General features: G+C 39.5%; 52 protein-coding genes (1 of these 52 running past the window's edge). 15 read left to right on the top strand and 37 right to left on the bottom strand.

Going from position 1 to position 57,671, the window contains the following annotated elements; translation table 11 throughout:
* The 3 genes from AX662_RS01105 to AX662_RS01095 form a co-directional block, all read right to left on the bottom strand.
* Window positions 1-861, bottom strand: partial view of a pyridoxal phosphate-dependent aminotransferase gene (locus AX662_RS01105; RefSeq protein ID WP_037600734.1) — the 5' portion only. 321 nt of this gene lie to the left of the window's left edge; only the first 861 of its 1,182 coding nucleotides appear in the window; its start codon is at window positions 859-861; its stop codon lies beyond the left edge, outside the window.
* 4 nt (window positions 862-865) lie between these two features.
* Window positions 866-1,348 (bottom strand): cell wall elongation regulator TseB-like domain-containing protein, encoded by a 483-nt coding sequence (locus AX662_RS01100; RefSeq protein ID WP_037600738.1) that lies wholly within the window; start codon window positions 1,346-1,348, stop codon window positions 866-868.
* Between the two features lie 157 nt (window positions 1,349-1,505).
* Window positions 1,506-3,992, bottom strand: coding sequence for a bifunctional DnaQ family exonuclease/ATP-dependent helicase (locus AX662_RS01095; RefSeq protein ID WP_060971363.1), 2,487 nt, complete (start codon window positions 3,990-3,992; stop codon window positions 1,506-1,508).
* Window positions 3,993-4,087: 95 nt separating this feature from the next.
* On the opposite strand from AX662_RS01095, the gene AX662_RS01090 reads away from it, so the two are divergent.
* Entirely contained in the window at window positions 4,088-4,720 is a 633-nt protein-coding gene (locus AX662_RS01090; protein ID WP_060971362.1) for an MBL fold metallo-hydrolase, read from the top strand.
* A 104-nt stretch (window positions 4,721-4,824) separates the two neighbouring features.
* On the opposite strand, the gene AX662_RS01085 is transcribed toward AX662_RS01090, so the two are convergent.
* The 8 genes from AX662_RS01085 to AX662_RS01050 form a co-directional block, all read right to left on the bottom strand.
* Window positions 4,825-5,781: an ABC transporter permease gene (locus AX662_RS01085; RefSeq protein ID WP_060971361.1), complete on the bottom strand. Its 957-nt coding sequence runs from the start codon at window positions 5,779-5,781 to the stop codon at window positions 4,825-4,827.
* A 1-nt stretch (window position 5,782) separates the two neighbouring features.
* Window positions 5,783-6,850, bottom strand: coding sequence for an ABC transporter permease (locus tag AX662_RS01080; protein WP_004184109.1), 1,068 nt, complete (start codon window positions 6,848-6,850; stop codon window positions 5,783-5,785).
* Window positions 6,843-8,381: an ABC transporter ATP-binding protein gene (locus tag AX662_RS01075; protein WP_060971360.1), complete on the bottom strand. Its 1,539-nt coding sequence runs from the start codon at window positions 8,379-8,381 to the stop codon at window positions 6,843-6,845. Before AX662_RS01075 ends, AX662_RS01080 begins: the two co-directional genes overlap by 8 nt.
* A gap of 115 nt (window positions 8,382-8,496) precedes the next feature.
* Window positions 8,497-9,561, bottom strand: a complete 1,065-nt coding sequence (locus tag AX662_RS01070) for a BMP family lipoprotein (protein ID WP_277753133.1) — start codon at window positions 9,559-9,561, stop codon at window positions 8,497-8,499.
* A gap of 67 nt (window positions 9,562-9,628) precedes the next feature.
* Complete coding sequence (locus AX662_RS01065; RefSeq protein WP_060971358.1) at window positions 9,629-10,027, bottom strand: cytidine deaminase; 399 nt, start codon at window positions 10,025-10,027, stop codon at window positions 9,629-9,631.
* Entirely contained in the window at window positions 10,014-10,676 is a 663-nt protein-coding gene (gene deoC / locus AX662_RS01060; RefSeq protein ID WP_060971357.1) for a deoxyribose-phosphate aldolase, read from the bottom strand. Before deoC ends, AX662_RS01065 begins: the two co-directional genes overlap by 14 nt.
* A gap of 34 nt (window positions 10,677-10,710) precedes the next feature.
* Window positions 10,711-11,988 carry a pyrimidine-nucleoside phosphorylase gene (locus tag AX662_RS01055; protein WP_060971356.1) on the bottom strand — a complete coding sequence of 426 codons (1,278 nt, stop codon included), beginning with the start codon at window positions 11,986-11,988 and terminating at the stop codon, window positions 10,711-10,713.
* Entirely contained in the window at window positions 11,985-12,575 is a 591-nt protein-coding gene (locus AX662_RS01050) for a class I SAM-dependent methyltransferase (protein WP_014633038.1), read from the bottom strand. The genes AX662_RS01055 and AX662_RS01050 overlap by 4 nt, the downstream gene beginning before the upstream one ends.
* 112 nt (window positions 12,576-12,687) lie before the next feature.
* Between AX662_RS01050 and coaA the strand changes: the two genes are divergently transcribed.
* Together coaA and rpsT are read left to right on the top strand one after the other, a co-directional pair.
* Complete coding sequence (gene coaA, locus AX662_RS01045) at window positions 12,688-13,608, top strand: type I pantothenate kinase (RefSeq protein ID WP_038676170.1); 921 nt, start codon at window positions 12,688-12,690, stop codon at window positions 13,606-13,608.
* 69 nt (window positions 13,609-13,677) lie between these two features.
* Window positions 13,678-13,914, top strand: coding sequence for a 30S ribosomal protein S20 (gene rpsT, locus AX662_RS01040; protein WP_004182129.1), 237 nt, complete (start codon window positions 13,678-13,680; stop codon window positions 13,912-13,914).
* Window positions 13,915-13,991: 77 nt separating this feature from the next.
* On the opposite strand, the gene AX662_RS01035 is transcribed toward rpsT, so the two are convergent.
* The 3 genes from AX662_RS01035 to AX662_RS01025 all read right to left on the bottom strand — a co-directional run bounded on the left by AX662_RS01035 (window position 13,992) and on the right by AX662_RS01025 (window position 17,939).
* Complete coding sequence (locus AX662_RS01035; protein ID WP_004182392.1) at window positions 13,992-15,407, bottom strand: sensor histidine kinase; 1,416 nt, start codon at window positions 15,405-15,407, stop codon at window positions 13,992-13,994.
* A complete protein-coding gene (locus AX662_RS01030) occupies window positions 15,397-16,071 on the bottom strand; it encodes a response regulator transcription factor (RefSeq protein ID WP_002891134.1) in 675 nt (224 codons plus the stop codon). Before AX662_RS01030 ends, AX662_RS01035 begins: the two co-directional genes overlap by 11 nt.
* A gap of 197 nt (window positions 16,072-16,268) precedes the next feature.
* The gene (locus tag AX662_RS01025; protein ID WP_004182072.1) at window positions 16,269-17,939 is read right to left on the bottom strand and encodes a formate--tetrahydrofolate ligase; all 1,671 of its coding nucleotides are present in this window, start codon (window positions 17,937-17,939) and stop codon (window positions 16,269-16,271) included.
* Window positions 17,940-18,133: 194 nt separating this feature from the next.
* Here AX662_RS01025 and AX662_RS01020 point away from each other — a divergent pair, with 194 nt between their 5' ends.
* The 5 genes from AX662_RS01020 to AX662_RS01000 all read left to right on the top strand — a co-directional run bounded on the left by AX662_RS01020 (window position 18,134) and on the right by AX662_RS01000 (window position 22,454).
* Entirely contained in the window at window positions 18,134-18,817 is a 684-nt protein-coding gene (locus AX662_RS01020) for a phosphopantothenate--cysteine ligase (RefSeq protein WP_022496696.1), read from the top strand.
* Window positions 18,810-19,355, top strand: a complete 546-nt coding sequence (coaC, locus tag AX662_RS01015; protein ID WP_004182014.1) for a phosphopantothenoylcysteine decarboxylase — start codon at window positions 18,810-18,812, stop codon at window positions 19,353-19,355. The genes AX662_RS01020 and coaC overlap by 8 nt, the downstream gene beginning before the upstream one ends.
* 28 nt (window positions 19,356-19,383) lie before the next feature.
* Window positions 19,384-19,956 (top strand): ECF transporter S component, encoded by a 573-nt coding sequence (locus AX662_RS01010; protein ID WP_004182105.1) that lies wholly within the window; start codon window positions 19,384-19,386, stop codon window positions 19,954-19,956.
* 66 nt (window positions 19,957-20,022) lie between these two features.
* Window positions 20,023-20,583 (top strand): ECF transporter S component, encoded by a 561-nt coding sequence (locus AX662_RS01005; RefSeq protein ID WP_004182060.1) that lies wholly within the window; start codon window positions 20,023-20,025, stop codon window positions 20,581-20,583.
* 152 nt (window positions 20,584-20,735) lie between these two features.
* Window positions 20,736-22,454, top strand: a complete 1,719-nt coding sequence (locus AX662_RS01000) for a phospho-sugar mutase (RefSeq protein ID WP_060971355.1) — start codon at window positions 20,736-20,738, stop codon at window positions 22,452-22,454.
* A gap of 138 nt (window positions 22,455-22,592) precedes the next feature.
* Here the strand turns inward: AX662_RS01000 and metF are convergent, their stop codons facing one another.
* The 3 genes from metF to AX662_RS00985 form a co-directional block, all read right to left on the bottom strand.
* Window positions 22,593-23,468: a methylenetetrahydrofolate reductase [NAD(P)H] gene (gene metF, locus AX662_RS00995; RefSeq protein ID WP_021144026.1), complete on the bottom strand. Its 876-nt coding sequence runs from the start codon at window positions 23,466-23,468 to the stop codon at window positions 22,593-22,595.
* 186 nt (window positions 23,469-23,654) lie between these two features.
* Window positions 23,655-25,904, bottom strand: a complete 2,250-nt coding sequence (gene metE, locus AX662_RS00990) for a 5-methyltetrahydropteroyltriglutamate--homocysteine S-methyltransferase (protein ID WP_021144025.1) — start codon at window positions 25,902-25,904, stop codon at window positions 23,655-23,657.
* A 252-nt stretch (window positions 25,905-26,156) separates the two neighbouring features.
* Entirely contained in the window at window positions 26,157-26,507 is a 351-nt protein-coding gene (locus tag AX662_RS00985) for a hypothetical protein (RefSeq protein ID WP_004182017.1), read from the bottom strand.
* Window positions 26,508-26,653: 146 nt separating this feature from the next.
* Between AX662_RS00985 and pabB the strand changes: the two genes are divergently transcribed.
* Both pabB and AX662_RS00975 read left to right on the top strand, forming a co-directional pair.
* Window positions 26,654-28,384, top strand: a complete 1,731-nt coding sequence (gene pabB / locus AX662_RS00980; protein ID WP_060971354.1) for an aminodeoxychorismate synthase component I — start codon at window positions 26,654-26,656, stop codon at window positions 28,382-28,384.
* Between the two features lie 215 nt (window positions 28,385-28,599).
* Window positions 28,600-31,236, top strand: a complete 2,637-nt coding sequence (locus AX662_RS00975) for a calcium-translocating P-type ATPase, PMCA-type (RefSeq protein WP_060971353.1) — start codon at window positions 28,600-28,602, stop codon at window positions 31,234-31,236.
* 187 nt (window positions 31,237-31,423) lie between these two features.
* On the opposite strand, the gene dltD is transcribed toward AX662_RS00975, so the two are convergent.
* From dltD to add, 15 genes are all read right to left on the bottom strand, one after another.
* Entirely contained in the window at window positions 31,424-32,692 is a 1,269-nt protein-coding gene (dltD, locus tag AX662_RS00970) for a D-alanyl-lipoteichoic acid biosynthesis protein DltD (RefSeq protein WP_060971352.1), read from the bottom strand.
* Complete coding sequence (dltC, locus tag AX662_RS00965; protein WP_002891149.1) at window positions 32,685-32,924, bottom strand: D-alanine--poly(phosphoribitol) ligase subunit DltC; 240 nt, start codon at window positions 32,922-32,924, stop codon at window positions 32,685-32,687. Before dltC ends, dltD begins: the two co-directional genes overlap by 8 nt.
* Window positions 32,925-32,941: 17 nt before the next feature.
* Window positions 32,942-34,189, bottom strand: coding sequence for a D-alanyl-lipoteichoic acid biosynthesis protein DltB (gene dltB, locus AX662_RS00960; protein WP_060971351.1), 1,248 nt, complete (start codon window positions 34,187-34,189; stop codon window positions 32,942-32,944).
* A complete protein-coding gene (gene dltA / locus AX662_RS00955; RefSeq protein ID WP_060971350.1) occupies window positions 34,186-35,736 on the bottom strand; it encodes a D-alanine--poly(phosphoribitol) ligase subunit DltA in 1,551 nt (516 codons plus the stop codon). Before dltA ends, dltB begins: the two co-directional genes overlap by 4 nt.
* 8 nt (window positions 35,737-35,744) lie before the next feature.
* Window positions 35,745-35,876, bottom strand: coding sequence for a teichoic acid D-Ala incorporation-associated protein DltX (locus AX662_RS00950; protein WP_002885174.1), 132 nt, complete (start codon window positions 35,874-35,876; stop codon window positions 35,745-35,747).
* A 176-nt stretch (window positions 35,877-36,052) separates the two neighbouring features.
* On the bottom strand, window positions 36,053-37,801 hold the full coding sequence (locus tag AX662_RS00945; protein WP_060971349.1) for an ABC transporter ATP-binding protein: 1,749 nt from the start codon (window positions 37,799-37,801) through the stop codon (window positions 36,053-36,055).
* Window positions 37,791-39,530, bottom strand: coding sequence for an ABC transporter ATP-binding protein (locus AX662_RS00940; RefSeq protein ID WP_060971348.1), 1,740 nt, complete (start codon window positions 39,528-39,530; stop codon window positions 37,791-37,793). Before AX662_RS00940 ends, AX662_RS00945 begins: the two co-directional genes overlap by 11 nt.
* A 30-nt stretch (window positions 39,531-39,560) precedes the next feature.
* Window positions 39,561-40,172 carry a lysozyme family protein gene (locus AX662_RS00935; protein ID WP_060971347.1) on the bottom strand — a complete coding sequence of 204 codons (612 nt, stop codon included), beginning with the start codon at window positions 40,170-40,172 and terminating at the stop codon, window positions 39,561-39,563.
* A gap of 1 nt (window position 40,173) precedes the next feature.
* Window positions 40,174-41,151: a nucleoid-associated protein gene (locus AX662_RS00930; protein ID WP_037600795.1), complete on the bottom strand. Its 978-nt coding sequence runs from the start codon at window positions 41,149-41,151 to the stop codon at window positions 40,174-40,176.
* Window positions 41,152-41,156: 5 nt separating this feature from the next.
* Window positions 41,157-42,407: a serine hydroxymethyltransferase gene (glyA, locus tag AX662_RS00925; protein ID WP_060971346.1), complete on the bottom strand. Its 1,251-nt coding sequence runs from the start codon at window positions 42,405-42,407 to the stop codon at window positions 41,157-41,159.
* A 92-nt stretch (window positions 42,408-42,499) separates the two neighbouring features.
* Window positions 42,500-43,105, bottom strand: coding sequence for an L-threonylcarbamoyladenylate synthase (locus AX662_RS00920; RefSeq protein WP_060971345.1), 606 nt, complete (start codon window positions 43,103-43,105; stop codon window positions 42,500-42,502).
* Window positions 43,092-43,925: a peptide chain release factor N(5)-glutamine methyltransferase gene (gene prmC, locus AX662_RS00915; protein ID WP_060971344.1), complete on the bottom strand. Its 834-nt coding sequence runs from the start codon at window positions 43,923-43,925 to the stop codon at window positions 43,092-43,094. The genes AX662_RS00920 and prmC overlap by 14 nt, the downstream gene beginning before the upstream one ends.
* Entirely contained in the window at window positions 43,922-45,001 is a 1,080-nt protein-coding gene (prfA, locus tag AX662_RS00910) for a peptide chain release factor 1 (protein WP_060971343.1), read from the bottom strand. The genes prmC and prfA overlap by 4 nt, the downstream gene beginning before the upstream one ends.
* A 37-nt stretch (window positions 45,002-45,038) precedes the next feature.
* Window positions 45,039-45,635 (bottom strand): thymidine kinase, encoded by a 597-nt coding sequence (locus AX662_RS00905; protein ID WP_060971342.1) that lies wholly within the window; start codon window positions 45,633-45,635, stop codon window positions 45,039-45,041.
* 184 nt (window positions 45,636-45,819) lie between these two features.
* Window positions 45,820-46,830, bottom strand: a complete 1,011-nt coding sequence (add, locus tag AX662_RS00900) for an adenosine deaminase (protein WP_060971341.1) — start codon at window positions 46,828-46,830, stop codon at window positions 45,820-45,822.
* Window positions 46,831-47,002: 172 nt separating this feature from the next.
* Here add and yghU point away from each other — a divergent pair, with 172 nt between their 5' ends.
* The 4 genes from yghU to AX662_RS00880 all read left to right on the top strand — a co-directional run bounded on the left by yghU (window position 47,003) and on the right by AX662_RS00880 (window position 50,082).
* Complete coding sequence (gene yghU / locus AX662_RS00895; protein WP_060971340.1) at window positions 47,003-47,791, top strand: glutathione-dependent disulfide-bond oxidoreductase; 789 nt, start codon at window positions 47,003-47,005, stop codon at window positions 47,789-47,791.
* A 79-nt stretch (window positions 47,792-47,870) separates the two neighbouring features.
* On the top strand, window positions 47,871-48,815 hold the full coding sequence (locus AX662_RS00890) for a DHH family phosphoesterase (protein WP_060971339.1): 945 nt from the start codon (window positions 47,871-47,873) through the stop codon (window positions 48,813-48,815).
* Window positions 48,802-49,734 carry an FAD:protein FMN transferase gene (locus tag AX662_RS00885; protein WP_060971338.1) on the top strand — a complete coding sequence of 311 codons (933 nt, stop codon included), beginning with the start codon at window positions 48,802-48,804 and terminating at the stop codon, window positions 49,732-49,734. The genes AX662_RS00890 and AX662_RS00885 overlap by 14 nt, the downstream gene beginning before the upstream one ends.
* Before the next feature lie 105 nt (window positions 49,735-49,839).
* The gene (locus AX662_RS00880; RefSeq protein WP_003093591.1) at window positions 49,840-50,082 is read left to right on the top strand and encodes a type B 50S ribosomal protein L31; all 243 of its coding nucleotides are present in this window, start codon (window positions 49,840-49,842) and stop codon (window positions 50,080-50,082) included.
* 125 nt (window positions 50,083-50,207) lie between these two features.
* Here AX662_RS00880 and AX662_RS00875 read toward each other — a convergent pair whose 3' ends face one another.
* From AX662_RS00875 to gyrA, 5 genes are all read right to left on the bottom strand, one after another.
* Window positions 50,208-51,470 (bottom strand): NRAMP family divalent metal transporter, encoded by a 1,263-nt coding sequence (locus AX662_RS00875; protein WP_060971337.1) that lies wholly within the window; start codon window positions 51,468-51,470, stop codon window positions 50,208-50,210.
* Between the two features lie 140 nt (window positions 51,471-51,610).
* Complete coding sequence (locus AX662_RS00870; RefSeq protein WP_060971336.1) at window positions 51,611-52,579, bottom strand: DUF1002 domain-containing protein; 969 nt, start codon at window positions 52,577-52,579, stop codon at window positions 51,611-51,613.
* Window positions 52,580-52,693: 114 nt separating this feature from the next.
* Complete coding sequence (gene gloA2 / locus AX662_RS00865; RefSeq protein WP_037597911.1) at window positions 52,694-53,095, bottom strand: SMU1112c/YaeR family gloxylase I-like metalloprotein; 402 nt, start codon at window positions 53,093-53,095, stop codon at window positions 52,694-52,696.
* Between the two features lie 36 nt (window positions 53,096-53,131).
* The gene (locus AX662_RS00860; RefSeq protein WP_060971335.1) at window positions 53,132-53,893 is read right to left on the bottom strand and encodes a class A sortase; all 762 of its coding nucleotides are present in this window, start codon (window positions 53,891-53,893) and stop codon (window positions 53,132-53,134) included.
* Complete coding sequence (gene gyrA, locus AX662_RS00855; protein WP_060971334.1) at window positions 53,893-56,361, bottom strand: DNA gyrase subunit A; 2,469 nt, start codon at window positions 56,359-56,361, stop codon at window positions 53,893-53,895. The genes AX662_RS00860 and gyrA overlap by 1 nt, the downstream gene beginning before the upstream one ends.
* A gap of 220 nt (window positions 56,362-56,581) precedes the next feature.
* Here gyrA and AX662_RS00850 point away from each other — a divergent pair, with 220 nt between their 5' ends.
* The gene (locus AX662_RS00850; RefSeq protein ID WP_037600761.1) at window positions 56,582-57,568 is read left to right on the top strand and encodes an L-lactate dehydrogenase; all 987 of its coding nucleotides are present in this window, start codon (window positions 56,582-56,584) and stop codon (window positions 57,566-57,568) included.
* Window positions 57,569-57,671: the final 103 nt, after the last annotated feature.

The raw sequence follows: 57,671 nt of genomic DNA, 5'->3' as shown, positions 1-57,671 counted from the left end.
ATCACCAGTTAAGGCTTCAATAGCAGCGTATTGAGAAACTGCTGTAAGATTTGATGTTGTTTGGCTAATAATCTTCGCCATTCCTGAAATAATTTCTGGATCTCCTACAGCAAATCCCACGCGCCAACCTGTCATAGCATAGGTCTTAGAAACACCATTAATCACAATTGTTTGCTTACGAATCGCATCTGACAAGCTTGAAATTGGGGTGAAAGTATTGCCATTATAGACCAAACGTCCATAGATATCATCTGCTAAAATCAAGATATCGTGCTCAACCGCCCAGTCACCGATTGCTTGCAATTCTTCCTTGCTGTAAATCATTCCTGTTGGATTTGATGGAGAATTAAGCAAGACAACCTTAGTTTTTTCAGTTCGAGCAGCTTCAAGCTGTTCAACCGTTGCTTTAAAGTGATTAGCTTCAGTCGTTTGGAAAGTAACCGGAACACCCTCAACCATTTTAACTTGGTCTACGTAAGAAACCCAGCAAGGTGTTGGAATAATGACTTCATCACCAGGATTAATGACCGTAGCAAAGAAAGCATATAAGATAAACTTAGCACCAGTGCCGACAACAACCTCATTTGGTTTCACAGCATAACCATAGAAATTTTCCATGTAAGTGCTGATCGCATCCTTGAGTTCCGGAAGTCCAGAAGCCACGGTATAAAAACTTGCTTTACCATTTTCAATAGAAGCAATGGCCGCATCTTGAATGTTCTTAGGTGTTACAAAATCTGGTTCACCAAGTGTCAAACTCAAGATATCACGTCCTTGAGCTTTAAGAGCTTTAGCACGCGCACTGGCAGCTAAAGTAACACTTTCTTCCATTTGTAATACACGATTTGATAATTTTGTCATTTCATTATAGTCCTTCCACTTTAATAACCTGACCTGAGATAAAATCAACCAGATAATACTGGGTTCCTGACTTCACTTCCCAAATAGGAGTTTTGCCATATTTTCCTAGGTGGACATAGGATATCTCCTTAGCACCATAGGCCTTAGCAGCTTTCTTAGCGACTGACTTACTAATACCATCAGATTGCTTGTAGATATCAACCACACCTGAATCAGGACTCATGATAACAGCCAGCTTCTCACCTTGACTAGACTTTCCAAGAAGTCCGTAATAGGTAGACTCACCATGGTAAATATCAAATTCAGTAACGGTCCTTATGTCTGCTTTGCTCTCTGCTATGGCAATAACCTTCTTTTCAGCGTCTACGTAAGGCTTAGTCGCTACAATAAGAATAGCAGTCACAGAGGCAATTAAGGTCACAACGATTACAATTATTCCAAAAATGAGCTGTTGCTTTTTTGTCCAAGGTGAACGTTGTTTACGCATAATGCCTCCTAAAAAAGTTTCTGAATTTATTATATCAGAAAATGATAAATCTTTACATAGCAATATAGCTAGTATTGAGCAATTAAGTCTATCTTTTTTATAACTCAGTAAAATTCATAAAGCCTGAGTAATCTTAGAAAAGGTTTGTTTTAAAAAGTTAACTTTCTTTTTCTAAGAAATCCTTAATATCCTCTTTGACTTGCTCAAACTTAGCATACTTAAGCGCCACTTCTTGTGTGACTTCTTTTAGAAATAGTTTTCCATAGCTCTTAACGAGTGGGCGATTGTCCATAAGAAGAATAGCTGAACGCTGTTCTGGGCGTCTTTGGGCACGTCCGATAGCTTGTTTGAAACGTAAAACCGTCATTGGAAGACTGTAACTCTCAAAGGTACTCTTTCCTTGCTTAGAAAACCAAGATTCAATCTTTTGATAGAAAGGATCCTTAGGATTGTCAAACGGCAGACGTGCAATAACCTCAATTACCCTATCTTGTTGAGCAAAGTCAACGCCTTCCCAGAATGACCCCATACCAAGAAGGAGATTGGTCTCACCTCTATCAAAACGTTTTTTGACATTAAAAGCTGTCCCATTTTTCTCTTGAGTTAGGTGACGCACTTCCCTATGATCCAATAAATCCGAAACAGCCATCATACTCTTTCGAGACGTGAATAGTACTAAAATTGGATATTCCATTTCAGATAGCTTCTGGAGACGCTTTGCAAGAGCAACTTCATACTCCTCCTCAGAAGAAACTCCAATCATAGGCATGCTTTGATCAATCCAAATAGCTTGATTGGGTAAAGTGTCCATTGGAAGGTTAACCTTACGTACCTGTTTTAAGCCCAACAAATCAGCCACATCAACATCAGGTCCTACATCAATAGTTGCTGAAACAATTATCACTTTTTGAGCACTTGGTAGATAAGCTGAAAGTTCTAAGAGTTCTTGACGTGACGCCTTTAAATAAGTCACACGATGTTCCTGATAATAGTCTGTTTCAAGCCAAAAATGGCTGTAAAGGGGTGTCTTCAGTGGAGACAACATCTCCATCAAATCACTTTCACCTTCCAGTTCAGAAATGGTTTGTAGCAAACGATCTAATTGCTGGCGATTATACTGCTTCTGAGGAAATTGTTGGTGTTCTTGGATTAGATGGCTAACTTCAAACTGCAAATTTTCGAGCAAGCGTTGTTGAAGTAAGGTTTGATTACCACTATCAAGAATACGATGGATATGTTGCAAAAGCACTGTAAGATTGACTTGATGACGTGAAAATTGTTCCAAAGCCAGAACCATCTTTTGTCCCTCATCAATCACAAGATTTTTTCCTCGAACAAAATCATGATCATCTTCCATACGCGTCAAAAGATAAGCATGATTGGTCACAACTACCCTAGCTTCTTGGGCTTTTTGGTAGGACTGTTGCCAAAAATCATATTCAGCAAAAAGACTATCCACCTTTAACTTACCATCGTGCTTAATCTCATCAAAATAGGCCATATAGCGCTGTTTTTGTCTGATTTCATCAAGATCCCCTGTCTCCGTTTCAGTCAACCAAACCAAGAGTTGCATTTTGTAACGATTAATCAAACGGTTACTATCCTGACGAAGTAAGGTTTGGTAGAAGGCATCCAACTTGATATAATTCTGAGGTCCTTTGAGACTATGAAAGTTAATATTAAAGACATCCGATAAGGCTTTAGCTTCCTGATTCATAATCTGATTTTGAAGAAGCTTGGTTGGAACAGCCACCACCACTTTATCGACATCGGCTTGTGCTAACAAGGGAAGCAAATAGCCATAGGTTTTCCCAATTCCAGTCTGAGCCTGAATCATGGAAATAGCAGTATTATCAAACTCCTTCCTTACTGCCTCAGCAAACTCTCTTTGTTTGGGTCTTGACTCTAAATCCAAAAGAGCAATATTGGTAGCAAAATCTTGAGACAGTTTTCGTTCCGCCTTATAAGCCACAGGTCTACGAAGAACAATTCCAGATTCTTCAAGCATGACATATTCCTTTGAAAGACCTAAATTTTGACCTCTTATAGCATCACGAATAACCAACTCTGTCTCAAAAAGAAGATTATCTGAAAAAGTCAAAAGCATCTCAATGGTCTGTCTAGGTAAGCTGGCAATCTTATCCATCAAATGAAACAAAAGCTGTCCGGTCGCTCTCGCATCTTCAATAGCAGTATGGGCTTGAGCTAAGTCAAGATTAAGAACCTTGGATAAATGAGATAACTTATATTGTTCGAACGTTGGATAAAAGACCTGAGCCAATTCGACCGTATCAACACGAGGCGTCCTTAATTCGAAACCCTCCATAAAAAGTGCCTCTGCAAGCAAATTGGCATCAAATTTAACATTATGGGCAACAAAAATACAGTCCTCAATCAGTTCAAAAATTGTTCTGGCAATTTCTGAAAAATCTGGTGCTTGGGCCAACTGCTGATCGGAAATTCCTGTTAAATGAATAATGTGCTCATCGAGTTCCTGGTGTGGGTTAACATCACTCGCAAATTCGTCAACCACCTGACCATTTTGCATGATAACAATTCCCACCTGTATAATACTAGCCGTTGACGAAGCGGAGGTTGCTTCCAAATCAACAATGGCATATTTATTCGTGTTTTTTTCACTCATAGTGACCTTATTATAGCATATACAAAGCACCAAAAAAAGACAAAGCCACCATTCTGATATTGGAAAAAGCCTGAAATTCATGCTACACTAGAACTATGAAAATAAGACGAATTTTAAATCCTGTTGCTCAGGAAAACACCTATATTTTAGAAAACGATACAGCCTGTCTAGTCATTGATCCAGGAAGTGATACTTCTGCTATCTTAGCTGAACTTAAAGCAATCGACAAACCAGTTGCTGCTATCCTTTTGACACATACACACTACGACCACATTATGAGTGTTGAGGCAGTCCGTCAGGCTTATAATCCTCCTGTTTATGTTACTGAAGCTGAAAAAGACTGGTTGATGAGTCCTATTGATAATTTATCTGGACTCCCACGTCACGACGATATGGAAGACGTTATTGTCAATCCTGCAGAACACTACTTCGATTTTACTGAAAATTATAACATCAAGAACTTTCAGTTTAAAGTTGTTCCAACTCCAGGACACTCTATTGGAGGTGTTTCTTTTATCTTTGATAGAGAAGAAACTGTATTTTCTGGTGATGCCCTCTTTAAAGAAACAATTGGACGCTGGGACCTTCCATCAGGTAACTACGAACAATTACTCACTAGTATTCAAGAGCAACTCTTTACGCTTCCTAACCACTACAGAGTTTTCCCAGGACATGGATGGGATACCACTATTGGTCACGAGAAGGTCTTTAACCCACATTTTTCATAAAAACAAAAGCTTGTCATACCTACTTTATTTAGTATTGACAAGCTTTTTTATTCGAATAAAAAAGAAGGCCGATAGACCTTCTTATCTGAGACACTGTAGAGTGCCTATTTAGATTTGATATAGTTAACACCATCTGCTTTAGGTGCAACGGCTTTACCGAAGAAAGCAGCCAAGACAATAATTGTCAAGATATATGGTGCAATTTGCAAATACACATTTGGTACATGTGAAATGAGTGGAAGCTGTTTTCCAATGATTGCCAATGATTGTGACAATCCAAAGAACAAACTTGAGAGCATAGCTCCAATTGGACTCCAACGGCCGAAAATCATAGCAGCCAAGGCGATGAAACCAGGACCTGCAATTGTTGTAACGGCAAAGTTGTTTGAGATTGATTGTGCATAAACCGCACCACCAACACCACCAAGGAAGCCCGAAATCATGACGCCATAGTAACGCATACGATAGACGTTAATCCCAAGTGTATCTGCTGCCTGTGGGTGTTCACCAACTGAGCGAAGTCGTAAACCAAAGCGAGTCTTAAAGATGAGCCACCATGATGCTACTGAAACCAAGATAGCAACATATGCTACCAAAGAAACATTAGTGAAGAAAACTTTACCCAAGAAAGGGACATGATCCAAGATTGGGAAGGATACAGTCTTAAAGTTATGACTGATAGCAGGTGTTTGACCAGCACCATAGATAACACGTGTCAAGAACACTGCCAAAGATGGTGCGATAAGGTTCAACACTGTACCAGAGACAACATGGTCAGCTCGGAAGTTAATTGTCGCAACAGCATGGAGCAATGAGTAGAGAACACCAACCAGACCTGCTACAATCGCAGCAATCCAAGGTGTCGCATCTCCAAAACTTTCTGCAAAAGTCAAGTTAAAGAGAACACCTGCGAAAGCACCAATTACCATAATTCCTTCAAGGCCGACATTTACGATACCGCCTCGTTCAGAGAAAGTTCCACCGATACTTGTAAAAATCAATGGTGCTGAATATTTCAACATAGAGGCAACAATTAAGGCTATAATTGTAATAAAGTCCATATTAGTTTTGTCCTCCTTTAGCTTTCACTGATTTATGACGAGGGCGAACCCAATATCTAATGATGTAATTAGCACCAACAAAGAAGATAATCAAGGCTGAAACAACATCGATAATTTCAGGTGGAACACCAATCATACCACTCTTACCAATAGACAAAACACCATAAAGAAGGGCGGCAAATGGGATACCGATAGGTGAGTTAGACGCTAAAAGCGCAACCGCCATACCGTTCCAACCGATAGCCAATGAAGCGTTTTGAACGAAGACATTTTGGAATGTACCAAGTCCTTCTACTGTACCTCCAAGACCACATAGAGCACCTGAGATAATCATTGACATGATAATAACACGTTTAGATGACATCCCTGCATACTCTGAAGCATGAGGATTAAGACCTACAGATGTGATTTCAAAACCAGTTGTTGTTTTCTTAAGCAAGAACCAAACTAAGAAGGCAGCTGCAAGAGCCAGGAAGAAACCAATATTGAAACGCGAACCACCAGTTATTTGAGATAAATACTCTGTTTGATAACTAGCTGAGGCTACAACCTTGTTAGAAGCTTCTGAAGAACGCAACATATCAGCTGTAAATCCAAAGCGAATAATATTGTTTGCTACATACAAAATGATGTAGTTCATCATGATGGTAACAATGACCTCACTAGTTCCCAAGTAAGCACGGAGAATACCTGGAATAGCCCCAGCGATACCACCTGCAACCAGACCGATAATGACTGTACAGATAACTGAAATCACCTTTGGTAAGTCAGGGAATGACAAAGCAAACCATACGGCAGAAACCCATCCTGCCAAGGCTTGTCCTGGCAAACCAACGTTAAAGAAACCTGCCTTAGATGCAACAGAGAATCCTAGTGCAATCAGAATCAGCGGACTCATGGCGCGAAGAATTTCACCAATATTTTTCAATGAGCCGAAGGCCGTTGTGAAAAGATCATAGTAAGCCCAGAATGGATCGTAACCGAAAATCAACATCAAAACGGCTCCAATCAGCATTCCCAAGAGGACAGCAATTAAAGGAACTGCCCAATTTTGTACTTTTTTAGACATTTGCTTCCTCCTTATTCAATTGTCCACCAGCCATAAGAATACCAAGATCTTGCTTATTCGTTTCAGCAGGATCTAGAATTCCCTGAATTGCACCATCATAGATAACCGCAATTCTGTCTGACATATCAAGAATTTCATCCAATTCAAAGCTGACAACAATCACAGCCTTACCTTTATCACGTTCTGCGATAATACGTTTACGGATGTACTCAATGGCACCAACGTCAAGACCTCGAGTTGGTTGACTTACAATAAGAAGTCCTGGGTCACGGTCAATCTCACGAGCGATAACAGCTTTTTGTTGGTTACCACCTGACAATTCACCACCAGCAATTAACTCTCCTGCACCACGAACATCAAACTCTTTCATCAATTCACGCGCTTTAGCATTGATGACATTATAGTTCAAGATACCATTCTTAGAATTTGGCTCTTTGTAGTAGGTTTGAAGAGCGATATTTTCAGCAACTGTCATTTCAAGGACCATACCATCACGGTGACGATCTTCAGGAATATGACCAACACTCATTTCAGTAATCTGACGAGTTGTCTTATGAATAATCGATTCACCCTTGATGGTTATATCACCTGACTTAACTTTACGAAGTCCTGTAATCGCTTGGACAAGTTCTGTCTGACCATTGCCATCGATACCGGCAATACCGATGATCTCACCAGCACGAACATCTAATGATAGATTTTTAACAGCAGGAATTCCTCGGTTCTCGTTAACCACCAAATCTTTAATAGAAAGAACAACTTCTTTTGGATTTGAAGGAATTTTCTCTGTCTTGAAGGAAACCTGATGGCCAACCATCATTTCGGCCAAGTCAGCATTTGTTGACCCTTCAATCGTTACCGTATCAATTGATTTACCACGTCTAATGACAGTGACACGGTCAGAAACTGCTCGAATTTCATCCAACTTATGGGTAATCAGAATAATTGACTTGCCTTCCTTAACCAAGGTCTTCATAATGTTTAGAAGTTCAGTAATTTCAGACGGAGTCAATACCGCAGTCGGCTCATCGAAGATCAAAATATCAGCCCCACGATACAAAGTCTTAAGGATTTCAACACGCTGTTGAGCACCAACAGAGATATCTGCAACTTTGGCAGTTGGATCTACCGCAAGACCGTATCTTTCAGAGAGTTCAGTAATTTCCTTGATAGCCTTCTTCATATCAAGGACACCACCAGCTTTAGTTACCTCACTACCCAGGATGATATTTTCAGCAACTGTAAAAGCTTCAACCAACATAAAGTGTTGGTGAACCATCCCAATCCCCAGTTTCGTTGCTTTAGATGGTGAATCAATCGTCACCTCTTGTTCTTTAACCTTAATGGTACCGCTCGTAGGTTGCAAAAGACCTGAAAGCATATTCATTAAAGTTGACTTACCTGCACCATTTTCACCGAGGAGGGCATGGATCTCTCCTTGTCTCACATCAAGATTGATATGGTCATTTGCCACGAATTCACCAAATTTTTTGGTAATATCGTGCATCTCAATGACATTTGGCTTCGTCATACAATCTCCTTCCAAGAATAATTTTTATTTCAGCAAAGGGGATCATTAACTGCTTCCCTTTGCTGAGACAAAAATTTGTCTCAGTTTAAGTTCTATAAAGACTTATACTTAACTATTATTTGCTAAGACCATCAGTTGGTTTCAATTCACCATTCTTGATTTGTTCTTTAGCTTTTTCTACTGCATCCTTGATATCTGAAGGAAGATTAGACGTTACAATGTCAACACCACCGTCTTTGATACCGTAAGTCTTAGTTTTACCACCTTCGAATTTATCGCCTTTGACTTGTCCGTTAGCAATATCTTTAACAACTGTACCAACTTGTTTGATTGTTGAAGTCAAAACAAAGTTAGATTTTTTCTTGTCTGAAGATGTATAGTTACCTTCTGCATTTTGGTCACGGTCAACACCGATTACCCAAACTTTCTTATCGCTGTCAGCATCAAGTTTTTCGTTAACTTCTTTAGCTGCTGTGAAGACACCAGTACCAGTACCACCAGCTGCTTGATAGATTACGTCAACGCCTGAAGCGTACATAGTTGAAGCAATTGTTGTACCTTTAGCAGCGTCTGAGAATGATTCAGCATATTGAACTTGTACATCGATGTCTGGTTTTACAGATTTAGCACCTGCTGTGAAACCAGCTTCAAAACGTGTAATTGTATCTGATGTTTGACCACCAATGAAACCAACTTTATTTGTTTTTGATTGCATAGCTGCTGCGATACCTGCAAGGTAAGCCCCTTCATTATCGGCAAACAAAACACTCTCAACGTTCTTTTGATCTTTAATAACATCGTCAATAATTACATAGTTCACATCTTCGTGTTCTTTAGCTGCGTCTGCTACTGCATCATGAAGAGCAAAACCAACACCAAAGATGAGATTGTAGCCTTGACTTTGTGCTGAAGACAAGTTAGTTGCAAAGTCAGACTCTGAACCAGATTGGAAGTAATTGTAGCCAGAATCTTTTTCAAGTTTGTTAGCTTTACCCCAAGCTTGAAGACCTTCCCATGCTGATTGGTTAAATGATTTATCATCAACCCCACCAGTATCAGTAACGATAGCAGCTTTAACTTTTGAATCAGCTGATGATCCACCGCGTCCGCCACGTGCACATGCTGCAAGACCAAGCGCTGCTACAGCAACAAGGCCAAGTCCGATAATTTTCTTGTTCAATTTCATCTTGAACACTCCTCCTATAACTTGCAAGAAAACTTGCTTAATAAAGAATAAAACAACTAGACTATTGTAAGTCCGTAAAAGAGTATGGTAACAACTCTCCGACTGTCATCTCGACTGTCGAGTTATCTTCAGCGATAAGAATCACTTTAGAATCAGATTTTAAAAATTCAACCATTACTTGGCGACAAGCACCACATGGTGAGATGGGATTTTTGGTATCTCCGTAGACTGCAAGACATTCAAAATCTCTGTACCCTTCGGATACCGCCTTAAAAATGGCTGTCCTTTCTGCACAATTGGTCAATCCGAATGAGGCATTCTCAATATTACACCCTTGAAAAATTTGCCCATCCTTTGTAAGCAATGCTGCTCCAACTCTAAAACGAGAATAGGGAACATAGGCATTTTCAGCTGCTTCTTGTGCTGCTTTTATTACTTGCTCTTTTTTAGTAGCTATCATGGCTTTCTTGACCTTTCATAATGGCAACTCCTGACGAAGTACCAATACGGGTTGCACCAGCTTTGATAAAGGCTTGAGCCGCCTCAAGTGTGCGTGCTCCACCAGATGCCTTGACTCCCATAGTAGGACCAACAGCCTCTCGCATAAGTTCAATATCTTCAATTGTTGCGCCACCAGTAGAAAAACCAGTAGAGGTCTTCACAAAATCTACACCTGCCAGTTTTGCTAATTGGCAAGCTTCGACCTTTTCTTCATCGGTCAGAAGACAAGTTTCAATAATAACCTTTACAAGTTTTCTTCCACTAGCTTCAACAACAGCTTTAATGTCGTCTTCGACTAATTTAAGATTTCTAGATTTAAGAGCACCGATATTGATTACCATATCAACTTCATCTGCACCATTGGCAATAGCATCCTTGGCTTCAAAAGCCTTAACTGCAGAGGTCGATGCTCCCAAAGGGAAACCAATAACTGTACAAACTTTAACAGAACTATCTTTAAGCAATTCAGCTGCCGTTTTAACCCAAGTTGGATTAACACAGACACTGGCAAACTCATACTTCTTAGCCTCATCAATTAGGGAAAGAATCTGTTCTTTATTAGCATCAGCTTTTAGTAAGGTATGGTCAATATAGCTATTAACAGACATAAACAAAACTCCTTGATTAGTATAAAATTAAGGATTAGCGAATTATCTTTAATATTTCTGTCGTTTCTTTACATTCACTATCAATAATAACATTTTTTTCAAATTCAGTCAGCTTTTTTTCAGATAAAATTTCTTGACTATAGACCCTGGCAATAAGGTCTCCTTGAGCTACTGCATCGCCAACTTTCTTTTCAAATACAATTCCCGTTTCATAATTAAGACTATCTGACTTAGTAGCTCGACCTGCTCCCAATTGCATGGCAAATTTCCCAAACGCCATAGCAGGCAACTCTTTAATGTAACCTGTTTTATGGGCATAAATATCTGTAACGACAGGAGCACTGCTATGACGATAAAGATCAGTCAAATCACCACCCTGAGCTTGAATGAGTTCTTCAAACTTAGCAAGGGCTTTTCCACCCACTAAGTGCTGACGAATCTCTTCCTGACTAGCTTCAACTTGAGCTAAATCTAATAGTATCTCAGCTAACTCACAGATAAAGTCAGTGATATCTTCACGTCCCTTACCTTGCATAATTTCAATAGCCTCAGTGATTTCTAAGCGGTTACCAATAGCTTTACCTAGTGGCTGGCTCATATCTGTTATAACTGCAATTGTTTCACGATTAACCTCATGTCCTAATGCAACCATGGTCTCTGACAATTTTTCAGCATCAGACATGTTTTTCATGAAAGCACCTTGACCAACAGTAACATCTAGTAAAATCTTATCAGCACCTGCTGCAATTTTTTTGGACATAACAGAGCTTGCGATTAGAGGAATGGAATCTACTGTTGCAGTGACATCACGCAAGGCATAAAGAAGTTTATCAGCCTTAACTAAATGCTCAGACTGACCAATGAGGGAAATTCCAATGTCTTTAACTTGCTGAATGAACTCTTCCTTGCTACGCTCAACCTGATAGCCTTTGATAGACTCTAATTTGTCAATCGTTCCACCTGTATGTCCAAGACCACGACCACTCATCTTAGCTACTGGAACACCAAAGCTAGCTACAAGTGGCATAAGGATGATGGTTACCTTATCGCCAACACCACCGGTCGAATGTTTATCTACCTTAACACCTGGAATTTCTGACAAATCATATTGTTCACCTGAAGCAACCATATCAGTGGTCAAATCATGGATTTCACGAATAGACATACCTTGATAATAAATCGCCATCGCCAAAGCAGCTATCTGATAGTCTGGTATTTCCCCAGACACATAGCCATTAATGAGATATGAAATTTCCTCTGTGCTTAACTCGCCACCATCTCTTTTCTTTTCAATTAAATCAACTGTTCTCATAATTTCTCACTTCTAAGGATATAATATCCTTTAGCCTTTTTAACGACTTCAGCATTACCAAACACATCCTCCATCTTAGCCTTAGCTGACGGAGCACCTTGTTTTTTCTGAATAACAATAGTTAGGTTACCACCTTGATTGAGATAATCATATGCCTCCTCGATAACTTGATGAACCACCTTCTTGCCCGCACGGATAGGTGGATTAGAAATAATATAGTCAAAACTTCCAGTGACATTTTCATAGATATTTGATTGGAAGATAGTAGCTTCAACCTTATTTCGTTGAGCATTTTGTCTAGCTAAATCAATCGCCCTACTATTGATGTCGATCATAGTGACTTTAACTCCTTGGACCTTGGCTAAACTGATACCGAGAGGACCATAGCCACAACCCACATCTAAAAGCGTTTTGCCAGCTTCCAAATCCAATGCACTCAAAAGCACTTGACTCCCAAAATCAATCATTTTTTTAGAGAAAACCCCAGCATCTGTATAAAACTGAAAACTTTCTCCTAATAAATTAACCTTTAAATCATGAATATCATGAGCCGCATCTGGCGTCTCAGCATAATACATTTTTGACATTATTTTTTCCTTCTAGATAGTACTTTTTCTTTATCGTATCATAAATAGCAAAGTAAGGCTAGTGAAATGACAAGGCTTACATTCGACCTTTTTTTCTGCTATAATATTATTTATGCTAAATGAATTTATCAATTTCGAAACGATATCACGCAAGGAATGGCAACGCCTTCATAAAGAGGACAATGCCCCATTGACTGCAGAAGAACTGGATTCCATTCGAAGCCTTAATGATAAGATTGATGTGCAAGAAGTTAGTGACATTTATCTTCCCCTTATCAATCTCATTCGTATCTATCAGAAAACTGCCAACGATCTAACCTTTTCTAAGAGTATCTTTTTACAAAAATCACAGACTAACCGTCCATTTATTATTGGGGTATCTGGTTCAGTTGCTGTTGGCAAATCCACTACCAGTCGTTTGCTTCAACTCTTGTTGCAGCGTACCTTTCCCCAATCTAATGTTGAACTTGTGACAACTGATGGCTTTCTCTATCCTAACCAAACCTTGAAAGAAAAAGGCATCCTTAATCGTAAGGGCTTCCCTGAGTCCTACGATATGCCACTTCTTCTCAACTTTTTAGATACTATAAAAAATGGTGGTGATGTCAATATTCCTGTTTACTCTCATGAAATTTATGATATTGTACCAGGACTTACCCAAGAAATCAGACAGCCTAATTTTTTAATTGTCGAAGGGATTAATGTTTTCCAGAACCCTATTAACCAACGGCTCTACATGAGTGACTATTTCGATTTTTCTCTCTTCATTGACGCTGAAGTTAATAATATCGAATCCTGGTATCTCGAACGTTTTCAAACCCTTCTTGAGCTCGCCAAAAAAGATGAAAACAACTACTACCATCGTTTCACTAAATTTAGTAAGGATGAAGCTTTATCTTTAGCACAAAAAACCTGGCGTGATATCAATTTGGTTAACCTGGAAAATTATATCGAACCTACACGAAGTCGAGCTGAACTGATTCTTCACAAGGGAGACAATCATAAAATCGACTTCATCCACTTAAAAAAATAGAAAAAGCTTGCCAAGGGGCCTAAAATAACGTATAATGACATAGTTAGATAAATTTTGGAGGTGAAAACATTGGCAAATATTAAATCAGCTATCAAACGCGCTGAACTTAACGTTAAACAAAACGAAAAAAACTCAGCTCAAAAATCAGCTTTGCGTACTGCTATTAAAGCATTCAACGCTAACCCAACTGAAGAAGCTTACCGTGCTGCATCAGCTAGCATCGATAAAGCCGCTTCTAAAGGTTTGATTCATAAAAACAAAGCAAGCCGCGATAAATCACGTCTTGCAGCTAAATTGGCTAACTAATTGAAAGCTCCATTTAGGAGTTTTTTTATTACCTAAAAAACCTGCTAGATTATCGTCTAGCAGGTTTTCTTTATTAATTAAACTCCGGTGATCTTAACTTCAAAAATCGTTCCCTTTGGTTGATTATCTTTAACAACAATTGTTCCTTTAAGGGCTAAAACAATTTGTTGCGCTAGGGATAAGCCAAGTCCAAACCCACCTTTTTGTCTGGTTCTAGCCTTATCTACGCGATAAAAGCGATCAAAGATTTTTTTCTTATCACTATCTGATATTCCAGGACCATTATCAGCTACAGAAATATAAAGATGCCGGTCATTAGTGCGGACAGTAAAGGTAACATGTCCGTCATCTTCCGTATATTTAATCGCATTATCAAATAAGATGGTCATTAACTGTTTCAATAACGTTTTATCAGTCTGGATTGGACGACCAACTTGGTTTTGAGCCGTGAAACCTTTCTCATTTTCTTCTGCAATCATGGCATAGTTGGTAAAGACTGTATCAAAGAAAGCAGGTTCTAAGGTTTCGATTTCTGGTTTAATACCATCGTCACGACGAGCCAAGTTCAAAAGATTAGTCGTCAAAAGACGCATGTTGCGTACTTCATCAAGACTTGAAGCAATATTCTCTGAATTATCTAGAATGGTGCTCTCAGGCTTGCGGAAAAGAACTTCTAATCTGTTTTGAATCACAGCAAGCGGTGTCCGTAACTCATGGCTAGCATTCTCAACAAAAGCCTTCTGCTTCTCCAAGCTTTCCTGGATAGGACGTCTTGACCACTTAGCCAAATACATACTAGCCGCAACAGATAAAAGCCAGAAGAAACTCATCATGATGACAATTAGCTTAACATAACGTTCAGTGGCTTCTTCCAATTGAGTTGTATTAATCGCAATAACAAGGTACTTAGCATCAGGATAGAGGCTATTATCTACTTTTTCAGTAATCAGACGGTACTTTTCCGTTTGATCGAAATAATTCTGAGCACTTCCCTTGCTGATAACATCAATGTTATTTTTGTCTATTGGTAAATTGGATAAGCTTGAAAATTTATCAACAACATTAAGGACTTTTCCATTCTTATCAAGTACCAAGACACTAGTATTTGCCGCAACAGATAAATCGTGAGGGGTATCTTCAATTTTTGATTTCTTCTTAGGCTCTTTCTTAGAGCCACTCGAGTCAGGTGTTTCAGCTGTCGACTCTTTAGTATCATAGGCTTGGTAAATGGTTGTCGTATTATTTTGATCTACCTCAGAAGTCAGAAAAAGTTCCCGTTTTAGCATTTCCATTTCTAAATAAGAATTGGTTTTAGTGGCTGCCATTTTCAGACTAGAGTCCACATTGGAATAAACGCCGTAACTCAGAATCTGCAAAATCATGACAGTCATGATAAGGAAAATACCAGAAAAAGTGGCAAAGAAATGAATGAACGACTTAAATCCGTCTGACTTGATTCTCCTAAAGAGATAATTGAAAAATTTAGTCAGCATTCTTCAAAATATACCCCACACTTCTCAAGGTTTGGAGATTGGCAGCAAAGTCTGTTCCTTTAAGTTTCTTACGAATTTTAGAAACATAAACCTCAACAACTGATACTGTGGTATCACTATCAAATCCCCAAAGACGGTCAAAAATTTGTGACTTAGGCAAAATTACGTTTTGATTTTGTAAGAAGTAAACTAATAAATCAAACTCTTTACCAAGAAGTTCTACTTCTTTATCCCCCACAAAGGTTGAATTTGTAGCAAGATTGACACGAACATCACCAAAAGAAAGTGTGTTTTGGTCAAATTTACCAGATCGTTTCAAAAGTGCTTGAATACGCATCTTCAACTCTTCTAAATAGAAAGGTTTGGTTAGATAGTCGTCTGCACCCAGTTCAAAGCCATGACCCTTATCATCTAGACTTTCCTTAGCCGTCATGATAAGTACAGGAGTTGTTACACCTTTTTCACGTAATTCTCTAAGAACCGTGAAACCATCTTTTTCAGGTAACATAAGGTCTAAAAGAATCAAATCATAGACGCCACTTTCAGCTTCGTAGAGACCTTCATCTCCATCAAAGACTTGCATCACATCAGCAAAGTCATCTAAAAAATCAAAAACTGAGTTCGACAAACTCAAATCATCTTCTACTAGTAGTATTTTAATCATAGTTATCCCCCTTGTTAGGTGTCAAAGATACAAATAACACTTTGACTAAGTTTTATCATTATATCTAAAATAGACGTAATCATCTAGTGCTTTGATCTTATTTTATTTAGATTTAGTCTACTAAACTTTCCTTAAGTTTTTCATAACTCTAACAAAAAAACAGCACCAATAGGTACTGTTTATATCGATATTTCTTCTTAGAACAAACCAACAGCTGTTCCGTCTTCAGCTACGTCCATCTTGAGGGCTGCTGGTGCTTTTGGAAGACCAGGCATTGTCATGACGTCTCCTGTAAGAGCTACGATAAATCCAGCACCTGTTTTAGGAACAAATTCACGGATAGTGATATCAAAACCTTCTGGTGCTCCAAGTAAGAATTGGTTATCTGAGAAGCTATATTGTGTTTTAGCCATACATACTGGCAATTTATCCCAACCGAATTCTGCAAATTGTTTGAGTTGGTTCTTAGCTTTTTTCTCGAAGACAACTGATTTACCACCATAGATTTCAGTAACAATCTTAGTGATTTTTTCTTCCAAGCTATCATCATCAGAATAAAGACGTTTATAGTCGGCATTACCATTTTCAACAGCATCAACTACTGCGTTGGCAAGGTCAATACCACCATCAGCACCATTAGCCCAAACGCTAGCCAATTCAACAGGAACATCGATTTCTGCACAAAGTTCTTTAAGGGCTGCAATTTCAGCTTCTGTATCAGCAACAAACTCGTTAATAGCAACGACTGCTGGAAGACCAAATTTACGAACGTTTTCTACATGACGTTTCAAGTTTGCGAAGCCATCACGAACGGCCTGAACATTTTCTTCAGAGAGGTCAGTTTTGGCTACCCCACCGTGCATTTTGAGAGCACGAAGTGTTGCAACAATAACAACGGCATCAGGAGTTGTTGGGAGGTTTGGAGTCTTGATATCAAGGAATTTTTCAGCACCAAGGTCAGCACCGAAACCTGCTTCAGTAATCGTATAATCAGCCAAACGAAGAGCTGTAGCTGTAGCTAGAACTGAGTTACATCCGTGAGCGATGTTGGCAAATGGACCACCGTGTACCAAGGCTGGTGTCCCATAAATTGTCTGTACCAAGTTTGGTTTGATGGCATCTTTAAGAATAAGGGTAAGCGCACCTTCAATTTCAAGATCACGTACATAAACTGGTGTACGATCATAACGGTAGGCAACTACAATATTTGCCAAACGTTCTTTAAGGTCATTAATATCAGTAGCCAAGCAAAGAATCGCCATGATTTCAGACGCAACAGTAATATCAAAACCATCTTCACGTGGAATACCATTAAGTGGTCCGCCAAGACCAACGTTTACATGACGAAGCGCACGGTCATTAAGGTCAACCACACGTTTCCAAATGATACGGCGTTGGTCAATGCCGAGAGCATTTCCTTGATGAATATGGTTGTCAAGAAGGGCTGACAAAGCATTATTCGCTGTAGTAATAGCGTGCATATCCCCTGTGAAGTGGAGGTTGATATCTTCCATCGGAAGCACTTGAGCGTAACCACCACCTGCAGCACCACCTTTGATTCCCATAACCGGACCAAGTGATGGTTCACGAAGGGCAATCATTGTTTTCTTACCAATTTTGTTAAGAGCATCTGCAAGACCAATTGACATGGTTGATTTCCCTTCACCAGCTGGTGTTGGGTTGATAGCTGTCACCAAAATCAATTTTCCTGGCTTATTGTCTTTGACAGCATTGATTTTATCAAATGACAATTTTGCCTTATATTTTCCGTAGAGTTCCAAATCGTCAAAGCCGATTCCAACTTTTTCAACTACTTCTGTGATTGGTTTTAATTCTACACTTTGAGCAATTTCGATATCTGTTTTCATGAGACACTCCTCTATATTTTTCTAGAATCTATTATATCAGAGTTTGATAAAAAACGCATTATTTTTGGTTAATTACTTTTCAATGTTCGGTTTTTGTTTTGTTATAAATCGTTATAACTTTAATTTATAGGGGTACGCCTCAAAAATACTTACTTTTTATTTACTAAAGACCCAATTTTTAGTACAATACTACTATGAAAATTTTGATTACATCGGGTGGTACCACTGAAAAGATTGATGCTGTACGTGGAATCACAAACCATTCAACAGGTTATCTAGGAAAGGAAATCGCTGAACTTTTCTTGGCTAAGGGTCACCAAGTAACCTTAGTAACGACCAAGACAGCGGTTAAACCAGAACCGAAAGAAAATCTAAAGATTACAGAAATTACGAACGTAGAAAGTCTTCTCAAAAAGATGGAGCCACTCGTCAAAGAGCACGATGTTCTTATACATAGTATGGCAGTCTCTGATTATACTCCTATTTATATGACGGATTTTGCTGAACTGGAGGACACCGAAGATCTCGCTCAATTCTTGCATAAATCTAACACTGAAAGCAAGATATCATCGGCTTCTGATTATCAGGTTCTTTTTCTTAAAAAAACACCGAAGGTCATTAGCCTCGTCAAACAATGGAATCCTGATATTCAATTGATTGGCTTCAAACTTTTGGTTAATGTAAGTAAAGAAGAGCTTTTTGAGGTTGCTCGTGCAAGTCTGAAACACAACAAAGCTGATATTATTGTTGCCAACGACTTGAGTGACATTACTCCAAATCAGCATATTGCCTATCTTGTTGACGAAAAAAACGAGGAGAAAGTTACGACTAAATCTGCGATTGCTCGAGCCTTATTTGAAAGGATATGCCATGACTAAACGTATCATCCTTGCTGTTTCAGGATCAATATCTGCCTATAAAGCAGCTGATCTAACAAGTAGGTTAAAGAAAAAAGGTTATGACGTTCACGTCATTATGACTGAAGCTGCTCAAGCCTTTATCACCCCTCTGACACTTCAAGTCCTTTCGAAGAACCCTGTTCACACTGATGTCATGGAAGAAAAATTGGCTGAACGTATTAATCATATTGACTTAGGTAAAGAAGCTGACCTCTTTGTTGTAGCTCCAGCTTCAGCAAATACCATTGCCAAATTAGCACATGGTCTAGCCGATAATATGCTTACTGCTACTGCTTTAGCTTTACCTAGCACCACACCTAAACTAATTGCCCCTGCAATGAATACGAAAATGTATGAAAATCCACTGACTAAGAAGAATTTAGATACTTTGCATGACCTTGGCTACCAAGAAATTCTTCCAAAATCAGGTTTACTGGCTTGTGGGGATACAGGACGTGGTGCCTTAGCTGATATTGATGACATTATTGAATCCATTGACAATGCTTTAACAAAATAGCCTTGCAGAGAATAAAAAGGAGTTTATGATGAATAAGAAAAATAAAGCAAACCAAACGGCTCAGTTATCCCTCTTGATAGCTACAATGGTTGTAATCGAAGTACTCAGTCAAACCATCTTTGCTGCTTTTGTACTTCCAATCAAACCAACCTTAACCCACATCCCAGTTATTATCGCTAGCATCGTCTACGGTCCTAAAATTGGAGCTTATTTGGGTGGCTTCATGGGAATTATGAGTATTATTCGAAACACTGTTATCTATACGGTTAGTAGCTATCTCTTTAGTCCTTTTGTTGAAGGGGGAACTTGGGCATCTGCAGTCATTGCCATCGTTCCTCGTATCCTAATCGGTATTTTCCCTTACTTTGTCTACAAGTTACTTCAAAACCGTCTAGGTCTGGCTCTATCTGGGGTTTTAGGTGCTTTCACTAATACATTTTTTGTACTTCTTGGTATCTACTTCCTAATTCCTAACTTCTACACAGCAGGTGGCAAAACACTAATGGCAACCATTTTCACAACAAATTCGATTGCTGAAATGATTATTGCTGGACTTTTGACAGTAAGTATCACTCCTATGCTTTTACGATTGAAAAAGTAAATCATTTAATCTATGGATAGTGCCGAAAATCAGATACTATTCTATAAACCGTTAAGGAGAATTTTTATGAAAAAATCAACCGCTATTGCAAGAATTGCCATCTTTTTTGCAGTAATGCTCACCATTCATTTTGTAACTTCCTTCATTCTCGAATTTGTTCCGTCTGGTATTCAACCGACCTTAGTTCATATTCCTGTTGTTATCGCTTCCGTCATTTATGGACCTAGAATCGGAGCTGTTTTGGGACTCCTCATGGGCCTCTTTAGTGTGACCATGAATACATTGGTTTTGACGCCAGCAAGTTTCCTCTTTAGTCCCTTTGTCTCACATGGAAATCTCTATTCTCTCATTATTGCACTGTTTCCACGTATTTTAATCGGAGTGACTCCTTACTTCGTCTATCGATGGCTACACAATCGTACTGGTTTAGTGACAGCTGCTATTGTCGGGTCTATGACCAATACCATTTTTGTTCTATTGGGAATTTATATCTTCTTCGGTAACATCTATGGTGGTAGTTTTCAACATTTTCTTGCTTTAATTTTGACAACAAACTCTCTTATTGAAGTTATTGCTACAGTTCTTGTCACAACTGCAGCCGTTCCGACACTTGAAAGATTAAAATAATTAGTTAGGTCGAGACTGATATGTCTTGGCTCTTTTATTTTCATTTACATTTTAGATACCATTTTCTTTTTAAAAAGATTTACAATTATCGCTAGAATTTTCTGAAAAAATTTGTTATAATGTAAGCGGTTAAAAATATAAAGGAGATTGCTATGTCTTACACTGAAAATTATCAAAAATGGCTCGACTTCGCTGAATTGCCTGCTTACCTTCATGATGAGTTGGTCGCAATGGATGAAAAAACGAAAGAAGATGCCTTCTATACCAACCTTGAATTCGGTACAGCTGGTATGCGTGGATTGATTGGTGCTGGTACTAACCGCATTAACATTTACGTTGTTCGCCAAGCAACTGAAGGTTTGGCCCAATTGATTGACTCAAAAGGGGAAGAAGCTAAAAAACGTGGTGTTGCTATTGCCTATGACAGCCGTCACTTCTCTCCAGAATTTGCATTTGAATCTGCACAAGTTTTGGCAGCTCACGGTATTAAATCTTACGTATTTGAAAGTCTTCGTCCAACACCTGAATTGTCATTTGCAGTACGTCATCTTCACACATTTGCTGGTATCATGGTAACAGCCAGCCACAACCCTGCTCCATTTAATGGTTACAAAGTATACGGTGAAGATGGTGGACAAATGCCACCTGCAGATGCGGATGCATTGACAGATTACATCCGTGCTATCGAAAATCCATTCACTGTTCAATTGGCTGACCTTGAAGAAAGCAAAGCCAGTGGCTTGATTGAAGTTATCGGTGAAAACGTCGACGCTGAATATTTGAAAGAAGTGAAAGGCGTTAACATCAACCAAGACTTGATCAATGAATATGGTCGCGACATGAAGATTGTCTACACTCCACTTCATGGTACTGGTGAAATGTTGGCTCGTCGTGCTCTTGCGCAAGCTGGATTTGAAGCAGTTCAAGTTGTTGAAGCTCAAGCTGTTCCAGATGCTGACTTCTCAACTGTTAAATCTCCAAACCCTGAAAACCAAGCTGCTTTTGCTCTTGCTGAAGAACTTGGCCGCAAAGTAGACGCTGATGTATTGGTTGCAACTGACCCAGATGCCGACCGTCTTGGTGTTGAAATCCGCCAACCAGACGGTTCTTACCTCAACCTTTCTGGTAACCAAATCGGAGCTATCATTGCTAAATATATTCTTGAAGCTCACAAAACAGCTGGTACGCTTCCTGAAAATGCTGCCCTCTGTAAATCAATCGTATCAACTGAGTTGGTAACTAAGATTGCAGAAAGCTACGGCGCGACTATGTTTAACGTCTTGACTGGTTTCAAATTTATCGGTGAAAAAATTCATGAATTTGAAACACAACACAACCACACTTACATGCTTGGTTTCGAAGAAAGCTTCGGTTATCTAATCAAACCATTCGTACGTGACAAAGATGCTATCCAAGCCGTTCTTATCGTAGCTGAAATTGCTGCTTACTACCGTTCACGTGGTATGACTTTGGCAGACGGTATCGAAGAAATCTACAAACAATACGGCTACTTCGCAGAAAAAACAATCTCTGTTACCCTTTCAGGTGTTGACGGAGCTGCTGAAATCAAGAAAATCATGGATAAATTCCGTGGCAATGCTCCTAAACAATTCAACAACACAGACATTGCTAAGACAGAAGACTTCTTGGAACAAACAGCTACTACTGCTGACGGCGTTGAAAAATTGACAACTCCTCCAAGTAACGTGCTTAAATACATCTTGGCTGATGATTCATGGTTTGCCGTTCGTCCTTCAGGTACAGAACCAAAAATCAAATTCTACATCGCTACAGTTGGTGAATCTGAAGCAGATGCTAAAGAAAAAATTGCGAATATCGAAGCAGAAATCAATGCTTTCGTAGGCGAATAATATTTAAGACTTAGAGCTAAGCTCTAAGTCTTTTTTATACCGACAAAACTTGGATTACGGAAGCAAGCTATCTTTTTTGCTACTAGAACCAATAAACCACCTATAGATTAAACTATAGGTGGTAATTTTATGATTCAATTATAGAGCACTAACTTGTGAATGATGCTTAAATAAGGAATGAGTCGCTTCGTGAATATGACGAGCAGTTTCTGCATTATTCATGGTGTAGAGGTGAACGCCTGCAACATCTTGAGTAACAAGGTCGACAATCTGGTCAATCGCATAAGCAAGACCGGCTGCTCTAAGTGACTCAGGATCATGCTCATACTTATCCAAAATGGCACGGAACTTACGTGGCAAATGAATATTCTCACAAGTCTTAAGCAAACGTAGAGCTTGGTTACGATTCAAGATAGGCATAATTCCTGCATGAATTGGTACATCAATTCCAGCCAAGGTACATTTATCTTGAAAATCATAGAAACGTTCATTGTCAAAGAAGAGTTGGGTTAAAAGACCAGAACAACCTGCATCAACCTTTTTCTTAAGGTTTTGGATATCAGAGATTTGATTTGGCGAATCTGGATGCCCTTCAGGATAGCAGGCACCGATGATATCAAATTGAGGAGCTTCTTCCTTGATAAATTCAATCAAATCAGTGGCATATTTAAAGTCTTTAAGAGGTTCCACACCAGGAATGATATCGCCACGTAGGGCTAAGATACGGTGTACTCCAACGGCATCCAAGTCACGTAAGGTATCAGCAACCTTTTCTTTACTCAAATAGATAGCTGGAAGGTGGGCAATCGTTGGGATAGCTAGGTCATTTTGAATATGATCCGCCAAAGGAACCGTCGTCTCTTTGATATTATATTTGTTATTACTAGCTGTAACACTGATAAAGTGTGGAGCCAATCCTTGCATATCCTCAAGGGCACGTAGGATTTTTTCGTTACCTACTGCTGGGTTAGGTGGAAAGACTTCAAAAGAGAGTGATGGTGTTTGGCTTGTCATATTTTATACCTTCTTCTTTTTAGATTTTTGTTAAGACGAAAGCTGTTTTAAGTGCCTACTGACTTCATGAGTACAGTTAAACAATTGTTAATCATAGCCTGCTTGCAAAAATCTTTAGAACATTATTCGCTATTGAAAACCTTCTACACTTAAGGAAGAAGGTCTTCAACATATGATAACTTCCGCTTACAAGTTTTCGCGAGCTGCTTTTGCAGCTTCTACAAGCTTAATCAAGCTTTCTTTAGTTTCTTTGATTCCGCGAGTCTTCAAACCACAGTCAGGGTTGATCCATACTTTACCGCTTGGTACTTTTGCCAAGATTGCTTCGATAGTGTGGTCAATTTCACCGTCTTGTGGGACACGTGGTGAGTGGATATCGTAAACCCCAGGTCCAACTTCTGTTTGGAAGTTTTGAGCTTTAAGTTCATCCAAGATTTCAAGATTTGAACGGCTAGCTTCAAATGAGATAACGTCAGCATCTAAGTTATCGATAGCTGGGATGATATCTGTAAATTCTGAGTAACACATGTGAGTGTGGATTTGTGTGTCTGGTGCTACAGTTGAGTGTACCAAACGGAAGGCTGGAATTGCCCAGTCGAGGTAGTCTTCATACCAGTCACTACGACGGAGCGGCAATTTTTCGCGAAGAGCAGCTTCGTCAATTTGGATAATTTTCACGCCTGCAGCTTCAAGGTCAAGTACTTCATCTTTGATTGCAAGAGCAATTTGAAGAGTTGAATCCTTGATAGAGATGTCCTCACGTGGGAATGACCAGTTAAGGATAGTAACAGGTCCAGTCAACATACCTTTAACAGGTTTGTCAGTACGGCTTTGTGCGTAGCTAGACCATTTCACAGTGATTGGGTTAAGACGAGTCACATCACCCCAAATGATTGGTGGTTTAACCCCACGCATACCATATGATTGCACCCAACCGTTTTTAGAGAAGAGGTAACCTGACAAGTTTTGACCGAAGTATTCAACCATGTCGTTACGTTCGAATTCACCGTGTACAAGTACGTCAAATCCAACTTCTTCTTGCCATTTAATCCATTCATCAGTGATTTCAGCAAGGAAAGCATCGTATTCTTCTTGTGACAATTCATTCTTACGGAAAGCCAAACGTTTCGCACGAACTTCCTTAGTTTGAGGGAATGAACCGATAGTTGTTGTTGGAAGCAATGGAAGTTTGAAAGCATCTTTTTGAATCGCTTCACGTTCTGCAAATGCTGGCAAACGAGTGTAATCAGCTTCAGTCAAGCCTGCAATACGGGCACGAAGTTCAGCATTTTCACCAACACGCTCAGTCGCAAAGAGTTCTTTGTTGGCAGCAAGGGCTTCTGCACCTTGACCATTGCGGATAGCATCCAAATCACGCAATTCGTCCAATTTTTCAACCGCAAAAGCAAAGTGGTTCAAGATAGCTGGTTCAAATTCTTCATTAGCGGTTGTAAATGGTACGTGAAGAAGTGAGCAAGAGGTTGTCAAAACAACATTTTCAGCTGGCACTTGTTCAAGAATTGCAAGACTCTTCTCGTAGTTGTTACGCCAGATGTTTTTACCATTGACAATCCCTGCATAAAGAGTCTTATCAGCTGGGAAACCACCTTTAACCAATTCAAGTGTTTTCTTACCTTCAACAAAGTCAAGACCAATACCATCAACTGGCAAGTTCACAAGATCGTTGTAGACATCACGAACATCACCAAAGTAAGTTTGAATCAAGACTTCAAGACCTTTTTTATCAGCCAAGAGTTTGTTGTAGAGATTCAAGAAGAGAGCTTTTTCTTCAGCTGTCAAATCTTTAACAAGGGCTGGCTCATCGAGTTGAATACGTGTAGCACCAAGCTCTGCCAATTTTGCAAAGACTTCTTGGTAAGCTGCCACAAAGCTGTCTACAAAGTCTTCTGCTTTCACACCATCTTCAAAGTCAGATAATTGAAGGAAAGTGAATGGTCCAACGACAACTGGACGTGTGTTAAGTCCCAATTCTTTAGCTTCTTGGTACTCATCAAAAATCTTGTGACCAGCAAGTTTAACTTCTGTTGTTTTTTCAAATTTAGGAACGATGTAATGGTAGTTAGTGTTAAACCATTTTTTCATAGGAAGGGCACGTACATCCCCTTTTTCACCTTGGTAACCACGCGCCAAAGCAAAGTAACGTTCAAGATCTGTCAAATCCAAGTTTTGAACAGATTCAGGTACGACGTTGAAAAGGAAAGCTGCATCAAGGAAGTTATCGTAATGTGAGAAATCATTTGAAGGAATTTCACTGATACCCTTCTCTTTAACAATATTCCAGTGTTTTGCACGCAAGTCTTTGGCTGCTGTTAAAAGTTCATCTGCAGTAATTTCATTTCTAAAGTATTTTTCTGTTGTAAATTTTAATTCGCGGAATTCACCCAAACGTGGGAAACCAATGATAGTAGTTGACATCTTGTGTCCTCCTCTTTGTTGTTGAACTTATCTTACCAAAGAAACGGGTGGCTGTATAATTGCTATTAGTTTTCTCTATATATAGTTTTTGACTATAACCTATAAAATAAAGGGTTTCTAGCTACCGTTATCTCCTTTTGTTTAGATATTGTTATAGCTAATAACTATATATCAACCAGATAAATCCTTTTTTATAACAAAAAAGCCCTAGACTTTTGTCTAGAGACTCTATTATTTACTAGGATTAGGACACTAAGCTCTATAAGTGCTCAGTACTTTCTCTTGAAGCCAAGATGATGTATAAGACATATTCTCACTATTGTAACTATTCCAGATAAAATAACCAAAAACTACCAATACTAATAAGAAACAAATTCCTAATACGGCTAACCAGATGATTTGTTTCTTTAAGCTATCATACTCACTCATATAGCCATTATGGATTTTAATGAGTTCATTTCTTTTTTTGTTACTTGACTCTTTAGCAATGGCAATTTCTAGCTCATACATTTGATGCTTCCATGAATTCTTAGAAGTGCCTTTTTTCATTTTATGGTTTGAAAGACTGCTGTTGCCTTTCTCAAAGTTATTTTTTTCAGTCATATTTCCCTCTAAAATCTTCTTTTAGTCCCTATCATTATAACATATGTAAAACTATCTGAAAAGTTCATTTTTGGTTAAAATTTTGAGAAAGATAATTAAAACATGAAAAAGAACCAGAGGGAAACTTCTTATGTTATACTCTAAGTATGCATAAGAAAACTGTTATTGATTTTAAAGAACTTGGTGTCAGACAAATCTTTACAGACGCCATTAAAGAACTAAAAACAAAGGACATTAAGGAAGTCAAACCCCTTTTAGATGAACTCGAAGCCTATCAAAATAAAGGTTATTATGCAGTAGGTTATGTTTCCTATGAAGCAGCCCCTGCCTTCGAGACAAAATTTCAGGTTATTGATGGTCCATTAATGTCTGAGTATCTCCTCTACTTCACTGTTCATGAAACTGTTCAAACAGAGCCTATTCCTCTTACTTATGACCCTATTACCTTACCAAAATCTTGGCAAGAGCTAACTTCTGCTGAGGAATACAAGGCTGCTATTGAGCATATACACCACCATATTCGACAAGGTGATACTTATCAGGTCAATTATACTGTTCAGCTTCAACAGAACCTGACAGCTGATCCCTTTGCCATCTACAATCGATTGGTTGTTGAACAAAATGCTCATTACAATGCCTTTATTCAGCACGATGATGTTTCTATCATTTCTATAAGTCCAGAACTCTTCTTTAAAAAAGATGGCGATAAGTTGACTACTCGTCCTATGAAAGGTACTACCAATCGAGGTTTAACAAGTGAAACTGACCTTGCACAAGCAAGATGGCTAGCTCAGGACCAGAAAAATCGCTCTGAAAATATGATGATTGTCGATCTTCTTAGAAATGACATGAATCGTATTTCTAAAATAGGAAGTGAAGATGTCAAGAGCCTTTGCCAAGTTGAACAATACTCTACAGTTTGGCAAATGACTTCGACAATTGAAACGCAACTCCTGACAAATAGAAGTTTATGCGATGTCTTCCAAGCCCTTTTTCCATGCGGATCGATTACAGGTGCCCCCAAAATAGCAACCATGGAGATTATTAAGAAGGTTGAAAAACAGCCTAGAGGTGTTTATTGTGGAGCTATTGGAATCTTGGTGCCACAGGGACCTAGTATTTTCAACGTAGCCATTCGGACACTACAAATGGAAGAAACCAAGGCTATCTATGGTGTCGGAGGGGGGATTACCTGGGACAGTAACTGGGAATCCGAATACGAAGAAACCAAGCAAAAAGCTGCTGTTCTATACCGTCAGAACCCAAAATTCGATCTCATTTCTACTGGTCGTATTCATCAAGGAAAACTTCTCTTTCTGGAGGAGCATATAAAACGTTTACAAGAGAGTAGCCGATACTTTGACTATCCTTTCAATGCAGAAAAAGCGCACTATCAAGTCGAAGCTCTGTGCCAATCACTAGACCTTGACACAGACTACCGTCTTAAAATGTCTCTTGCAAAAGATGGTGAACTGAAGTTTGAACATAGCCAATTAACAAACTTATCTGATGACTTTTGCCAAGCAAGGTTAGTTGAGCAAAGACATCCGTTGGATAGCCCCTATACCTTCTTTAAAACAAGTTACCGTCCTCACCTTAGTATCGAACCTCACGAACAAATCTATTATAATCACGAGGGACAACTCCTAGAAACCTCTATCGGTAACATCGTTCTTAAAATCGAAGACCAACTCTACACACCACCAGTTCACCTCGGCCTCTTAAATGGCATCTACAGACAAAGCCTAATTGCTGATAATAAGCTTAAAGAAAAAGTCTTGACCGTAAAAGATATGGAACAGGCTCAGGCCATCTACGGATGCAATGCGGTGAGAGGCTTGTATGAATTGAAGGTGGAAGGATATAATTATATTTAACGAAAAAATACAAGTTTTTTGTTCTCCCCTACTCTTGCTAAAGACAAAAGAAACTTCAATATTCTATTGGTAAAAAATCAACAATTTAATAGTAAAATAAAGTATAATACTTACTGATAGTTATTCAGTTATCGTGACTGTAATGATAAGCTTTTTGGCTTATAATTTACTAGCCTTAAAATTCAGTAATAATTTAGAAAGGATACAAACCTTAAATGAAAAAATTTAAAGGCTTGACTTCTGCTGAAGTTCAAGCAAGTAAAAACGCCCATGGCGATAATAGGCTCTCTAGTAAAGAGGCTAACTCGCTCCTCTCAATCTTTATCGAAGCCTTCCAAGATCAATGGATTCTTATCCTCTTGGCTGCCTTAGGATTAAAAATCATCTTCAACTTTGTTGGAATGATTTTCCCTGCTATTGGTGAAGCCAACTGGTATGAGGCTATCTCACTAATTTTCGCCATTTTGATGTCTACAGGATTCTCAGCAGTCTCACAATACCGAAATGAGCAAAAATTCAACACTCTTCAAGAAGAGGCTTCAAAAACTAATGCTAAGGTTTATCGTGATGGTAAACTTAAAGAAGTTCTTGTTGATGATATTGTAAAAGGTGATCAAATTCTCCTTCAATCAGGGGACAAGATTCCAGTTGACGGTATCATACTGGAAGGTGAGTTAAAAGTAAACCAAGCTGTCCTTAATGGTGAAAGTGAAGATGCTAAGAAACTTCCTCTTGGTGATCAAGCAGAACCAGACTCTTCCGACCTCTTTACAGAGCTCAAAGTCTTCCGTGGTACAGTTGTTACTTCAGGTGAAGCCGTTATGGAAGCTACACAAATTGGTGATAATACTGTTCTAGGAAGCATCAATACTTCTCTTCAAGAAGATAGTAAAGATTCACCATCCAAAGAAAAACTCAACAAGCTTGCTGGAAACATCGGTGTCCTCGGTTATAGTGCAGGTGCTGCATATTCAGTAATCAACCTTGTTTTAGGCTTTATTGCCCTCAATAAGGCTAATAACCTCAATGGTGGTTCAATCTTCCTTCTTATCATTGAAACGATTCTCTTTGCGGTTACAATCATCATCATGGCCGTTCCAGAAGGTCTTCCGATGATGTTGGCACTCGTTTCTTCAATGAACTCAGGACGACTTTTAGCTCAAAATATCCTGGTTCGCCATCCTGATACCATTGAAACAGCCGGATACATGAATATCCTCTTCAGTGATAAGACTGGTACAATCACTGAAGGTAAACTATCTGTAGTTGACTTCTTCCTTGCTGATGGAACACTTTATGCAGCTACTGGTGAAACTGACGCTCCTGATTTTGACACTATGTCAGATAGCCTTAAAGCTGAAATGATTAATGGTATCGGTCTTAATAACGACGCCATGGTAGCTGATGGCAGTGCTGTTGGTAGTAACGCCACTGACCGTGCACTTCTTGATTTCCTTATTGGTCGTTCTCAACTTGATTTTGATACAAATACAATTACTGAGAAGCAACAATTCAACTCAGCAACAAAATTCGCAAGTGTAACGACTAAGGACGGAAAAACTTACATCAAGGGTGCTCCAGAATTCATCCTAAATGACTGCTACTACTATCTTGATAAAGATGGTAATAAACAAAACTTTACAGATGATATTAAAGCTCGTTTCCAAGAATTATCATTGGAACAAGCTAACCGTTCAATGCGTTTGCTTGCTATCCTAAATACAGATGGAAATGATAAAGTCTTGATTGGTATCGTATGTATCCGTGATAACGTTCGTTCTTCAATTAAACAAACTGTTGAAACAATGAACCGTGCAGGTGTTCAAGTAGTTATGGTAACTGGTGACCGTAAAGAAACCGCTGTTGCTATCGCTAAAGAAGCCGGTATCGTTACTGGTCAAAATGACCTTGTTCTTACTCACGATGAACTTTCTGCCCTTTCAGATCAAGAACTTAAACAACAATTACCTCACTTAAAAGTGGTCAGTCGTGCCCTTCCAATGGATAAAAAACGTCTTATTGAAGCAGCTCAAGACCTCGATATGGTCGCTGGTATGACAGGTGATGGGGTCAATGACTCACCTGCCCTCAAATCAGCTGATGTCGGATTCTCAATGGGTGATGGTACTGAAGTCGCACGTGAAGCTTCAGATATCGTTATCTTGAATAACTCATTGACTTCGATTGAGAAAGCCGTCCTCTATGGACGTACTATGAGTAAGTCAGTAAGTAAATTCATTATCTTCCAGTTAACCGTAAACGTGACTACAATTGCTATGTCACTTCTCTCACCACTTTTGGGCCTCAAAGAACCATTTACAATTATCCAAATTCTCTGGATTAACCTTATCATGGACACACTTGCTGCCCTTGCCTTTGGTGAAGAGCCTACGCTAAATCGTTACATGAATGAAAAGCCAGTTGCTAAGAAGGCAAGTATTCTTACTGGCTATATGAAATCTGCTATCGGTGTAGCCAGCGTCTTCATTACTCTTGTATGTTTAGCTATTCTTAAAAATGTTGGTGGTATTCAAGACTTTATCACCAATGGAACTGGCAACTTTGAAATGGTAACAACATTCACCTTTACAGTATTTATCTATGCTGTCATCTTCAACTCACTTAATACACGTAGTAATGGATTCAATGTTTTTGAACATATCGGCGAAAACAAGAAATTCTCAATTGTAATGATTTCTATTGCTGTCGTTCAAACCTTGATTATTCAATTCGGTGGTAAAGTATTTAGTACCGTTCCTATGGACGTTCAACACTATATCGTTGCACTTCTTATCGCGGTTTTGATTATCCCTGCAGATTTAATTCGAAAAGCTCTAACTAAAAACAAATAAGATCTGTTTAAGGCAATACAAAACTTCAAAGTGACAAAAAGGATTGGGGATTAACCCAATCCTTTTTAATAAATTCTGAAGGTACCTAAAAAAAAAATAATAAGAGCAATATTATTCTCCTATTACTCTATAACAAAAAGGCTTATTAAAGCCTTTTTGTTATATCCTGATTTTTTATTAAGTTACTCTACTTAAATTGACTAGGAGTCCCTGTATAACCTGCCCAATCCTTACTATAAAAGCGGTCGTTCAAGTTATAGCTAGGTGCAGGTGTTGGATTACTTACAAATGGATCAACAGCCTTGTCAAAGGCTACCCACCCTTTCCATCCCATATGAATGGTGTCTTGCATAAAGTAAGGTTGATCTCCATCTTTTGAAAAATCTGCAATATTGGTAAAGCCTTGACTTTCCAATTGATAACGGATTTTAGAAACCGTAGCATCATACATTTCTTGACTAAGTCCCGTATAAGCCATCCACTTGCTATTAACAGGTGGGATAACAAAAATGACATTAGTATTTGACTTAGCAAATTGATTTAGCACCAACTGTAGGTCACCGTATTCTTGTGAAACTTCATAAGAAAGATTTTTCTGGAAACCTTTAAGTTTACCAATCTTCTTAGACAAACGTTTCTTATAGAAACGGTCATCGATACCAAAGTCGTTTGACTTGGTATGGGCTTCTGCATCTCTTACAGCAACCTGATCAAGTGCCTCATAAGAGAGCTTGTCTGGCAACTCTTTAAGATAAGGAAGAACTTTCTTCTCGTAATTAGCGTTACTTGATGCTGCTAAAGGACTAAACAAGGCATCTTCTCGCTTATTAAGCTCTGCCATAAATTGAATATAAGTCTTATCAAGTGAATTTAACTCTTGCCCCTTAGACACTTTAGAAAGTTGAGATTTCATAGTAATCTCAGGCTTCATCTCTAAGATACGTTGAGCTGCATACTGAGAATTTGCATCCGTCTGAGTTTCACTTAAGAAACTACTAAGTTGGTCGTTATTGTAGAACTGCTGAAAAGCTGCAGAATTATACCCCTTTTTAGTAAACCATTGTGGAGACAAGACGTACACAGCTGTACCATTTTGTAATTCTGGAAGCATTTGTTGCATTCCCAAATATTGGTTTAGAGATGCAGCACCACGTTGTCCAATAAAGTATGGGCGATAGTTACGGTCGTACTTCTCAGCTAAAACAGCTGGATGAAGAGCATCAAAACGCAACCACTCACTTGACCCAAAGAAAGGGACAAATCGATGCTTCTTATCTGAAAGAGCTGTAGTTTTGTTCATCCGACTCTTAAAGTTTTCATTTGTCAGTGTTACTGCACTACGTTTTTCAGCCACATAACTATGTTTTCTGCCTTGTGGGTAGGCATATATAACTACCACTACCAAGACCAAGGCACAAATTACTGGACCAAAAATCTGCCATAAACGCTTAAGCATTGCGAAGCTCCGTTACCCCTTCAACAATCTTATTAGCTGTGTTCCAGTCATCACGACCAAATTCTGAAACTGGTACACGAATATCGAAACGTGATTCTAATTCAACGATTAGCTCAACTGTTCCCATTGAATCGAGAACACCAGCATCGAAAAGGTCTTCGTCCATCATGTCAGAAACGTCTTCCATGAAGAGTTCATCAATAATTTCAATAACTTCTGATTTTACATCCATTTTTATAATTCCTTTACTTATTTTTTAGTGAACCAGAGGTCATTCAAGAATCCAGAGAAAATCAAGAATGACAACATAACAGTGTTAAATGTAATAAAGATTCCCAAAGCCTTCGTCCATCTATTTTCAGGAAGTGGCTCAAGACCAGCTTTCTTACGTTCTTTATTAATGGTCTTCTTCTTGCGCAACCAGGCATCATTAAGTCCTAGACCAATACCATGGAAAATACCGTAAGCAATGTAGTACCAAGTAACCCCATGCCAGAATCCCATAACCATCATATTAATGACATAGGCCACATTTGAAGTCGTGTTACGATTTTTGAAAACTTTATTTCGCATCAAAACCATAACCAAACGCATAAAGATAAAGTCACGGAACCAGAAAGACAAGCTCATATGCCAACGATTCCAAAATTCTTTCAAGTCTCGTGAGATAAAAGGTTTGTCAAAGTTGATTGGGCTCTTAATCCCCATAAGGTTAGATGCTGCCAAGGCAAACATCGAGTAACCCGCAAAGTCAAAGAAGAGATCAAAACCGAAAACATACATGACACCAAGTGTTGGTAAATTAAAGATACCACCTTGGGCCAAAGCTTGTGCTTTCAGTGAAGGCAAGAGCATACTTCCGAAAATCTGCGCCAAAACAAACTTATAGAGGAAACCAAGCATGATATATTTTACAGCTTGCTCCAACATATTCATCAGCTCGTCTCGCTCAGGAATCGTTTGGTAATCTTCGTTAAAGCGTTTGAAGCGATCAATAGGACCACTCGTAAAGGTTGGCATAAAGAGCATGAATCGGAGGAACTCTCCAAGTGTAAACTCTTTAAGGACACCATCCCGCATCTCGATAATCATTCCAACTGATCGGAAGGTCAAGTAAGAAATACCAAGAAAGTTTAAAAGCGACTGAGTACCATTTATCGCAGGCTCTACCTTAACAAAAATCAAGGGAAGGACTACAAGAAACGAGTGTAAATAGAAAACCCATTTATTATCCTTTTGACTGCGGTAATGTTTGTATGAATAAACCCAAATGATTTGCCAAATAATATAGAAGAGTAAGGCTAGTAATTGACTAGCATGTGTTCCTGTCAGAGCAAGAACAATAAAGGCTAGACTTACCAAACATTCATAAATCGCAAAACGCTTTTTAAAGAAGAGGCCCACAAAGATTGGCAGTAGAGCTAATCCAAGGTAGATGAAATAGAAGGGATTACCGTAGGCTTCTAAATGAGGTAGCTGTTTCAAGAAGTCTATCATCGGTTGTTAACCTCACTGATAAGACCCTTGATATCAATCTTCCCATTTGGTGTCAAAGGCAAACTCTCACGATAGAGGAACTTGGTTGGCATCATGTAAGACATCATGATATCTTCTAAGTCAACCTTGATAGCCTTAGTAATATCGATATCACGTTCAAACTGCTCACGAACGCCATCCTTAAGAATCACATAAGCCAAGAGGTTCTGAACCTTATGGTCTTTATTGTAACGTGGCACAGCTACTGCCGAATCAATGTACTTAGACTTATTAAGGTTTTGTGAAACATCCTCTAACTCTATACGGAAACCATTAAATTTAATCTGGAAGTCCATACGACCACCGTAAAGAAGGAGACCTTCATCAGTCATCGTTCCTACATCACCAGTATGGTAAGCAGGAAGGCCATTAAACTCGAAGAAGGCTTCAGCAGTCTTTTCAGGATTATTCATGTAGCCTTTGGAAACTGCTGGTCCTGATACGATGATTTCACCCTGTTGACCATTTGGAAGGATATTCCCATCCTCATCGATAATATAAGTTGGTGAATCTTCCTTGGTATAACCAATCGGCAAACGCTTAAGGTTAGCCAGCATCTCATCAGTTACTGCTACTGCTGATAAGGCTACTGTTGCCTCAGTTGGCCCGTAAGCATTGATAATACGTGCCTCTGGGAAACGTTGGCGAAGCTTTTGAGCAGTCTTGACAGTCAACTCTTCTCCATCAAAATAGAAATGCGTAATTTCCGGCATCTTCTCTGCATTGAAGTCTTCAGACAACATTGCCATATCTGCAAATGATGGGGTCGATGTCCAAATAGCAATTGGAAGTGAGAAAATCGTTTCAAAGAGCTTCTTGAAGTCCTGCGTAATGGCTGAAGGAAGTGCATAGAGTGTTCCTCCAAGTGCCAATGTAGGTGCCCAGTACATTACCGATAGGTCAAATGAGTAAGGCGGTTGCGCCAACATTTGGGGACGTTTTGGAGTCGCAAATTCCTTGTCCGTAATCATCCAGTTAGTGAAACTAAGGAGATTATTGTGAGAAATTTGTACCCCTTTAGGCTTACCTGTAGTTCCTGATGTGAAGATGATGTAATAATTATCATCCCCCTTAACAGGATGAGTCACTTCGTAGCTAGTCTTACTTTCAAAAGCTGTCGTCACTTGGTCCAATGTCAATATTGGCGCTTGAACATCCTCAAGTGGAAAGTCATTAATAGCAATAATCAGACTAGGCTCTGCTACATCTACGATAGCCGTCACGCGCTCAAGAGCTGAGTGACTATCAATTGGAATATAAGCGTGACCAGATTTAGTCAAAGCTACAAAAGTTGCCAACATTTCATACTCTTGACCACCATAAACCACAACAGGTGATTTTTCTGGAATGTCAAGACTATCGATCTTGGCAGCTAGGCTATCCGAATCAGCTTTTAAGTCACCGTAAGTATGAACTTCCCCTAAAATATTGTAAACAGGAAATTCAGGTTGTGATTGAGCAAACTGCTCAATCGTTTCAATCATATCTTTAATTTTTGTATTCGTCATTATTCTTCCTAAAATTCGTTATAGATAAAATTACCTTGACCTTGTCCTAGGTAATTGTAGAGATAAATTAGGGCCATAAAAATGGCGAAATAAAGCAAGGTTTGTCCTAAAAATACTAGGACGTTTTTGTGTTTTAACATTCTAATTTTCGATACCTTTTTTTATATAATATCCTCTCTAGTTTACCATCTTATCACCATTTTTTCCAATAAAAAAGAAAAAATAACTAAATTTCATTTCTTTTTCATCAATAGGTTTTGGTGATAAATGGTTAGCTAAAATGATAAAAAAACAAAGCCTAAAAGCTCTGTCAGATTTAACTATTTTGTGTCTTTTGGGCTGTCTGCATTCGATAGTACATTCCCCTAGCTTGCATCAGTTGTTCATGGGTTCCATGTTCAACGATATCCCCATTATTCATGACCAAAATAAGGTCCGCATTTTCAATGGTAGATAATCGATGGGCAATGATGAAACTTGTTCGACCTTTCATTAATTTAGCGAAGGCCTCTTGAATGAGAAGCTCTGTACGTGTATCGATACTAGAAGTGGCTTCATCTAAGATTAAGATTTTAGGCACATTGACAAATATGCGAGCAATGGTCAAAAGCTGACGTTGCCCCTGAGAAAGGGATTGCCCCGCATCATTCAAGTAGGTGTCATAGCCTTGAGGCAACTGCTGAATAAAGAAATCAGCATTGGCAGCCTTGGCCGCTGCTATGACTTCTTCACGACTGGCTTCTGGATTACCATAGGCAATATTATCATGAATAGTGCCGACCTCAAGCCAAGTTTCCTGTAAAACCATCCCAATCTGTTTCCGAAGACTCTCACGGGTATAATCTGTAATAGGTCTACCGTCCAGTAGAATATTTCCCTTGTCCAAATCATAGAAACGCATGAGTAGGTTAATCAAGGTAGATTTCCCCGCTCCTGTTGGACCAACAATGGCAACAGTACTTGCGGCAGGGATCTCAATGCACAAATCCTTGATAAGAGGTTTATTAGGCAAATAGCCAAATTGGACATGATCAAATTGAAAACGTCCCTGCACATCTGCTTCTTCCAAGACCGCCTTACCTGTTTCTGTTATTTCCTCTTCATCCAATATCATATAAAGGCGATCAGCACAGGCCAAAGCACTTTGAAGTTCAGATAGAACAGATGAGATATCATTAAAAGGTTTCGTATACTGAGTGACATAATTTAGGAAGGTAGTCAATTGTCCCACTGTGAAAGCACCACCCGACATGATTCGATAGGCACCAACACCTGCAATAAGAGCATAGATCAGACTATTGACAAAACGTGTAGCTGGGTTAACCGCTGACGAATAAAAGATAGCACCCTGTGAATAATCAGCATACTTACCATTGACGTCTTTAAAACTCCTAACCATCTGGTCTTGTGCATTTAAACTCTGTACTAAAGCTTCTTGAGTCAAACTTTCTTCAATCAACTGAGTCTGCATGCCTCGCCATTTAGTTTGATTGCGATAGAGTTGATAACTCTTCTTTGCGATAAAACGTGCCACAAGCATTGACAAAGGCGTCATGACTAGGACTAAGAGCATCATGAACCAGTCTAAGCGAGCCATGGTAAAGATTATGACAAAGATAGTCAAAAGCCCAACGAAAAATTGGTTAAAGACCATGAGAAGTCCGTTGTTTAATTGATCACTATCTGTAGTCACACGGCTAACCATGTCTCCAGTTCCTTGACGATCAAGGTAACTGAGAGGCATAGCATGAATTTTCATCATGACTCGTTCACGTAAACTTTCGCTATATGAATAAATCAATCGATTATAAATCAAAGGGTTAAGCCACTGGATTGCACTATTAGCTAAGATAACTACAAGCATCTGCCAAATTAAACGTGACATCAACAGAACGGCATTCATCTTAAGAACAGCGTCCACTGCATCACCAATTAAGATAGGTAAGTAAACCGTTAAGGCAACTTGAATAATGGTCCCAACTGTTGCTAAGGCAAAGAGGTAACGCTGACTTAAGATATCTCTACTTAAACGTTTAAGCGTTGATTTATTATTTCTAGCCTTCATCAGCGACCTCCTTTTGATGTTGAGAATAATGAATGTCTTGATAGAGTTTATTTGTGGCAAGCAATTCTTCATGATTACCCAAGCCAACTTGATGTCCCTTATCAAGCACCAAAATTTGATCAACAGCTTTTAGACTATTCGTTCTTTGCGAAATAATAATCAGACTCGTTGATTTAAGATTGTCTCTGATAGCCGCTAGTAAGCGACTTTCAGTTAGGTAATCTAGGGCTGAGGTTGAGTCGTCCAAAATCAAGAATGGTGCTGGTCTCATCAGCGCACGCGCAATAGTCAAACGTTGACGTTGACCCCCCGAAAAATTACGGCCAAATGACTCAACTGGCTCATCTAAACCAAGATCCTTGTCTTTTACAAAATCAGCAGCCTGAGCCATGTCAAGAGCATGCCACAATTCCTTATCACTTGGTTCGTGATCAAGTCCTAGTGACAAGTTTGAACGAATGGTTCCCCTAAATAGCTCAGCTTTTTGTGGGACATAGGCAACCCAAGAACGCCACTCTTTAAGATTTCTTGGTGATTTTTGATCCTTGAAAATAGCTAAAGAACCAATCTGAGGTTGATATAAGTTCATGATTAAGTTTACCAAGGTCGATTTACCCGAACCAGTACCACCAATAATACCCAGTGACTCACCTCTAGCAATCTTTAAATCAATCTCTTTTAGTGACGGTTGACTAGCTGTCGGATAGGTAAAGGTCATGTGGTCAATAGCAAGTCCTGTTTCCGACTGATCTGGTTTTCTTAGTGTTAAAGGTGCCTCAATATCCTCATCTTGGAGTTCAAAAATAGCTTGTACCCTTTTCGCCGAAATAAAGCTCTGATTAAGATTGGTCAACATCATAGCCAATTTAAGAAGCTCCGTCAAAATTTGCAAGAGATAATTGACCAGAGCAATCAGCATCCCTTGAGACAAGAGCCCACCTTGAATTTGCAGATTTCCTTGCCAAAGGACAGCAATCAAAGTCATATTAACAACTAAGAAAGTCAAAGGACTAATGAGACTTGCTATCACGCCTGTTTTGAGTTGCCACTTCTTCAGGTCTTTATTTACAGTCGTGAAGTTATCTAATTCACGCTCACTCTGACCAAAGGCACGAATAACCCTCATACCTTCAAGTTGTTGGCGCGTATTAGTAACAATTGACTCATTAATCACTCGAATCTTGGCGTATAAAGGATTGACGATGCGACTAGCTAGTACAATAATAAGGGTCAATACCAAGACCATACCAAGAAACCAGAGGGTCAAGCGTGGACTGATTCGGAATGCCATAATAATGGCTCCTGTCACAATAATTGGTGCCCTCAAAAAGAGCCTCAAAAATTGATTTATCCCCGTTTGGATTTGAAAGGTATCACCAGTCAGGCGTGTTACCAAACTTGAAGTTCCAATCTCATCCCGCTTTTCCTTTGATAAACGCATGATTTTCGCATAGAGGTCATTAGTCAACACTCGCGCATAACCAACTGCTGCTCTTGATGAAAAATACTGTGCTGAAATAGCAACGACAACACCAATAACGGCAAGTCCAAACAAGACAAAAATCATCAAAAAGAGATGATTTTTGTCTTTATTTGGAATAGTTGTGTCGACAATTCCAGCAATGACTAGTGGGACCAAAAGTTCGAAACTGGCTTCGATTAATTTAAAAACGGGTCCCAGGATACTGTCTTTGACATATCCTTTAAAATAAACTAATAATGCTTTCATTTGTCTTTCCTTAAGAATGAAGTGTACCTCTTAGAGACGAGAGAACATACGCATCAAAAAGAGGTTAAACTGCACTTCTTTGGCGTAATAAATGTTTCCGCCATTTGTATAAAGCTTACCCCCACCATAATACATGGCAACAGGTTGATAATAAGTATAGGTTTCCCCACTAGTGTTTCCTAGACTTGGAGCAACGACATTTTTTGAATAAGCTTTTGCTAATTCGACGGTGTTAACTCCACCATTATCAGCCACATAATCGATATAGGCCTTACCAAAATTATAAGCTTGTACTGCTGTCCAAGGATCCACCTTATGGTGGGCAGCTTCTTCCAGATTTTCTGACAGCACCGTCACCCCTTGACGAATACTTTCTTTTCGATTTGTGATGGAGTTAGTCACCCCTGTAGAACTTTCACTGGACTGCATCACGTCATCTGTCTTCCCCTTGGTTTCTGTGTAGATCATAGCCAACACCAAATCAACATTGGTTGTATTATCAATGTCGTCCTCAGCCAATACCTCCTTAACCATGGATTCATAGGTTAAGACATGTTGAATATTGGCATGGATTCGATAACATTGGATACCTATGATGAGGACTACGACAAAGACCACCAGACGTCTTATCCATTTAAACATATTATTTATTGATGATATCCTCGATATTTTTGATGAGAATAGAGTAGGTGCCATCAGGATTTTGAATAAATTCAACACTATCAGCATCCTGATACACATTATTAGGCACGATTAACTCAATTCCGTTCGATAACGATAATTTTTGATTCTCCAATTTCTTAATTTGACGTGAATGGTCAATATCTGATACCGAAATAGGCTCAGGTATAGCCTCTTTGAGCTCATCAACGAAAGTCAAACGAGCTGTCAAATTATTATCAAAGAGCTGGTCTGCCAATTTTTCAGGTGATAACTCTTGGTCTTCTTCCAAATTATTGAAAATAGCAGATTTCATTTTTCCTTGGAAGTTAAAGTCATCCTGATTAAAATTCTCGGCAATCTTCTGGGCAGTATCTTCAACCATCTTAATCGATTTTTTGACAGATTGTTCAGGCTGAACCTGTAACAAATTTTCAGAGAAATAATTGGCAAAGCTTCCATTATGCTTGATTCGCTTTTCAATCAAATAATACTGCTTACTACTACGATTGATTACCAAAGCTTCATCAGGTGTCTGGGCCGCAGATGGCAAATTATTTTGTGACAATTGAATAGGATGCTGACTATCTCCCAAAGAATGAATCAAACTGTCCTTGAGAGCAATACGCAAGAAAGCAAAATATTCTTGCCCTTCTTTATCAAACTGAATAAAGACCAAATCATTGGTCTTTTGATCTTCAGAAATGACAAATTCTTCCTTCCAAAGTTGGGAAATTTTAACAGAACTTTCCATCAAATCATCTCCTAGATGACTGATAAAAACATTTTCCGCATCGAAATAGCCACGTTTAGCCTCATCAGAGAAAACCTTAGTGAGTTTCTTTCGAAAATACTCATCTAAGCGAGGCGTTATTTCAAGAGGCCCTTCTGCTAAAACCAGCTCCGTATCATTTGGCGAAAACTGGTGAATGACAATGCGTTTAATATATAAATCTAACATAGTTTTTAATAGAGTGGGAAGGCATCTGTAAGAGCTTTAACTTCTCCACGAATCTCTTCCAAAACTTCAGGTTTATCGTGATTTTCCAAAGCTTGAACCATCAATTCAGCAATTTTACGGCTCTCAGCTTCACCCATACCACGACTCGTAATAGCTGGACTACCAACACGGATACCAGATGTCTTGAATGGAGACAATTGCTCATATGGAATACCATTCTTGTTCAAAGTAATATTAACTTCTTCAAGAACATTTTGCGCAACCTTACCATTTTCAACAACCTTAGTCACATCAACCAAGAAGAGGTGATTGTTAGTTCCACCTGAGATAACACGGAAATCTGGATGTTGATTGAAAACGTCAGCCATGGCAGCTGCGTTCTTGATAACATTTTCCCCATATTCCTTAAAGGCAGGGTCAAGTGCTTCTTTAAGAGCAACAGCCTTAGCAGCAATAACGTGTTCCAATGGACCACCTTGCAAACCAGGGAAGACCGCAGAATTCAATTTCTTAGCGATATCTTCATCATCAGTCAAAATCAAACCACCACGAGGACCACGAAGTGTCTTGTGAGTTGTTGTAGTGGTCACATGTGCATAAGGAACTGGACTTGGATGATGACCAGAGGCTACAAGACCAGCAATGTGAGCCATATCTACCATGAGGTAAGCACCTACAGCATCAGCAATTTCACGGAATTTAGCAAAATCAATGATACGTGAGTAAGCTGAAGCCCCAGCCACGATGAGTTTTGGTTGTACTTCTTTAGCTTGAGCCAGAATAGCATCGTAATCAAGAAGTTCAGTTTCTTTATCAACGTTGTAAGCCACAAAGTTATAGGTCTTACCAGAGAAGCTAACTGGTGCACCATGTGTCAAGTGACCACCCGCTGACAAATCCATTCCCATAACCGTATCACCTGGTTGGATCAAAGACATGTAAACTGCTGCATTGGCTTGACTACCTGAGTGAGGTTGCACGTTGGCAAATTTTGCTCCAAAAAGTTCTTTGGCACGCTCAATAGCAAGAGACTCAACTACATCAATCACGTCTGTACCACCATAGTAACGTTTACCTGGATAGCCTTCTGCGTACTTGTTAGTCAAGAGAGTTCCTTGAGCAGCCATTACTGCTTTAGATACCACGTTCTCAGAGGCAATCAACTCAATATTGTTTTGCTGACGTTCTGCCTCAGCATCGATGGCGTTCCATAGTTCAGGGTCAAATGCTTTGTAATCTTCTTTATCAAAAATCATAGAGGTCTCCTTTGAGGTCTAATGGGGTTCAATCAACTCACCCACATACAATCGGAAATTATCTCACACTTCCATAGGTCTCTGTTAGTCATTTATTCTATGGTCAACTCTGGTAGAGCCGCCAATAGGTCTTCTTTTGTAATTTTCCCTTGTCTGAGAATCCTAGCAGGTGAAACAGATAAATCCAAAATCGTCGAATCTACACCTAACAAGGCATCATCATCTTGATAGCCAGTCACCTGAAAATCAAATTGGTTTCTTATTTGGTCAAAATAACGACCACTAGCCTTCCCAGACTTATTGGCTGAGGGACCAATCAAAGGCCCTTCCGCTTGGATCAGCTCTCTAGTAACAGGATGGTCTGGCAAGCGGAAGCCAACCGTCGCCAATCCTGAATTAATCCATCTGGGGACTTTATCATTAGCTTTTAAAATGATAGTCAAAGGTCCAGGCAAAAAAGCATCATAAATTTTTTTGAGATAGTCGGGCTGATCTTTTGAATAGGACAAGATATCTTCATAAGAAGCGACATTCAAATTCATGGCTTTATCTCTGGGACGATTTTTTAGCTCATAAACATGGTCAACAGCTTGCTCATATAAAGCCTTAGCAAATAGACCATAAACAGTCTCTGTGGGAAGGACAACTGCTCCACCGTCAGCCAAGATTTCTCTTAACACTTTATTACTTTTCATCATCCATCACGACCATTCTATCTTGCCCGAATTGGTCCTTAAGAACACGCACACGCTTATCAGGAAAATGTAGAGACAAGAGTTTCTTCAAATCACGGCCCTGCTTATAGCCAATTTCAAAGTAGAGCTTTCCTTTTGGAGTTAAATACTTATCTGCGTCCTCAATAATCTGTCTATAAATGGCAAGTCCCTCTTCATCAGCAAACAGAGCCATTTTGGGCTCGCTAGCCAAGACATTAATACCAACTTCGTTCTTATCATTTTCAGAAATATAGGGAGGATTTGACACAATGATATCAAAACTACCAGAAATATTTTCGAAAACATCCGATTGTACAAAGCTAATGTCTACCTGATTTAGCTTAGCATTCTCCTGGGCAAGCTCTAGCGCATCCACTGACAAATCACTAGTTGTTACTTGCCAAAGGAGGCGACTCTTTTTCAGGGATACCGAAATAGCACCACTCCCAGTTCCAATATCAAGAATCTTGAGCTCTGAGCTAGGGTTTTCCGCTAATATCAAATCCACTAGTTCCTCAGTTTCAGGACGTGGAATCAAGACACGCTCATCAACTTGAAAACGCAAGCCATGAAAATCTTCATAGCCCAAGATATACTGGGCAGGTTTGTGATTCTTTAGTTGGCTGAATATATAAGCCAACAGCTCAGCATCTTCCTCTGAAACTTCCTGACGCAATTGAAGAACAAACTGAGTCAGGTCCAATTGCTTCAAACCACGATAAACAAAGGAAAGGGCCTCTGGCTCTTCTCCAACAGCCTCAAGCTGCTTCTCATAGTCAGCCAGGACATCCGCTAAAATCATTTGTTAAGCTCTTCCAATTTTTGCGTTTGATCGTAAAGAACAAGAGCATCAATGACTTCATCCATTTTCCCAGCCAAAATCGTATCTAATTTTTGAAGGGTCAAACCAATACGGTGATCCGTTACACGGTTTTGTGGGAAGTTGTACGTACGGATACGCTCTGAACGATCCCCTGTACCAACAGTAGACTTACGCTCAGCATCTTGTTCATCTTGAGCGATTTGTGCAAAGTGGTCCGCAACACGCGCACGAATAATCTTCATAGCTTTATCACGGTTCTTCTGTTGTGTACGTTCTTCTTGCATCTCTACTTTGATTCCAGTAGGAATGTGAACCATACGAACCGCAGTCGCAACCTTGTTGACGTTCTGACCACCGGCACCAGAAGCGTGATAGATATCGACACGAAGGTCCTTAGGATCAATGTCGTACTCTACTTCTTCAACTTCTGGCATAACCAAAACTGTTGCTGTAGAGGTATGAACACGACCTTGACTCTCAGTCACAGGCACACGTTGCACACGGTGTGCTCCTGATTCATATTTGAGTTTAGAGTAGACTGATTGTCCTGAAACCATGGCAACCACTTCTTTGATACCACCAACACCATTATAAGAGGCTTCCATGACCTCAAAGCGCCAACCTTGTGTTTCTGCGTATTTTTGGTACATAGCTAGAAGGTCACCCGCAAACAAGGCAGCTTCATCACCACCTGCAGCCCCACGGATTTCAAGGATAATATTCTTGTCATCATTAGGGTCTTTTGGCAAGAGAAGAATTTTCAAACGTTCTTCGTACTCTTCCTTAGCGACTTTAGATTCTTTAAGTTCTTCCTTAGCCATTTCTTCCAAGTCAGGATCACCGCTTGCTTCCTTAATCATCTCTTCAGCATCTGAGATACTTTGGATGACTTGCTTGTACTCACGGTAAGCTGTCACAGTTTCACGAGTATTTGCTTCTTCACGTGACAACTCCATGAAGCGTTTAGTGTCTGAAACGACTTCAGGATCACTAAGCAATTCACCCAATTCCTCATAACGGTCTTCAACCGCTTGTAACTGATCATAAATATTCATTTGTTATCTTTTCTCCTTATATAACTAATAGTCATTTTTAGGCCTTATTCAAAGGGATTATGTTTTCGTGAGGTGGATTAAACCAGTGCTTTCGGCAAACAGAGATATAACTCTCGTGTCCTCCAATTTGAACTTGTGCTCCCTCATAAACTGGCTTCCCATCTTCCATACGAAGAACCATGGTTGCCTTTCTCGAGCAATAATGACAAATGGTCTTGATCTCATCAATCTTATCAGATAAAAGCAAAAGATATTTAGAACCTTCAAAGAGATTGTTCTGAAAATCATTTTTGAGACCAAAAGCCATCACTGGGATATCTAACTCATCAACAATTCGTGCCAAATCATAGACATTCGCACGGGTCAAAAACTGTGCCTCATCAACTAAAACACAGTAAGGTCGTGGATCCATATTAGCAATGTAACCAAAAATATCCGTATCATCACCAATAGGATATGCCTTCCGTTTCATGCCAATACGACTAGAGATATAGCCAACCCCATCGCGATTGTCCAAACAACTGGTCAACAATACTACTGGTTTTCCTTGTTCTTCGTAATTATAGGCAACCTTAAGAATTTCAATGGATTTCCCAGAATTCATAGTGCCATAGCGAAAATAAAGTTGTGCCAAACCAGTCTCCTCTAAAATATGTATTGTACTTATTTTATCATAATTCCAAGCGTAAAAGGGAGGGAGACTGAACAATTTTTGAAAAAAGTTCGCCTCACTCCCTTATTTTTATAATAGGTTTAACTTGTGTTTCAAATGGTTCAATCTTATTATCTTAATAACATTTCACCAGTCTAATAGCTTCTTATAAATAGGCTTTAGCCAATTTTTCAAGAAGTTCTTCTTTCTCCTCGTCACTAGCAAATGAAGCTTCGATTGCCGTCTTATTATGATCATAAAAGTCTTGCACTGAGCTATTAAAATGCTTGTGATAGAGTTCGTATTCCTTGGTTAAGTTTGTATCAGAAACGGTACGATTGTCCGTATTAATGGTAATATTCGCACCTGCTACTTTCATTTTTAGATAAGGAAAATCAGCAACTGTAACGGCTGCTTTAGTCTGCAGATTACTTGTTAAACATAACTCTCCTGTGACACCATTTTTGACAAACTCTTTCAAAAGCTCAGGCTCTTGAGCCAAGATCGTTGCATGGCCATTACGCTTAATTCCCATGGCAATCGACTCAGCCAAAAAGGCTGGGCAACCACACTCACCAGCATGAAAAGTCATGGGACGGTTGTAACTTTGGACTTGTTCAATTAGAGGTTTAATCGCTTTAGGTCCATAATGATGCTCATCTCCGGCAAAATCAAAACCAACAAAGTCACTATCTTCAACCTTATTTGCTTCATTAAGAATACGAGCCGTTAAATCTTGATTGGATTGACGCATGCCACAAACTAGGGCCTTAGCTACAATTCCAAATTCTTCTTGAGCTTGACGTAAGCCTTGACAAACGGCATCAATGATTTCAGCGACAGTCAACCCCTTATCCATTGACAATTCGGGAGCAAAACGCACTTCAATATAGATAACATTTTCAAGAGCAGCCTGTTTAGCGACATCATAAGCCGCAATAGTCAAAGCTTCCTTTGTTTGAAGCAAAGGACGAATATAATCAAAAGCCTCTAGATAATCTAGGAGACTCTCACAGGTAGCCGGGGCTGTCACATGGTGTTTGAGCTCCGCATCATCCTTAGGTAACTCAATCTTTGCTAAGTCAGCTAGGTGACGAATAGTTTCCAATGATAGAGAACCATCCAAATGGCAGTGTAGTTCTGTTTTAGCCAACTTATGAAAATCAATAGCAGTCATTCTTTTCTTCCTCTCTAAACAATATGTTTTTATCAGTTAAAAATTAATTTTTACTATCTTATCATTCTTATAGAAAAAGTCAAGGTGTCGCGCTAATAGGACGTAGTAGATTCTTGAAATGCCATTAGCATTTTGTTAGGATGTAACTATCAAGAATACAAGGAGAAACTTTATGTCTGACTATATTTTACCAGAAGTTTGGCAAAATCCAACCTCTATGGGAGGTGCCTGGGGCGGCCTCAATCAACCTACAGCTGGTGCACGTTTTGAACAAACTTTACCTAAAGGTGACCAACCTTTCCAACTCTATACTCTTCCGACACCTAATGGTATCAAGGCAACTATCATGCTTGAAGAACTGAAAGAACTCGGTGTGACTCAAGCAGGCTATGACGCTTATCGTATTAAGATTGGTGACGGTGACCAATTCGGATCCGACTTTGTTTCGATCAATCCAAACTCAAAGATTCCAGCCATGATGGATTACTCTGAAGACCAACCGGTTCGTGTCTTTGAATCAGCTAACATCCTGCTTTACTTGGCTGAAAAATTCGGAAAACTCATTCCAACTGATTACGCAAAACGTACGGAAGTTCTCAACTGGCTCTTTTGGCAAACAGGTGCTGCTCCCTTCTTAGGTGGTGGCTTTGGGCACTTCTTCCACTATGCACCTGAAAAAATCGAATATGCCATCAACCGCTTTGCCATGGAAGCCAAACGCCAACTTGACTTGCTAGATAAAGAATTAGCAACCAAACCTTATATTGCTGGTGATGAATACACTATCGCTGATATCGCAATTTGGTCTTGGTATGGCCGTCTTGCTCAAGATAAGATTTGGGACAAGGCTGGTATTTTCCTTGATGTTAAAGAATACAAGCACCTTCAAGCATGGACTGAAAAAATTGCCAACCGTCCAGCGGTTAAACGTGGACTTGAAGTCGACTATAAAGATATCTAATTTTATAACGGTTTGCCTAGGCAAACCGTTTTTCTATTGTTTCATGATATAATAGAAACAAAATCACAAGGAGACATTCATGACTGTATTTCAAGCTATTTTAGAAAAAATAAAAGCCTATGACACTATTATTATTCACCGCCACCAAAGACCTGACCCTGATGCCATTGGTAGTCAGGTAGGACTGAAGGAAATTTTAAAAACAAACTTTCCAGATAAAAAGGTTCTTGCGACAGGTGTCAATGAACCTACCTTATCTTGGATTGCTGAAATGGATAAGGTAACTGATCAAGACTATGAAGGAGCGCTTGTTATTGTTACCGATACAGCCAACACTCCTCGTATCGACGACGACCGTTTTGATAAGGGGGACTTTCTTATCAAAATTGACCATCATCCTAACGACGATGCCTACGGCGACCTCCTCTTAGTTGATACGACTGCTTCAAGTGCCAGCGAAATTGTGACTGACTGGGCTCTCACTCTTGGCCTTTCCTTGTCAGATGCCGCTGCTCGTGTTCTTTACAATGGTATTGTTGGCGACACAGGTCGCTTCCTCTTTCCGTCTACGACACCTAAAACACTTCAAATTGCGGCTAAACTTCGTGAATACGACTTTGATTTTGCAGCAATGGCTCGTCGTATGGATAGTTTCCCATTCAAAATTGCTAAATTACAAGGTTATGTTTTCGATAATCTAGAAGTCGATGAAAATGGTGCAGCTCGAGTTGTATTGACACGAAAGGTTTTGGATGAATTCAATGTCACTGATGCTGAAAGTTCTGCAATTGTTGGCACTCCAGGTCGTATTGATTGCGTCGAATCTTGGGCTATTTTCGTAGAGCAGCCTGAAGGGCATTACCGTGTACGTCTGCGCAGTAAAAGCATTGTCATCAACGAGATTGCTAAACGTCATGACGGTGGAGGCCACCCACTTGCTAGTGGTGCCAATTCCTACAGCTTAGACGAAAACGAACAAATCTATCAAGAAATCAAGGATACCGTTGCCCATGCAACTCACTAATCGTCGTGTACGTCTCATGGGGACTGTGATTGACGTCTCTATCTATCATGAAGAACCAGAACCCCTGCTAGACCAGGTTGAAGCACTCCTACATACCTACAATAAGCGTTTCTCAGCCAATGATGACAGTTCCGAACTCATGAAAATTAACAAGGCAGCAGGCTTACATTCGGTGACGGTTCACCCAGAGCTTTTTGAACTTATTGCTCTTGGAAAATGGCATAGCTGCCAACCTGAAAGTCACCTTAACATTGCCATAGGACCTCTCATTCAGACTTGGCGCATTGGTTTTTCGGATGCCAAGTTGCCTCTGCCTGAAGAAATTCGTCCGCTCCTGCAAATTATCAATCCCAATGCCATTGTTCTATCCGAGGAAAATCAAAGCGTTTTTCTCAAAGAAAAAGGGATGAAAATTGATCTTGGTGCCCTGGCAAAGGGATATATTGCAGATCGTATTGCAGATTTTCTTAAAGCGGAAAAAGTGACCAGTGCCCTAATCAATCTTGGAGGTAATGTTCTAACCTTTGGACCAGCTCTCCATAATCCTGATAAAAAATGGCGGATTGGTATTCAAAATCCCAAGGAGACTAGAAACACAAATCTTATGGTGCTTGCTATAAGAGACCAATCTATTGTCACTTCAGGAATCTATGAACGCACTTTTGAAATAAATGGCAAAACCTATCATCATATTTTCGATAGTCAAACTGGCTACCCTGTCTCTAGTGATCTAGCTAGTCTTACCATCATTTCATCCCTCTCAGTCGATGGTGAAATTTGGACGACACGTTTATTTGGCTCAAGTCTAGAATGCATTTTCCAGGAAGTTAGTTCACAACCAAATCTTGAAGCTATCATCGTTGATAAAGATAATCGATGCTTTCAGACAGGTGGCATTTACAAAATGCGAATTTCCTAAAAAATAGTAAAAAAGACTTGTCAAGAAGACCACCTTTTGATAAACTAAAATAGTTAAAAAAACTATGGTGCGGAAAGTACCATGGCAGAAAGGAAATATTTTAACATGAAAAAAGATATCCATCCAGATTACCGTCAAGTAGTATTCATGGACACAACTACTGGTTACCAATTCCTTAGCGGTTCAACTAAACACTCAAACGAAACAGTTGAATTCGAAGGTGAAACTTATCCACTTATCCGTGTAGAAATTTCATCAGATTCACACCCATTCTACACTGGCCGTCAAAAATTCACTCAAGCAGACGGACGCGTGGATCGTTTCAACAAAAAATACGGTCTCAAATAAGCAACATCTTGTTGTTAAGCCATTCCAATTGGAATGGTTTTTTTGTATTCTCTTGGCTGTAATCTCTCCTACTCCCCTCCTTTAAAATAAAAAAACAGCTTCCATATGGAAACCATTTAATCCTATTAACCTGCTTTACCAATAGCCAAAGCCCAGATAAAGAAGAGGGCAAATCCGAACAAGAAAATCAAACCTGCAATAGCAAGTCCTTTCAACCAAGTTGGAAGGTCTCTCTTTGCTTTTGTAACAAGTACATAATTCAAAAGCGCAAAGAAAGGTGTTGTAAGGAATGAACCAATCATGGCAAAACGAAGCATTGTTGCTACTTGACCTTGGAAGAAGAAAATAATGATGAGACCAAGAATAGCTGTCAATGTCATCCAAACATTCAATGGTGTTTGATTTTTTTCTTTTTGGTTAAACAAAAGACGAAGAGAAATTTCGTTAACACGTGAATAACCATCGATAACAGTAATCACAGTACCAAAGATACACAAGAAAGCGATAAAAGTAATCAAATAGCGTGACCACTCACCAAGTACTGAGGCATACATACCAACAAACTGAGCAATATACTTAGCTGATGCTGCTTCTACTGGTTTACCAGTTGGATACTGGATAAGAGCACCGAGTGCTACAAAGAATACTGCAAGAATAGCTGTTCCGATGTAACCAACGTTAAAGTCAAAGAGGGCATCATCAGTGTTAAAATCAACAGTTTTCTTTTTCTCAGCTGACCAAAGTGAGTTAATGGCTGAAATTTCAATTGGAGCTGGCATCCATCCAAGAAGTGAAACGATAAATGGAAGGGCTGCTAACTGCCATGGTGTTTTTTCAACGAAGTCAGCACTGTACTCTGGGTGTTTGATTGCTGCAATAATAACTGCTGCTACTGTTGCGATAGTCAAGGCTGACATTATCCATTTAGCCATGCCATCAAGAAGTTTGTAACCACCAAAGAGTAACATACCCCAAATGATTGCAACCAAAATGATTGACCAAGTGGTAATACTTAAACCAAGCATTGGAAAGGCACTAGCAATGATAGCTGAACAAAGAATAGAAACACCTGCAGTATTAACCAAGGCTGAAAAGACATTCAAAATGAAGAATACCCAAAGATAGAACTTACCTTTCTCAGCATAACCTTCAACAAGGGTTTTACCTGTATCTGCGGTATACTCAGCACCAAAACGGAAGAATGGGTATTTGAAGAGGTTAGCCAGAATAACCAAGCCTAACAAGGCCCATCCATAAGAACCACCCGCTTGGGTAGATGAAACGATGTGGGAACCACCTACGGCTGCCGAAGCCATTAGGATACCGGGTCCCATTGCTTTTATTTTACTACGCCAGGTAGACTGACTAAATATACTTGTTTGTGACATAAGAGAATCTCCTAAAACAAATTTTCAGAATAATCTGAATTGATGCTTACCATTGTACACAATTGTTGGAATAATTTCAATAGCATTTCACATATTTTCTGAAAAATAGAAAAGAGCCATCCAAATGGATAGCTCTTTTACTATTTAGAAAATCCAGTAAAGAAATCTACAATAGCTTGCCAAATTTGTGCAAAAATATTTTTGCTATTCTCAAGTGTTTTGTTGGCATTAAAGTTTAAGTTGATTCCAGAGAAGGTATTACCAGCTTTCGAAACGATAGAATCCTTAAGTGAACTCAAGCTCGACTTGAAACTAGCACTATCAATGATTGAAGACTTAGACAAATTCAAAGCAAAATTCACCAGAAGATTAATTTGCGTATCTGAAAGATCCAAGTTATAGTTATTGACCGTTTGCTGAACAATCGTTTTAGCTTGGTCTTCTGTTAACTTATCCCCTTTATCAGCAACAGCTGACTTAATATCAGTCATAGCTACATTAAGCTTGTCTGCATCATAGTCAGTCTTACCAGAATTTTCCTCATTGATTTGAGAAAGGGTTTTAAGTTCCTCTTGCGCAAGCTCTTTACTTTCATCTGAAACTTTAGCCCCATTTTGCTCAAGGGAATAGTAAATACCAGCCAAGGCACTTTCTCCTGTAACTGCAATTGGTGCTGCTACCGTAATCTTAGCATGTTCAATACCAAGTGTCGTGGCAGCATTACGGTACATATCTGGAGTGATTTTCGTGATATTTTGCGGTGTCACAATCTCTACACTCAAGGTTTCCTTAGCACCCAGCTTAGCAATCTTAACCGAAGAATATAGCCGAAGACTAGAATCGTCAGCCACATTCATGATATTAGCGTAAGCAGATGTCGTCAAGGTCTTGACATTAGTATCCTTACTACTATCATACCCTAATAAATTCAAGGTTTCATTTCGTTGCTCTTCCGACAACGAATATCCCATCACATAGTCTGGTTGAACATAAGATTCATCAATAACCTTTTGGACTTGTGAAGATGTTGCTGCTTGAGCAACCGAAGTAAAGGCTGTTACTGAAGCCAATATAGCCATCCCAGTAACAAGAAGTTTTTTCAATTTCATGTGTGTTTCCTTTCGAAAATAGAATAGTATTCCATAATCTCCTAAAGGACGACTGACTCTAGGCTCAGCCGTTCACCTATTATACCATGACTTAAAAAATTAAGGTCAAAAAAACTACTCGTGCAACTCCAAGGGAAGACCATCTGGATCAGCAAAGAAAGTCATCTTTTCACCGGTAAAAGTGTCCTTGCGAATAGGTTGGCAGGAGATACCCTTTTGTTCTAACTCTTTGACGACCTCTTCAATATTAGTCACTCTGAAAGCTAAATGACGTAAGCCACATGCCTCAGGATAAGACGGACGTTTTGGGGGCTCCACATAGTTCGGATCACTGGTCTTATTGCCGAAGATTTCAAGTTCTATACCTCCACAGCGTAGGTCTAACTTATAATCATGACGTTCCGGACGGTGATTTTCCCGAATAATCTCAAAACCAAGTTTATTGACATAAAAATCTCGAGACAAGTCATAATCAGAAACAATAATAGCAACATGGTGCACTGTATTTAAAAACATATTTTCCTCCATTGAAAAAGGCCCGAAGGCCCTTTCTTAATTTTGAAATTGATTGTATGACTTATTAAACGCTTCAATAATATCTGAACTTGCCTTGTCAAAATCTACCTGTGATTTCAATTCACCTTTGACGATTGTACGCTGAGTTGCTTCGGCATCCGTACAAGTTACAAGGGTAACTTCAGACTTGCCAGGAGTATCATCAATCACTGCTACTTCAGTTGGTTGGACAATTTTTACCTCACTGATAACATAGGTGTAGACCTTATTTTTATCCGTAAGGTAGATCTTCATGCCTTCTTTAGCCCTATCTAATGGTGAGAAGAGCATGTCAGAAGCCCCAGCGATACCGAAAATATGGTGACTAGCCAATGAGTAGTTGTTTTCACCACCCATGACTTGATCTTCTTTCATCGTTCCTGCACCGTAAGTCAACTCTGTATTGCCAAGTCCTTTGAAAATAGGGAGATTGATACCTACCTCTGGAATAGCAATACCACCAACGACAGGAAGCTCTTGAGCATCCATCTGTGCCTGCAAGACAGACTCTGTACTAATTGATTTAACGGTATCAAAGTCAAAGCTAGTCTTAGCTTCCTTGTTTTTCTCAATAGTTTTTTTAGAAACCTTGCTCACTTGATACTTATTTGTATTCCAAGCAATCACTGTGTTTCGAATAGACTTATTGAAAATCAAGGCTAAACCAACAACCAAGAGAACAACAATCAACACCCAGCGAAGAATATCAAGCCACTTACGACGTTTTTTTGTTACGTTATTTTTCTTATCTTTGCTCATTAGTTGTCACCACTTTCTTGATTTTCGGAAGCTTGTTCAACTTCTTCTGGCTCAACTAAAGCAAAGGTTACAATACGAGCAGAGTCATCCAAACGCATGACCTTAACCCCTTGAGTGGCACGACCAGTTTGTGAAATATTAGCAACGGCAGTACGTATGATAACACCTGTATCGGTGATGACCATGATATCCTCATCACCAGACACTGTTACAATACCTGCTAGGTTACCATTCTTCTCTGTGATATTGGCAGTCTTGATACCTTTACCACCACGACCCTTCGTTGGGTATTCAGTAGCTGAGGTACGCTTACCGTAACCTTTTTCAGTGATAATCAAGACTTCTTGGTTTTCTGTAATGGCAGCTGCACCAACAACTTGGTCACCATCACGAAGAGTTACCCCTTTAACACCAGCAGCCATACGACTCATGCTTCGAATAGTGTCCTCTTTGAAGCGAACACTGTAACCAAATTTAGTACCAATGACAATTTCTTCATTACCAGTAGTCAAGAAGACGTTGATTAGCTCGTCACCTTCTCTAAGTTTTAAGGCAATCAAACCATTTTGGCGAATGTTTTTGAACTCGGCTTCCTTAGTTCGTTTAACCAAACCTTGACGAGTTACAAAGACTAGGTGATTATTTTCAGAAGCTTCTTCACTCTTGGCATTAATGACTGTTTGAATGGTCTCACCTTCGTCCAACTTCAAGAGATTAACGATAGGTAAACCTTTGGCTGTGCGACCGTATTCTGGGATTTCATACCCCTTAAGACGGTATACACGCCCCTTATTAGTCATGAAGTAAAGATGATCATGAGTGCTTGTTGAGACAATATCACGAACAAAGTCATCATCGTTAACACCTGTCCCTTGAACTCCACGACCTCCACGTTTCTGAGAACGGAATTCGTCTTGAGCCAAGCGTTTGATATATCCCTTGTTAGAAAGAGTGATAACAACATCTTCTTCTTCGATTAGGTCTTCATCTTCAAGTGAGACAACTTCGCCGACCATCAGCTCTGTACGACGGGCGTCTGCGAATTTACGCTTACTTTCATCCAACTCTTCCTTGATGATAGCAATGACACGCTCTGGTTTTGCCAAAATATCAGCTAAATCAGCAATCAAGGCAAGGAGATCATTGTACTCATTTTGAATCTTATCACGTTCCAAACCTGTCAAACGACGCAAACGCATATCAAGAATGGCTTGGCTTTGACGTTCAGTAAGTTCAAAGCGAGCCATCAACTCGGCTTGAGCCTCTGCATCAGTTTGACTGTTACGAATAATCGTAATCACTTCATCCAAATGATCAAGGGCAATCAACAAACCTTCTAAAATGTGGGCACGTGCCTCAGCCTTATCCTTGTCAAACTGTGTACGACGAACCACAACTTCTTGTTGGTGAGCAATATAGTCAGCCAAGATTTGACGCAAAGAAAGGATTTTAGGTACACCCTTTTCAATGGCCAACATGTTGAAGCTAAAGTTAGTCTGAAGTTGCGTTAATTTGAACAAATTGTTCAAGATAACATTAGCAGAAGCATCACGACGCACTTCGATGACAAAACGTACGCCTTCACGAGAAGACTCGTCACGGACTGCTGTGATCCCCTCAATACGTTTTTCTTGAGCTAAACGAACGATATGTTCATGGACCTTGGTCTTATTGACCATGTAAGGAAACTCAGTGACAACAATACGCTCACGACCTGATTTAGTTGTTTCAATTTCAGTACGCGAACGAAGAACAATAGAACCCTTACCAGTTTCATATGCACGGTGAATACCAGATTTCCCCATGACCAAGCCACCAGTTGGAAAGTCTGGACCAGGAAGAACTTCCATCAGTTCACGTGTTGTGACTTCAGGATTATCCATCATCAATTTGACAGCATCAATCGTTTCAGCCAAATTGTGTGGTGGGATGTTAGTCGCCATACCAACGGCAATCCCTGTCGCACCATTGACAAGAAGGTTTGGAATACGTGACGGAAGAACGATTGGCTCATGTTCTGAGCCATCATAGTTATCTTGAAAATCAACTGTATTCTTATTGAGATCACGAAGCATTTCCAAGGCGATTTTAGACATACGCGCCTCAGTATAACGCTGAGCGGCAGCCCCATCACCATCCATAGAACCAAAGTTCCCGTGACCGTCAACCAACATGTAACGGTAGCTCCACCATTGCGCCATACGAACCATGGCTTCATAGATAGATGAGTCTCCGTGTGGGTGATATTTACCCATGACATCCCCGGTAATACGGGCAGATTTTTTATGTGGCTTATCAGGTGTCACCCCAAGCTCATTCATTCCATATAGAATACGACGTTGTACAGGTTTTAAACCGTCACGAACATCTGGGAGAGCACGAGACACGATAACACTCATGGCATAATCGATAAAGCTCGTCTTCATCTCAGACGTCAAATTAACGTCAATTAAATTATTATCTTGCACTCTAAAAATGCCTCTTTTCTTTCATTCAAATCATTCCAAACTCTAATAAAAGAGTATAGAAAATTTCTATAATATTATACCATAAAACGCTTTACTTTTCAGTTGTGTAAACGCTTTCATCTATTATTTCCTTATTATTTCGTGACATCCATCACTTAAAGTGGTAGAATAAGCAGTGTACGGGGTAACCCAATTAAAAAATAAGGAGATGTTTAGACCCATGACTGCAACTAAACAACACAAAAAAGTCATCCTCGTTGGTGACGGTGCCGTAGGTTCATCTTACGCTTTCGCACTTGTAAACCAAGGTATCGCTCAAGAACTTGGTATCATCGAAATTCCACAATTGTTCGAAAAAGCTGTTGGTGATGCGCTTGACCTAAGCCACGCGCTTGCTTTCACTTCACCTAAAAAAATCTACGCAGCTAAATACGAAGACTGTGCGGATGCTGACCTTGTAGTTATCACTGCTGGTGCTCCACAAAAACCAGGTGAAACTCGTCTTGATCTTGTTGGTAAAAACCTTGCTATCAACAAATCTATCGTTACTCAAGTTGTTGAATCAGGCTTCAATGGAATCTTCCTTGTAGCAGCTAACCCAGTTGACGTATTGACTTACTCAACATGGAAATTCTCAGGATTCCCTAAAGAACGCGTTATCGGTTCAGGTACTTCACTTGACTCAGCTCGTTTCCGTCAAGCACTTGCTGAAAAACTTGGCGTTGATGCTCGTTCAGTTCACGCCTACATCATGGGTGAACACGGTGACTCAGAATTTGCCGTTTGGTCACACGCTAACATCGCCGGTGTAAACCTTGAAGAATTCCTTAAAGACACTCAAAACGTTCAAGAATCTGAATTGGTTGAATTGTTCGAAGGTGTTCGTGATGCCGCTTACACAATCATCAACAAAAAAGGTGCTACTTACTATGGTATCGCCGTTGCCCTTGCTCGTATCACTAAAGCTATTCTTGACGATGAAAATGCAGTACTTCCATTGTCTGTATTCCAAGAAGGTCAATATGGTGTAAGCAACGTCTTTATCGGTCAACCTGCTATCGTAGGTGCACACGGTATCGTACGTCCAGTTAACATCCCATTGAACGATGCTGAACAACAAAAAATGAAAGCTTCTGCTGACGAATTGCAAGCTATCATTGATGAAGCATGGAAAAACCCTGAATTCCAAGAAGCTTCAAAAAACTAATCTAACATTAGTTAAATAAAAGTCTCCAGTAGGAGGCTTTTTTCGTATGATAAATTGCAAGAATAAGTGCAACATTTAGTCAAACTCATCCTCTAGAGCTTCA

It is taken from the genome of Streptococcus sp. CCH5-D3 (assembly GCF_001556435.1).
Lineage (GTDB): Bacteria > Bacillota > Bacilli > Lactobacillales > Streptococcaceae > Streptococcus.
This window is presented reverse-complemented; position numbering and strand designations above follow the sequence as displayed.

Coding starts and splice junctions, on each gene's coding strand:
- AX662_RS01100 (WP_037600738.1), bottom strand. CDS start 1,348: ATGCGTAAACAACGTTCACCTTGGACAAAAAAGCAACAGCTCATTTTT.
- AX662_RS01095 (WP_060971363.1), bottom strand. CDS start 3,992: ATGAGTGAAAAAAACACGAATAAATATGCCATTGTTGATTTGGAAGCA.
- AX662_RS01090 (WP_060971362.1), top strand. CDS start 4,088: ATGAAAATAAGACGAATTTTAAATCCTGTTGCTCAGGAAAACACCTAT.
- AX662_RS01085 (WP_060971361.1), bottom strand. CDS start 5,781: ATGGACTTTATTACAATTATAGCCTTAATTGTTGCCTCTATGTTGAAA.
- AX662_RS01080 (WP_004184109.1), bottom strand. CDS start 6,850: ATGTCTAAAAAAGTACAAAATTGGGCAGTTCCTTTAATTGCTGTCCTC.
- AX662_RS01075 (WP_060971360.1), bottom strand. CDS start 8,381: ATGACGAAGCCAAATGTCATTGAGATGCACGATATTACCAAAAAATTT.
- AX662_RS01065 (WP_060971358.1), bottom strand. CDS start 10,027: ATGATAGCTACTAAAAAAGAGCAAGTAATAAAAGCAGCACAAGAAGCA.
- deoC (WP_060971357.1), bottom strand. CDS start 10,676: ATGTCTGTTAATAGCTATATTGACCATACCTTACTAAAAGCTGATGCT.
- AX662_RS01055 (WP_060971356.1), bottom strand. CDS start 11,988: ATGAGAACAGTTGATTTAATTGAAAAGAAAAGAGATGGTGGCGAGTTA.
- AX662_RS01050 (WP_014633038.1), bottom strand. CDS start 12,575: ATGTCAAAAATGTATTATGCTGAGACGCCAGATGCGGCTCATGATATT.
- coaA (WP_038676170.1), top strand. CDS start 12,688: ATGCTAAATGAATTTATCAATTTCGAAACGATATCACGCAAGGAATGG.
- AX662_RS01035 (WP_004182392.1), bottom strand. CDS start 15,407: ATGCTGACTAAATTTTTCAATTATCTCTTTAGGAGAATCAAGTCAGAC.
- AX662_RS01030 (WP_002891134.1), bottom strand. CDS start 16,071: ATGATTAAAATACTACTAGTAGAAGATGATTTGAGTTTGTCGAACTCA.
- AX662_RS01025 (WP_004182072.1), bottom strand. CDS start 17,939: ATGAAAACAGATATCGAAATTGCTCAAAGTGTAGAATTAAAACCAATC.
- AX662_RS01020 (WP_022496696.1), top strand. CDS start 18,134: ATGAAAATTTTGATTACATCGGGTGGTACCACTGAAAAGATTGATGCT.
- coaC (WP_004182014.1), top strand. CDS start 18,810: ATGACTAAACGTATCATCCTTGCTGTTTCAGGATCAATATCTGCCTAT.
- AX662_RS01010 (WP_004182105.1), top strand. CDS start 19,384: ATGAATAAGAAAAATAAAGCAAACCAAACGGCTCAGTTATCCCTCTTG.
- AX662_RS01005 (WP_004182060.1), top strand. CDS start 20,023: ATGAAAAAATCAACCGCTATTGCAAGAATTGCCATCTTTTTTGCAGTA.
- AX662_RS01000 (WP_060971355.1), top strand. CDS start 20,736: ATGTCTTACACTGAAAATTATCAAAAATGGCTCGACTTCGCTGAATTG.
- metF (WP_021144026.1), bottom strand. CDS start 23,468: ATGACAAGCCAAACACCATCACTCTCTTTTGAAGTCTTTCCACCTAAC.
- metE (WP_021144025.1), bottom strand. CDS start 25,904: ATGTCAACTACTATCATTGGTTTCCCACGTTTGGGTGAATTCCGCGAA.
- AX662_RS00985 (WP_004182017.1), bottom strand. CDS start 26,507: ATGACTGAAAAAAATAACTTTGAGAAAGGCAACAGCAGTCTTTCAAAC.
- pabB (WP_060971354.1), top strand. CDS start 26,654: ATGCATAAGAAAACTGTTATTGATTTTAAAGAACTTGGTGTCAGACAA.
- AX662_RS00975 (WP_060971353.1), top strand. CDS start 28,600: ATGAAAAAATTTAAAGGCTTGACTTCTGCTGAAGTTCAAGCAAGTAAA.
- dltD (WP_060971352.1), bottom strand. CDS start 32,692: ATGCTTAAGCGTTTATGGCAGATTTTTGGTCCAGTAATTTGTGCCTTG.
- dltC (WP_002891149.1), bottom strand. CDS start 32,924: ATGGATGTAAAATCAGAAGTTATTGAAATTATTGATGAACTCTTCATG.
- dltB (WP_060971351.1), bottom strand. CDS start 34,189: ATGATAGACTTCTTGAAACAGCTACCTCATTTAGAAGCCTACGGTAAT.
- dltA (WP_060971350.1), bottom strand. CDS start 35,736: ATGACGAATACAAAAATTAAAGATATGATTGAAACGATTGAGCAGTTT.
- AX662_RS00950 (WP_002885174.1), bottom strand. CDS start 35,876: ATGTTAAAACACAAAAACGTCCTAGTATTTTTAGGACAAACCTTGCTT.
- AX662_RS00945 (WP_060971349.1), bottom strand. CDS start 37,801: ATGAAGGCTAGAAATAATAAATCAACGCTTAAACGTTTAAGTAGAGAT.
- AX662_RS00940 (WP_060971348.1), bottom strand. CDS start 39,530: ATGAAAGCATTATTAGTTTATTTTAAAGGATATGTCAAAGACAGTATC.
- AX662_RS00935 (WP_060971347.1), bottom strand. CDS start 40,172: ATGTTTAAATGGATAAGACGTCTGGTGGTCTTTGTCGTAGTCCTCATC.
- AX662_RS00930 (WP_037600795.1), bottom strand. CDS start 41,151: ATGTTAGATTTATATATTAAACGCATTGTCATTCACCAGTTTTCGCCA.
- glyA (WP_060971346.1), bottom strand. CDS start 42,407: ATGATTTTTGATAAAGAAGATTACAAAGCATTTGACCCTGAACTATGG.
- AX662_RS00920 (WP_060971345.1), bottom strand. CDS start 43,105: ATGATGAAAAGTAATAAAGTGTTAAGAGAAATCTTGGCTGACGGTGGA.
- prmC (WP_060971344.1), bottom strand. CDS start 43,925: ATGATTTTAGCGGATGTCCTGGCTGACTATGAGAAGCAGCTTGAGGCT.
- prfA (WP_060971343.1), bottom strand. CDS start 45,001: ATGAATATTTATGATCAGTTACAAGCGGTTGAAGACCGTTATGAGGAA.
- add (WP_060971341.1), bottom strand. CDS start 46,830: ATGACTGCTATTGATTTTCATAAGTTGGCTAAAACAGAACTACACTGC.
- yghU (WP_060971340.1), top strand. CDS start 47,003: ATGTCTGACTATATTTTACCAGAAGTTTGGCAAAATCCAACCTCTATG.
- AX662_RS00890 (WP_060971339.1), top strand. CDS start 47,871: ATGACTGTATTTCAAGCTATTTTAGAAAAAATAAAAGCCTATGACACT.
- AX662_RS00885 (WP_060971338.1), top strand. CDS start 48,802: ATGCAACTCACTAATCGTCGTGTACGTCTCATGGGGACTGTGATTGAC.
- AX662_RS00880 (WP_003093591.1), top strand. CDS start 49,840: ATGAAAAAAGATATCCATCCAGATTACCGTCAAGTAGTATTCATGGAC.
- AX662_RS00875 (WP_060971337.1), bottom strand. CDS start 51,470: ATGTCACAAACAAGTATATTTAGTCAGTCTACCTGGCGTAGTAAAATA.
- AX662_RS00870 (WP_060971336.1), bottom strand. CDS start 52,579: ATGAAATTGAAAAAACTTCTTGTTACTGGGATGGCTATATTGGCTTCA.
- gloA2 (WP_037597911.1), bottom strand. CDS start 53,095: ATGTTTTTAAATACAGTGCACCATGTTGCTATTATTGTTTCTGATTAT.
- AX662_RS00860 (WP_060971335.1), bottom strand. CDS start 53,893: ATGAGCAAAGATAAGAAAAATAACGTAACAAAAAAACGTCGTAAGTGG.
- AX662_RS00850 (WP_037600761.1), top strand. CDS start 56,582: ATGACTGCAACTAAACAACACAAAAAAGTCATCCTCGTTGGTGACGGT.